Here is a 44,474-nt window from a genome sequence, read left to right on the forward strand (position 1 = left end):
CCGTCGATCCGGTAAAGCACCCAAGCCGCGACCGCAGGGTTGGTCAGCAGCGCCCGCGCCTTGAGGATCAGATCATCAAAGTCGAGCCAGCCGCGTTTCTGTTTCTCGTGGGCATAGATTTCAAGGAAACGATGTGCGAATTGATGCAGCACATGGGTCTTCTGCGCCGCCCGCAGCGCCAGCCGCGCGTCACGGGCATCTTCGACCCGCCGCATCAAGTCATCGACCTGCGGCATCAGATCAAACAGCAGCTTTTGCGTCGGTTTCGTGGGCAGGGTGCCGACCTTGGCGGTAAAGGGTTCTTTGGCGCCCGCACCGGTCAGCATCACGTCTTCCAGAACGGGCAGGGCAGAGATATCCATTGTCTGGATCGTCGCCAGCTTTTCCGCCGCTTTGCCGTCCAGCCCGCCCTTGGCCCGCATCGGCGGGATCATCTGTTCAAGGATCATCGCCTCTGATCCCAGAAACACCGAAGCCGTGATCTTCTCCTCGGTCAGGTCGGCGGGTTGATCGAACAGCGCCAGCACGTCTTCCCATGACAGCACAGTGGCAAAGCCTTCGCGCTGCCCGACGATACTGCGGGTGAGCTTGCTGAAGTCTTCGCCCGTGTACATCCGCGCCAGCGTGGTGATCAGCGCGGCATCCTGCCCCTCGGCCATGGTATCCACGATCTCGGCCCGCAGCAGATCGGCGGCGCGGTCTTCGATCTCGGTGAACTGCGGGCTGACACCTGCTTCCAGCGGAAAGCGCCGTAATAGAGACGCACAGAACGAATGGATCGTCTGGATTTTCAGCCCGCCGGGGGTTTCGATGGCGCGGGCAAACAGGGTGCGGGCCATGCGCAGCTTTTCGGGGGTAAAGCCATCCTCGACCCCCAGCTCCGACAGTGAATGACGCAGATCGGCGTCGGTCAGCATGGCCCAGGCACCGAGCCGTTTGAACAGCCGGTTCTGCATCTCTGACGCGGCGGCCTTGGTGTAGGTCAGACACAGGATATGCTGCGGTTCGACCCCGTTCAGCAACAGCCGCGCCACGCGGTCGGTCAGCACGCGGGTCTTACCCGACCCCGCATTCGCCCCCAACCACGTAGAGGCATCGGGCCGCGCCGCGTCGATCTGGGCGCGGGTGGCGTCGTCAAAGGGGGCGGTCATGTCAGATCCTCCGGCGTGGGTTCGGTCGTGGCATCCCATTCGCCAAACCGGGCCAACTGGTCATAATCGCCCGCGAAATCGGTGGTTTTCACCATACGGCGCGCGGTAAACCCCTGTTCATCCGACAGATAGCTGGTGATCAGCGCGTGCAGCTTGGCCAGCACCTCGTGCGGGGGTTCATCCTCAAGCGGCGCTGGGCGTTCCACCGGTTTGCTGCCAAGCCCGATATAGGCGGCTTGGGCAACGGGGGCGGGGCCGATTTCCTTGAAACCACCTTCCTCGACCATCGCGGCTTCGAGCAGCAACTGCTTATCAAAGGCTTTCTGCTCGGCCACACTGGGCGGCGTGCCGGTCTTGTAGTCATAGATCAGAATATCGCCATCTTCCGTCCGGTCGATCCGGTCGGCAAATCCCATAAGGGTAAAGCCCAGATCGGGGAACGCGTGACTGCCCTTGGCGGCTTTTTCAAAAGCGGCGGGGGTGGAATAGCTTTGTCGATGCAGCTCGTTTTCGATGAACCAATCGGCAATCCGTTCGATCTTGGTCAGCCACATGAGGCGCGCGGCGGGCCAGGGGGCTTCGGCCTTTAACACGGTGCGGGCCGTCTCTAACAAATGGCTTTTCGTCAAAAGCGCAGGCTCCGCTGTCACCGATTTGATGAACCGTTCCATGATCTCGTGCACGATGATGCCGCGCACGGGCGCGTCTGGCGATTGCACCAGCGGGTTCAGCGCACGCAGTTTCAGGCTGTGTTTGGCATAGATCGCATAGGGGTCGCGGATCAGGCGCTTGATCTCTGTCACCGACAGCGCGTGGGGGCGTGCGGCACGGGGTGGGCGCGGCGACGGGCGCGGCGCGGGGGGCACACGGGTCACGGTTTCCAGCGCACGGGCCTGATCCAGCCAGTGGTCGCCGCGTTTGATCATCGCCTTCCACGCCGCATCTCCGCCCTGCGCGGGCAAACCGTTCAGCAGGTTGCCCAAACGATTCAGCCAACGCGAAGGCACGGTTTCCGCCTCGTCCGACCGGATCGCGCGGGTCAGGCAGACCTCGGGCGCGGCAATGGATTGTTGATAGTCATGGGCAGACAGGCCGATCCGCCGTTCGGGCAGCAGCAAACCGGCTTTCAGGCGCATCTGACGGTTCAGCCAGGGGTCGGGCGGCGGAGCTTCGGGCCAAGTGCTGTCGTTCAGCCCGCCAAGGATCACCAGATCGGCGCCCTGCACGCGGGCCTCGAGCGTGCCCCAGATCATGACGTTGGGATGCGGCGCGTCGCGGTCGCGGATTTCGCCCTGTTGCAGCAGGGCACCCACCAGATCGGTGTAATCCGCCGCCGACATCTCGCCCCCATAGGGCGCGTTTTCGGCAAGATCGTTCATCACCTTCGCCGCCTCTTCGCCCGCGTGATGCTGCCACAACCCGTTGGGCTGGCTTGGCGTGGCACCGTCGGCGATGGCATCGGCCAGCGCCATATGCAGGGCGACCCATTCCTCTAGCGGCCGGTCGCCGGTCAGTTCGCACTCGGTCAGATGGGTGCCGACCCAATCGGCCCAGACATCCATCTGCGCGGGGTCTTTCGACCGCGATACCGTCTTGCGCGCCAGTTTCAACACGCCTTCCGCATCCGGATAGGGCAGCCCGTCGCGGCGCAGTTGCAGTTCCAGCCTTTGGGTGTTGAGCTGGTGAAAATTGCGATCGCCGCCGCTGTGGGTTAGCGGGTGTTTCAGCAGGGTCAGCAAGGCTTCGGAATCCAGCTTGCGCAGGAACAGATCGCCCACGTGACGCAAGAACCGACCCGGAGGCGACAGATGCAGCGGCAGGCCCGCGCTGTCGTCGGGCAGGATGTTCCACCGGTCCAGCGCCGAGGTCACCTGACGCGACAGCATCCGGTCCGGGGTGATCAGCGCGGCGGTTTTGCCATCCTCGACCGCTTGGCGCAGGCGCAGCGCAATAGCGAGCGCCTCGGCACGCGGGGTGGGGGCCTGTATCAGGGTTAACCCTTCGGTGGCCTGATGCAGATTGGGCAGTTTCGGCCCTTCGGTCAGCCAGACGTGTGTCACAGGGGCAGGCCGCAGGGACAGCGAAACCAACGCATTGCGCGCGGCAGACGGCGGCGGCGTGTCGGTCCAGGCATCGATCTTGCTGCGCGACATCTCGAGCTGGCGCAGCAGGTCGCGGAACCGGTATTGTGGATGATCCTGCGATATCTTTTCCTGATCCTCACCCAGATCGGTCCAGACCGCTTGCGGCATGTCGAAACAGAAACCGGGGAGCACAAGCGCGCCTTGCGGTAGCTTTGCCACCGCCTCCATCAGCAGGGCAGAGGTGCCCCGCGATCCGGTAGAGCCTGCGACAATCACCGGATGCTGAGGCGGGTTCTGCTCCCACTCTGCGATCAGGCGCTGTGCGACCTGACGTTGCCGCGCACGCGGATCGGGGCGGGTGACGCTTTCCCCCAGATACTGATGCGCGATGGCGAGGAACTGTTTCGCGCGTTCCCAATGGCCCGATTGGTCACTCACATCCAGCTCGGTCACGGCCTCGACCGGTACGCCTTCGCCCTGCATTTCGTCGATCAACTGCGCCAGACTGTCCGATAGGTCATAAAGCGACGCGCGCGGGGCCAGTTCAGGCGCTTGATCCAGCAGCTTTGACACCAGCGTAATCAACTCTAACCGGCGGCGTAGAGCCGGACCGGGGCGCGGCAGGTCAACGCCGCTGCCAAGGGTATCAAGGTTGTCGATCAGATGGATGCGCGGCAGTAGGCTGGGCGGGCCCGCGTCAAAGATATCGCGCAAACGCCGCTGCATCCGGCGGGTGTTCACCACCAGATCGATCCGCCCGATGGCATGGGCGGGTTGCCCTTCCAGCCGCGAAAGCAAACCCCGCACCAGTTCCTTGGGGAAGTCGACGCCCGGGGCCAGCCCGAAAACGCGCGGTGCGTCCTGCGGTTCAAACATCGGCGGCGTCCAGCATGTCTTCGGCAAGGGTGATCCCGCCGGGGTGGCCAACATCGCACCAGCGCCCGGGATAGGACAGCCCGTACATCCGCCCGCGGTCCAGCATCACATCCCACAAGAGGTTGAGAGAGAATGCACGCTCTGAAATCGTCTCTAACAAGTCGGTTTTGATGATCTGCACCCCGCCAAAGACAACCCCCGGCCCGCGTTTCAATGCGCCGTCGGTGCCCATCGTAAAGTCTCCGTCGCCGCCATGCCCAACGGCCTGCGCCACCGGCACGCCCATCAGCAGCGCATCCATCCTGTCGGGGTCCCATGCGTCCGCCAGCAAGGACAGCGGGTTGGGGCCTGCCCAGATCGCATCGGTGTTCATGGTAAACACCGGCCCGTCGCCCAAAAGCGGCAGCGCATTGCGCAGCCCGCCGCCGGTTTCCAGAATATCGGGCTGTTCCACAATCGTCTGCACGTCGCGCCCTGCCAGATGATCCAGCAGCGGGTCGGGCTTATAGTGCAGGTTCACGACGATCCGCCGCGGCGCGACACCGCGCGCCAGATCAAGCGCGTGGTCGATCAACGGCTTGCCTGCGACAGGGATCATCGGCTTGGGCTGGTCTTTGGTCAGATGTTGCATCCGCGTGCCGAAGCCGGCGGCAAACATCATCACGGCATCTGGGGCGTGGCGCATCTGGCTTTCAAATCCTTCAGAAACTCGGGGGTCGGCGCGGGGAGGGCGGGACGCAGCACATTGGCCAAGGGGGCAAGCGCCGGATCATCAAGGTTACGCTGCACATAGCCCCAAACGCGGGGGATGAAATCGACGTAATGCGCCTTGCCGTCGCGCAGGCACAGCCGTGCAAAGATCCCCAAGATCCGCAGGTTGCGTTGCAGGCCAAGCAAGGCATAGGCGCTGCGGAAGGCGGCATCATCCTGCCCGCTCTGCCGGATGTAATGGGCGATCATCGCCGCCTCGATCTGCGGGGTCACATCGCGCCGCGCATCTTGCAGGATCGACACCAGATCATAGGCGGGGTGGCCCTGTAGCGCGTCTTGGAAATCCAGCAGCCCCACGCGGGCAGAGCCCGTCCTCTCGGGTCGCCACAACAGATTTTCAGCGTGGTAATCGCGCAGGATGATCACACGGGGGCTATTGTCCAGCGCCCGGGCCAGCGGGGTGAAGAGGGTGTTAAACTCCGCCGCGGTGCCGCTGTCGGGGGCGTACCAGTCAAACACCATCTGCGCCGCCTCTGTCAGCCAATCGGCATCGCAGAGCGGCAGATCGGGGGGCGGGGCCTTGTGCAGGTCCAGCAGACAGTCGGTCGCGGCGGTATAAAGCTGCCGCGTCATCGCGGGCGATAGGACCATCAGCCGCGCAAACAGGTCATCGCCCAGATCCTCGATCAGCAGAAAGCCGTTGCCTGCGTCTTGCGCGTAAATCTCGGGCGCGCTGGCCCCTTGGGCGCGCAGCCAATCGGCGATGCGGACAAAGGGGCGCACGTCTTCACCCTTGTCGGCGGGGGCGTCCATCAGCACGGCGGAGCGGCCATCATCAAGGGTCAGACGGTCATAGCGGCGGTTCGATGCGTCCCCGGCCAGCAGATCGCGCCGCGCCTGTGCCCACCCCGCATCGGCAAGAAAGCGGTCCATAGCGGTCATACGGTCGTTCATTTGCGCCATGCCCCCAGCTTTTCGGGCCATTTATCGTCGTTCCACGTGGCCGAGAGCCGCCGTGTGTCGTCGCCAGTGACCGTCAACGTCAGATCAAGCGCATCTTCGGGGCGCAGATCGCCCAGCCTGTCGGGCCATTCCACAAGGCAGATGGCATCGCTGAACGCATCGGTCAGCCCCAGCTCTTCGATCTCATAGACAGAGGTGAGGCGATACAGATCCGCATGCCAGATCGCGGCGGCGGGGGCGTCATAGGTCTGCACCAGCGTAAAGGTGGGCGAGGGCACGTCTTCGGGCACCGCCAGCAGCGACTGGATCAGCGCCCGCGCGAAATGCGTCTTGCCTGCGCCAACGTCGCCGGTCAGTAAAACAACGTCGCCCGCAGTGAGCGCGCGCCCAAGGGTCACGGCCAGTCGGGCGGTTTGGTCTGCGTCATGCAGCGTAAGATCAAGTGCGTGTGATGCCATGCGCCAAGGTTACTTGGGCGCGGTGGTGCGCCGCAAGGCGAAAGCGGGGCGTCAGGCGTCTTGTGGCGGTTTCTCGGTTTCGGGGTTTTCAATCTCTGCCACCGGCTTTTTCGGCTGGTGAAACCGGATCAGCGTGGCCCCGTCCACGATGGGGGAAAACAGGCAGGTCAGTTCTGTCCCATTGGCAAGATACAGCGGCATGCTCCACTTCATGCGGTCTTCGCGGTTGGTGACGAAATCCTCTATCTCTTGCCACAGCAGATTGGGGGCGGACCGGCGGTGCCAGCCCTGAATGGCGTCGTGGATAGAGATATCGGCAAAGGTCATGTCGGGATCGACACCCCAAAGGTCATTATACGCGGTGTTAGAGAAGGTCAGGATACCCGACGACGAAAAGACGACGATGGCATCATCCAGCGTATCAAGCATCGCCTGCCCCTGTTCCAGCTCTGCCCTGAAGGTGCGGGTCAGGCTGACCTGGGCGCTGATATCCTCTATCAGAAAGGCCGTGGCCCCGTCGGGGTGCGGCCGGCCCTTGACCCGAAAGGTCTGCCCTGACTCAAGCGACCATATCTCTTCATAGCGGCCATCATAGGCGGCGCTGATCAGCTCGGACACGGTGGTGCGCCAGGTGGCATAATCCTTGGGCTCGGGGATTTTGCGCGCCTCGCGCAGCTTGTCGAAGAAGGTCTGGATCGTAGGGCGCGCGCTCAGGAATTGCGCCCCTAATCCGGTCAGGTCGATTAACGCCGGGTTAAACAGCACCAGCTGGCTTTTGCGGTCAAATATCGCGAGCCCGATGGACAGCTGCGCAAAGGTCTTGGTCAACGTTTGCACGAAATTGCGCTGCGCCTCTTCGGCGCGGACCAATGTGGTGATGCAGGTCGCCTGATAGCAGTTGATGCTACGCGATTGGCTGTGGGTGACCGCGTACCAGTCTTTCACCCCTGTGGTCCGGTCGCGCAAGGACAGACGGTGGGTCGCGTTGCTGAAATCGCTGGGAAACAGCCGCTGGGTTTCAATCGCCTGACCGGGGTGACAGGCGTTAAACAACTCGTGATAGGCATCGTTGTACCAAAGCAGCCGGTTTGCATGGTCCGTATGCCAAAGCGGCACCGACACGGTAGAGCGTAGCCGCGTCAGCGTGACCTCTGCCTCTGACCGCAGATCGACACCCATATCATTGGGGTCCAGCACCACCACGCGGCACAGGTGCTTTTCCCAGGTGATGCGGATCAGCGTGTGAATCTTGGGGTCGGTGGCCGGGACGATCAACTGGCCTTGGGGCGTCGAAGGGGGTTTGTCGGGGAACATCGCAAAGCGACCTGACACGTTGTGATGCAAGTCGGACCATTCGTGAAACCCCGCCTCTAGCGGGCAAAACTGCGCTGTCGTGCCAGAGGCGTGCTGCAACACGCCATGGTCAAAAAGATAGGACAGCTCGGGCTCCCCCCGCGGATCGGCCTTGTCGGCGGTCTCTGCGTTATCGAGCCAGAGATAGGCGATATAGCCACTCGAAAGAATGGCAAAAATCACGAGCGCAATGTCGAAGGTGGAAGCCACGGCGGGACTCAATTCTTTAGGGTTCCACTCAGTTAAGCGCCCAAATAGTTAACAGTTTATTAACCGCCGCGTGAACCGACGTGTGAATGGCCGCGGAAAATCGCCGAGATCATCTTTGGTGCCCCCCCACGCCGCTGCCGCAGGGATCACGTGAAGCGCGTGTTCTCTCCGGTGGGCAGGGGCGTTTCGCCGTGATGCGCATCCAGCTTTTCGCGGGGCCATGTGACCTTGACCACCGCACCGACGGGGGTGTCCGTCTTGGGGGCGCTGTCCGGCCCATTGGCAAAGCGAAGCTCCGCACCCGAGCGTTCAAGCAAGGTCTTGGCGATGAACAGCCCCAGCCCCATGCCTTCGTATTCGGGGCGCCGCGCGTTGCTGCGGTCCGAAGGGCGCCGCCGCATGAAAGGGTCACCAATGCGGCCAAGGATATGCGGCGGAAAGCCCGTACCATCGTCAAATATCCGGACCGAGATCACCGTGTCAGACCAGTTCGCCTCTACCCAGACTGTTGTGGCGGCGAAATCCACCGCGTTCTGCATCAGGTTGCGCAGCCCGTGGATAACCTCTGGCCGGCGCAGGATCGCGGGCTGGTCGGCGGCGTCCCCGGCATCTGGCCCGAGCGTAAATGTAAACGTTTTGCCGCGCATCCGGTGCGGTTCGGCGGCTTCTTCAAGCACCATCATCAAGGGGGCTTGGCGCAGATGCAGATCGTCTTTGCCCGCCCGCCCCATGTCGCGCAGAATATCGCGGCACCGGTCGGCCTGATCGCGGATCAACGCGGCATCCTCGGCCAGATCGGGCTGGTCTTGCAGTTCATTCCACAGCTCGCTGCTGGCCAGTTTGATCGTGGCAAGGGGCGTGCCCAGTTCATGTGCGGCAGCGGCCACCACGCCGCCAAGGTCGGTCAGCTTCTGTTCGCGCGCCAGCGCCATCTGGGTGGCGGCCAAGGCGTCTGCCATCGAATGGATCTCGGTGGTGACGCGGCGGGAATAGGCGGTAGAGAACACAATCGCGATCACCAGCGCGATCCAGATGCCGAAGATAAAGATGCCCGGCAGCTCAAGCCGGCCCCCGTTCTGGGTGATCAACGGCAGGTGAAACAGCGCCAGCCCCGTCGCCAGCCCAATGGCTGTGCCACAAAGCACGATGGTCGACCGCAGGCTCAGCGCCGTGGCAGAGATGGTCACCGGCCCCAGCAACAGCAGCGAAAACGGATTATGCAGCCCGCCCGTCAGGAACAGCAGAAAGGCCAGCTGCACCAGATCGAACAGCACCATCAGCAGGTTTTCATATTCAGACAGACGCTTGTTTTCGGGAAACACCAGAATGGCGATCAGATTACCGATCACCGACACGCCAATCGCGAAATAGCACAGCCCCAGTTCCAGCTGCAGGCCAAAGATGCGTTGCGCGACGGTGATCGCCGTCAGTTGCCCCGCAATCGCCACCCACCGCAGCACGATCATTGTGCGCAGGCGGATCCAGTTGGCGCGCGCGCCCTTGCCCAGGCCTCTACCCACGGGAATGTTAGCGGCCTGCGTCATCGGCGCACCTTTTCAAAATGTCGTTTGCGTTGATAAAGGGAAAGCGTAGGTCTGTGTCCGACCGGGATCAAGAGCGCCTAACCGCGCAGGAGAATGAATATGAGAAGAGTGTTGGCAATTGGCGCGGTGTTGGTCGTGCTGGCGTTTCTGGCGGTATCCCTGATGCTGGTATACTGGACCGATGGCGACAGCGACAAATACGCGCAGTGCAAGAACTCTGCCGTAGCCGGTGGTGCCGAATTGGGCGGGCCGTTCGAACTGGTGAATGCCCAAGGCCAGACCGTGACGGACGCGGATGTGATCACCGAACCCAGCCTCGTTTACTTTGGCTATACCTTCTGCCCAGACGTCTGCCCGCTGGACGTGGACCGGAACGCCCGCGCCGTGGATGAGCTGGAGGCGCGCGGCATGTCCGTGACGCCGGTGTTCATTTCCGTCGATCCTGCCCGCGATACCCCTGAAGTTGTTGGAGATTTCGCCGCCAACATGCACCCCAAGATGATCGGTCTGACCGGATCGCCCGCACAGGTCAAAGCGGCAAGCGATGCCTACCGCACCTATTACAAGGCGCATGAGGATGAAGGCGATGACTACCTCGTGGACCATTCGACCTTTAGCTATCTGGTGATGCCGGGCGAAGGTTTCGTCGATTTCTTCCGCCGCGATGTCCCGCCAGAGCAGCTGGCCGACAAGGTCGCCTGCTTTGTGGAACATCAGTAAAAGTTTGACCAAGCTAGGCCACCGCCACATATCTGGATAAAGTCCCGGTACAACATTCAACCAGCGGAGCATGATATGGTTCAGGAAAATGCGCTTGATCTCGGCGAGGATCGGTCCCTCCTTCTGGTGGATGATGACGAACCGTTTCTGCGCCGCCTTGCCAAGGCGATGGAGAAGCGCGGCTTTGACGTAGAAACCGCCGGTTCCGTCGCCGCCGGTGTGGCCATCGCGACCGCGCGGCCCGCGGCCTATGCGGTGGTCGATCTGCGGTTGCAGGACGGCAACGGGCTGGATGTGGTCGAGGTGCTGCGCGACAAACGCCCCGATGCGCGGGTCGTGGTGCTGACCGGCTACGGTGCCATCGCCACCGCCGTCGCCGCGGTCAAGATCGGTGCGACGGATTACCTGTCAAAACCCGCTGATGCCAATGACATCGTGAACGCGCTGCTGGCCTCGGGCGATGACATGCCGCCGCCTCCGGAAAACCCCATGAGCGCGGATCGTGTGCGGTGGGAACATATCCAGCGTGTCTACGAGCTTTGCGATAGAAACGTGTCCGAAACGGCGCGGCGGCTGAACATGCACCGCCGGACCTTGCAGCGCATCCTGGCAAAACGGTCCCCGCAGTAACGCGCTAGACGTCGTAGCGTTTGCTGATCTTGTCCACGACCTGACCCGAGGCAAGCGAGACCCCTTCGTCATAATGCCAGTCGCGGAACCCGCGGCTTTGGTAATAGGTCAGCCCGCCGTGGTTGTCGGCGCGGATCGTGGCATTGATCCAGACATAGCCCAGCCGTGCCGCTGCCTGCGCGGTGGCATCAAACAGCGCCGACCCGATGCCCAGACCGGTACGACCAACCTGCACAAAGCTCGCGATGTCGCAGGCCTCGGGCGGCAGATCGGGGTGCGGGCTGATCCACTGGAACCCCACGACGTTTTCCTGATCGTCCAGCGCCACATGCCACGCGCTTTGATCGGCGTTGCTGGCCATCCATTCGGTCAGATCCTTGCCGGTGACAGGGCGGGTCATCGCGGTAGTGCCCCCGATGGTGATGATCTCGTTCAGCAGCTGCGCCATATTGCCGGCATCCAGCGCGATTGGCGGGCGGACCTTGACCATCACAGCGCGCCCAGCAAATCCAGATGCCGCGCGGTGAAGTCATTGCGCGTGTCCACCGGCGGGCGCAGCACGATCGACAGCCCCTCCATCAGATCGGGGTTGGGCCGGCCAAAGAACTTGGACGCCTCGGCCTCCGAGAAACCGGCGATCTGCGTCGCCTCCATCCAGGCGCTGACCTTATCGGCGCGCTTGATCTGCTGCTTGACCGATTTCGGCAGCGCCGCAGGCAGGCCAAAGCGGATATGGATCGCGGACATCAGCCGGTCATCCAGCGCACCATATTCCGGCCCGACCGCCGCCTTCACCGGAGAGATCATATCGCCGATCACATATTCCGGCGCATCGTGCAGCAGCGCGGCCAACCGCCACTTTGGCGGGGCCTTGGGGTTCATCCGGCCATAAATCGTTTCGACCAGCAGCGAATGTTCGGCCACGGAATAGGCAAAATCCCCCCGCGTTTGCCCGTTCCACCGCGCGACAAAGGCCAGCCCATGGGCGATATCCTCGATCTCTATATCGACCGGCGTCGGGTCCAGCAGGTCAAGCCTGCGGCCGGATAACATACGTTGCCATGCACGGGATTGCTGCGCCATTCTATTGCTCTGCCTTTGACACGTGGAACATTTGCGGGTTTCGCGGTGTTCTTCCCACGAAGGAGACGATCATGAAACCTGTTATTTCTGCTCTCACACTCGCACTTGGCCTCGGGACCGTGGCCGCACCCGCATTGGCAAGCGATGTCTGCATGCCCGCGCAAGAGCTTAAGGCGTCGCTGGTGGATTGGTACGGCGAAACGCCGGTTGAAGGCCAGGACGACGGCGCGGTCCAAATCTGGGCCTCGGATGACACAGGCACATGGTCTGCTGTAAAAACCCTGTCGAACGGGATGGCCTGCGTCACCGCGCAGGGGTCAAACTGGATGGCGGGGATGACCACGGACGAGATGATCGTCGCCTCGGCAGAGTAACCGTTTCGTGTGACGCTTGACCGCCACCGTTGAGATCACCGCATCAAAGTGCTACGGCCCTTTTCAAATATACGATACATAGCCGATCTTTTGAAAAGGGATGCCCCGATGGCCAACGATTACATCGTTAAAGACATTAGCCTTGCCGCCTATGGCCGCAAGGAACTTGATATCGCAGAAACCGAAATGCCCGGCCTGATGGCCTTGCGCGCGGAATACGGCGACAGCAAACCGCTGTCCGGTTCGCGCATCGTGGGCTCTCTGCACATGACGATCCAGACCGCTGTTCTGATCGAAACGCTTGTCGCATTGGGGGCCGATGTCCGTTGGGCGTCCTGCAACATCTTCTCGACCCAGGATCACGCGGCGGCGGCGATTGCCGAAAGCGGCACGCCTGTTTTCGCGATCAAGGGGCAATCGCTGGAAGAGCATTGGGATTACCTGGATAAATCCTTCCAGTTCCCCGACGGCCCGAACCTGATCCTTGATGATGGCGGCGATGCGACCCTGTACATCCTGCTGGGCGCCCGTGCCGAAGCTGGCGAAGACGTGATCCCCGTGCCAACGTCGGAAGAAGAAGTCGCGATCAAGGCGCAGATTCAAAAGCGGATGGAGCAATCCCCCGGCTGGTTCACCAAGATGCGCGACCAGATCAAGGGCGTGTCCGAGGAAACCACCACTGGCGTCCACCGTCTGTATGATCTGGTGAAGCAAGGCCAGCTGCCCTTCCCCGCGATCAACGTCAACGACAGCGTCACCAAGTCCAAGTTCGACAATAAATACGGCTGCCGTGAATCGCTGGTCGACGGTATCCGCCGCGCGACAGATGTGATGATGGCCGGTAAGGTCGCTGTTGTCTGTGGCTATGGCGACGTTGGCAAAGGCTCTGCCGCATCGCTGGCCGGTGCCGGTGCCCGCGTGAAAGTGACCGAAGCCGACCCGATCTGCGCGCTGCAAGCGGCGATGGACGGGTTCGAGGTTGTCCTGCTGGAAGACGTGCTGGACAGTGCCGACATCTTCATCACCACCACCGGCAACAAGGACGTGATCCGCATCGAGCATATGCGCGAGATGAAGGACATGGCGATCGTCGGCAACATCGGCCACTTTGACAATGAAATCCAGGTTGCCGCGCTGAAGAACCACAAGTGGACCAACATCAAGGAACAGGTCGACATGATCGAGATGCCTTCGGGCAACCGTCTGATCCTGCTGTCCGAAGGCCGTCTGCTGAACCTCGGCAACGCCACCGGTCACCCGTCCTTCGTCATGTCCGCGTCTTTCACCAACCAGGTGCTGGCGCAGATCGAACTGTGGGAAAACACCGGCAAATACGAGAACAAGGTCTATATCCTGCCCAAGCATCTGGACGAGAAAGTCGCCCGTTTGCACCTTGATCGTATCGGCGTGAAACTGACCCAGCTGAGCAGCGAACAAGCCGCCTATATAGGCGTCACACCCGAAGGCCCGTTCAAGCCGGAACACTACCGCTACTAAGCCGGTGCATACCGTCTGACAAAACGCCGCCTTGCAGGGATGCAGGGCGGCGTTTTTCGTGGGTCAGGTGCCAAACGCGAAGCGTTCGACCTCGTGAAACCGCCCCTGCGCATCCTCGCCACAAAGCGTCAGACTATCGATGGTGAAGGGGGCAGGGGTATCCGACCCTAAATAGCGATGCAGAGCCGTTTTGACGGGGTCGATCTGATCGGGCGCAAGCGGTCCGGTGAGGGTGATGTGAAAGCGGAAATACTCCATAATATGGGGGTATCCGTAGGTTTTGAGGTAAATCCGCTGCTGATCGGTCAGGTAGGGGGCGTTCTTGCGCGTGAACTCCGCCTCTGACAGCGGCGCGCGGAAGGCGTCCAGCACCACATTGGCAGAGGCCGCAAGACTGCCAAGCGCGGTCGTGTCGCCCTGCGGCACCAGTGCCAGAAACCGCCCGATCTGCGACAGGGCCAGCCCATCCAACTGCACCGGCGCTTGCCCTTTGCAAAAGGCGGCGAGGCCTTCGGTCAGCTGTGCCGCGCTGGTCCCATCCGCCAGAAAGAACGGCGCCTTGACGGTCCCGTGTAGCCCGTATTTGCGTGGTCTCTGGGTCAGCTTGGCAATATCAAGCCCTGCGATATCGGGATGTGCCACAGCTTCGCCCGCCTGCACATCCCAGCCCAACCAAGCCGCGCCCCGCCGGGCGAAATCCCCCGGCGGCGGCGTATAGTAAATGGCGTAGCGTTTGAACATCTCGGGCCCCCTTATCGGTCAGCCTAGACCCCTAACAGCGCCATGTAACAGCTTAAAGATAGCGGTTAACCAGATTTTCCAGCGCTTCCTGACGGCCCGAGGCGGGCTGCGGGTTCAGCGCATCGGCTTTGACCTGTGCGTTGATCGTCTCCAGATCGCTGCTCAGCAGGCCTTGGCCGCGTTCAGAGCCCCAACCCGCATAGCGCGCGTCCCGCGCCGCTTCGAGCTTGCCATCCTCCAGCATCGCGGCGGCGGCTTTCAGGCCCTTGGCACAGACATCCATCGCACCGACATGGGCAAGGATCAGATCCTCGGCGTCCAGCGACTGGCGGCGCAGTTTGGCGTCAAAGTTGGTGCCGCCGGTGGTGAAACCGCCCGCTTTCAACACTTCGTAATAGGCCAGCGCGACTTCGGGGACGGAATTGGGGAATTGGTCGGTGTCCCAGCCTGACTGGTAGTCGTTGCGGTTCATGTCGATCGACCCGAAAATCCCAAGCGCCGAGGCCATCGCCAACTCGTGTTCAAACGAATGCCCGGCAAGAATGGCGTGACCCTGTTCGATGTTCACCTTCACCTCGTTCTCAAGCCCGTAGTCCTTGAGGAAACCATAGACGGTGGCAACGTCGTAGTCATACTGGTGTTTGGTCGGTTCCTGCGGTTTAGGCTCGATCAGGATGGCACCCTTGAAGCCGATCTTGCGGGCGTATTCGACGGACATCTGCAAGAAACGCCCCGCCTGTTCGCGTTCGCGTTTCAGGTCGGTGTTCAGCAGCGTTTCATAGCCTTCGCGCCCGCCCCACAGCACATAGTTCTCGCCGCCCAGCTTGTGGGTGACGTCGATACATTCCTTCACCGTCGCGGCGGCATAGGCAAAAATATCGGGGTCGGGGTTGGTGGCAGCACCCGACATATAGCGGCGGTTGGAAAACAGGTTGGCCGTGCCCCACAGCAGCTTGGTGCCCGTCTGCTCCATCTTCTCGCCAAAGTAATCGGTGATCTCGTGCAGCCGCGCGGTGCTTTCGGCAAAGGTATCGCCCTCGGGACGGACATCGGCGTCGTGGAAGCAGAAATACGGCTGACCGAGGATCTTGAACATATCAAACGCGGTGTCGGCCTTGGCGCGGGCGGCGTCCATCGTGGTGTCGAACCAGGGGCGCAGGAAGGTCTGGCCGCCAAAAGGGTCGCCGCCTTCCCATGCGAAACTGTGCCAATAGGCAACGGCAAAGCGCAGATGCTCTGCCATCGTCTTGCCCATCAGCATCTCGTCGGGATTATAGCTGCGATAGGCGAAATCATGGTCCGCTTGCGGGTCGTAAGAGATCGTCGGGATGCCGTCGAAAAAGCTGGTCATGGGGATGGTCCTTCTTGTCTTAGCGCAAATGTTTTACGGCGCTATACGTGTCTGAATATCGGGCGTGGGCCTCCGAAAAGGCATCTACTAGGGCTGGAACAGGCTCTATCACGCGGGAAATGGGGGGCGGCACGGCGATCTCGGCCCCGGCACCTGTGGCGGCCATACGACCCAAGCGCGCAGCCCCAAGGGCACCGCCAAAGTCACCCGCGGCGGGCAGCTGGATCGGCATGTTCAGTGACGTGGTGATGGCCGACAGCCAGTAATCGGATTTTGACCCGCCACCGACGGCAATCAGGCTGTCGATCCGCGTGCCGGTTTGCCGCATCGCGTCGAAACTGTCGCGTAGGGCGTGGGTCACCCCCTCCAGCACCGCACGGGTCATGGCGGCGCGGTCGGTGTTATGGGCGAGGTGCAGGAAACCACCCCGGATATTGGCGTCGTTATGGGGCGTCCGCTCTCCGCCCAGATAGGGCATAAAGATCGTGCGACCGGGGGCCTGCAACGCGCCCAGATCAGAGGTAAGCGTCCGCGCGTCCTCGTTCAACACACCAGCCAGCCAATTCAGCGAATCCGTGGCCGACAAGATCACCCCCATCTGGTGCCACAGGTCCGGCAGCGCGTGGCAAAAGCTGTGCAGCGCGCTTTCAGGTGCCGCGGCATAGTCGGGCGTCGCGGCAAACAGCACGCCCGAGGTGCCAAGCGAGACGAAAGCCTGACCCGGTTTCACCACACCCATCCCGATGGCCGAGGCAGCATTATCCCCGCCGCCCCCCGCAACGGGGATCCCCGCAGGCAGGCCCAGTTGCCCCGCGATAGAGCCGCTTAGGTGCCCTGACACCTGCGATCCTTCGACCAACGAAGGCATCTGTGCCCGCGTCAGGCCGGACCGTTCCAGCAAAGCGTCGGACCAGTCGCGCGCGCCGGTATCCAGCCAGCTTGTGCCTGCGGCATCCGACATCTCTGACACCGCGTCGCCGGTCAGCCAAAAGCGCAGCGCGTCCTTGGGCAGCAACACCTTGGCGATCCGCGGGAAAATATCGGGTTCATTTTCGCGCACCCATTCCACTTTGGGCGCGGTGAAACCGGGGAAGACGATGTTGCCCGTGACCGCACGCCAGAGGGGATCAGCATCCATCGCGGCGGCCTGTGCTGCGGCGCGGGTGTCGTTCCACAGCATACAGGGGCGCAGCGGCGTGCCCGCGGCATCCAGCAGGGTCGCGCCATGCATATGCCCGCTAAGCCCGATACCCTGCACGGCGGCCAGATCAACCCCCAGCCCCGCAATCGCGTCGGCGCAGGCGGTGAACCAATCGCGCGGGTCCTGTTCGACCCAGCCATCGTGGGGGCGCGACACCTGCAAGGGTGCCACGCTTTCCGCGATGATGTTTTCGGCGTCGTCCACCAGCAGGGCTTTCAGCCCAGAGGTGCCCAGATCAAGCCCCAGAAACATGGTTTTCCCCTTTGTCAGCGCCTATGCGGCGTCGCGCGCCTTGCCCATGATGATCATGCTCAGGATGTCATCCTCGGTCACGTCGCCGACCTTTTCGGTGCCGATCAGCGCGCCGTTCTTCATCACCGACACACGGTCGCACAGCTCAAGCATCTCGCGGGTGTCGTGGCTGATCAGGAAGATGCCAAGCCCTTGGGCCTTTAGCTCTTTGATCAGATCGGCAACCATCTTGCTTTCATGCACCCCAAGGGCGGCAGTCGGTTCGTCCATGATCAGGATCTTGGCGTTGAAATAGACCGCGCGGGCAATCGCAACCGATTGCCGCTGACCGCCCGAAAGCGCCGAGACAGGCTCGCTTATCTTCTTAAAGTTGGGGTTGAGACGCGCCATGATCTTGCGGGTTTCTGCCTCCATCCGCGCGTCATCCACAAGGCCGAATTTATTGGTCAGTTCGCGCCCCAGAAACAGGTTGCTGGGCGCATCAAGGTTATCGGCCAGCGCCAGCGTCTGGTAGATGGTCTCGATGTTGTGGCGGCGGGCGTCACGGGGCGAATGGATGCTGGCTTTCTTGCCCTCGATCCAGATTTCGCCCTCGTCCATCTGATAGGCACCAGCGAGGATCTTGATCAGCGTGGATTTCCCCGCGCCATTGTGCCCCAACAGGCCGACGACCTCGCCCGGATACAGGTCCAGCGACACGTTATCGACGGCACGCACCCCCCCGAAGGACAACGAGATATTCTTGAGCTCTACAAGCGGTGTCATGATTTCCCTCCCATACGGCGGCGATAGACGATGTCGATCCAGACGGCGAAAACAAGAACCGCACCGACGACGATGTTTTGTAGCGGTGCGTCAACGCCCACCATAGCCATGCCCGATTGCAGCGATTGCATGATCAAGGCACCCAGAATGGCCCCGTGGATCGTCCCTATACCGCCCGCCAGAGCCGTGCCGCCAATGACAGCCGCCGCAATAACACGCAGTTCGTCCAACGTGCCGATGTCGTTCGAGTGGTTGGTCAAACGGGCAGAGGCAACAACCGCGGATAGCGCCACCAGGGCCCCCATCAGGGCAAAGACCTTGACCGTCAGCAGACGGGTATTGATACCCGACAGCTCTGCCGCGTCGGGGTTGCCGCCCGTGGCAAAGATATAGCGCCCCAGCCGCGTGCGTTTGGCCATCACGGTCATGCCAATCGCCAGCGCGATCAGCAGCAACACCGAATAGGGGATACCGTAAGACGCGGTATAGCCTTCGGGCATCACATCGCCACGGGCCTTGAACTCGCGCATCAGACGCGCGGTCGGAACCTCATAGGCGTTCAGGATGGCGACAAAGCCCAGAATGCCCACGGCGATAATCAGACCGACCAGCACCTCGGCCCAAACCGGTTTCACGTGAAACCCGTGGTTGACCTTGTTGCGCCGTGACGACCACAGCGCCCAAAGCGCCAGAACCACGGCGATCAGCCCGACGACCCAAGACCATGTCTCGCCCAAGGTTCCGTTGATTCCGCCGAACTTGCGGAAGGTCTCATCCAGCGGCCCGATGGTTTGACCGTCGGTCATATACCACGCCACGTTGCGCCAGATCAGCAGCCCGCCCAAGGTCACGATGAAGGCGGGGATCGTGAGGAACCCGATCAGCCAGCCCTGAAACGCGCCGATGATGGTGCCAAACAGCAGGCCGACGACGATGGCGATCCAGGGGATCATCGGATGCCCCAACCCCATGCCCAGCATACGCGGCAGGATATCGGTCTGGGTCATCGCCATCGCGGCAGAGCAGGTGGCCAGCATCGCGCCGACCGACAGGTCGATGTGTCGGGTCACGATCACAAAGACCATACCGGTCGCCATAATGGCAACGCTGACCGTCTGGATCGTGAGGTTGAAAATATTGCGCGGCGTCAGAAAGCGCCCGTCGGTCAGCACGTTGAACACGAGGCAGACCAGAATGAACGCACCGATCATCCCTAACAGACGGGTATCGATTTCGAGCTGGCTAAGAAAAGAGCGCTTGGGCGCTGTCGGCGACGGATGTACATCTGCCCCGGTTTCGGTGGTCGTATCTGTCATGTGATTGGCTTCCGGATTGGGTCGCAATGTCAATCAGCGGGGCCGCAAAGCGCGGCAGCCGGGCTGAAGCAAACGGGTGGCACACCCCGCATCAGGGGGCGGGGTGTGCGTTTTGGTCTTAGTTACAGGCCGCGACGTCTGTCACGCCTTGGCACAGGGCTTCTTTCGAAATCCAGCCGGCGTCCAGAACCGCGTTCAGGTTGTCGATGGTGACAGGCACGGGGGCCAGAAACTTGGCCGACAGGGCCGTGCCCGCAGGGGATGTCCATTCCTGCGCGCCGTCCACGTCTGCCATCTCGGTGCCGCCGGCAAGGGCAACAGCGATTTCGGCTGCGTTCTTGCCCAGATCACGGGCGTCTTTCCAGACGCTGACGGTCTGCGTGCCCTTGGCAACACGGTTCAGCGCCGCGTGGTCGCCGTCCTGGCCGGACACGGGCGTGCCTTCCATGCCTTGCGCGGTCAGCGCGGCAACGGCACCGCCTGCTGTCCCGTCATTGGAGGCAACAACCGCATCAACGTTGTTGTCTTGCGCGGTCAGGATCTGCTCCATGTTGCGCTGTGCGTTGGCGGGCAGCCAGCCGTCGGTATAGGCTTCGGCAACGATGGTGATATCGCCCGCATCAATCGCGGATTGCAGCACTTCTTGCTGGCCGCCGCGCAGGAAGTCGGCGTTCGGATCGGTGGGCGAGCCCTTGATCATCACATAGTTGCCCTTTGGCATCGCTTCCAGCACGGCACGCGCTTGCATACGGCCCACCTCGACGTTGTCGAAGGTCAGGTAAAAGGCGCGGGGGTCTTCGATCAGGCGGTCATAGCCCACAACCGGAATACCTTCGTCCGCGGCTGCGGTGATTGCGGGGCCGATGGCCTGGCTGTCTTGGGCAAGGATGATCAGCGCATCAACGCCTTGGGCGATCAGGCTTTCCACATCCGACAACTGCTTGGCCGACGACGATTGCGCATCGGCGCTGACATATTTCGCACCGGCAGCGTCCAGCGCGGCCTTGATCGCGGCCTCGTCTGTTTTCCACCGCTCTTCTTGGAAGTTCGACCAGCTCACGCCGACGGTGATATCCTCGGCTGCTGCGGTCTGAGTGAAGCCAGCAGTGGCGACGGCCGCTGCCATAAAGAGTTTACGCATTTCTTTCCTCCCAGATGAAATGATCCGATGTCCTTGGTGGCATCGGTGACGTCGTAGTATGAGGTTGCGCACTTTAATTCAGTTGTCAAAATAAATTTTACATTATGACACAAAGAATTTGACACAGATCGGCAAAACACGGCTTATTTCCTGTGGGAGACAGAGGGATTAACCTGTTGCAGGGGAATTTCAAAATACATCGGGAGGATAAAGTTTGGCGAGCGAACTAATTCGCGACCTTGGGTCGGAGGGGTCAAAACTTGTGTCTTCAGGCTGTGGCCCGCTGCTGGCCTTGCCGCAGGATGATACACGCCCGCTGCGCCAACAGGTGTTTGAACAGGTCCGCGCGAACGGGCAGATGCCGCGCATGGATGTGGCGCGCAAGCTCAACATCAGCCCCGGGTCGGTGACCACCATCACCTCTGATCTGATCGCGCGCGGTCTGCTGCAAGAGGTAGAGGACAGCCAGCGCGGCCCCAGCCGTGGCCGCCCGCCCATTGCCCTGCGGGTCGCCCCGCAAAGCCGTTTCGTCGTGGGCATGAAGCTGTCGGACGAACGCCATACCGCGGTATTGCTGGACCTTGCCGGCACGATCATCGCCGAGGCCCATGTCGCCAGTGCGTCGCTGCGGCAGTCTACCGAAGATATGTTGTCCGAAGTCAGTTCCCTCATGGACAGGTTGTTGCAGAAATCGGGACGCGTAATGTCCGACATCAGCGCCGTGGGAATCGGCTTGCCCGGGCTGGTGGATGCGAGCCTAGGGATCGTGAAATGGTCGCCGGTGATGCTGGATACGGATATGCCGCTGCGCGATCTGCTGTCGAAAACGCTGGGGCTGCCTGTGTCTTTGGACAATGACACCAACCTGCTGACGCTGGCCGAACTGTGGTTCGGGGCCGGTCGGGGGATTTCCAACTTTGCCGTGGTGACCATTGAACGCGGCGTCGGCATGGGGCTGGTGCTGAACAACCGGCTGTTTCGCGGCGCCCTTGGCCCGGGGATGGAGCTGGGCCACACCAAGGTGCAGTTGGACGGTGCCTTGTGCCGTTGCGGGCAGCGCGGCTGTCTTGAGGCCTATGTCGCCGATTATGCCATTATCCGCGAGGCAGGCACCGCGTTTGAACGCGACCCGCGCGCCGAAAGCTCTGCCGTGTCGATGATCGAAACCCTGTATGACGAAGCGAACGCGGGCAACGAGGCCGCGCTCGCGATCTTTAACCGCGCCGGACGGTTCCTGAGCGTCGGGCTTGCCAATATCGTGCAGTTGTTTGACCCCGAACGGATCATTCTCAGCGGCGAACGGATGCGCTATGACTATCTGAACGTTGATGATGTGTTAAGCGAGATGAACTCTATGATCCTCCCCGCAGGCCGCGCGCCGACCCCTGTCGATATCCACGCTTGGGGCGGGTCCGTCTGGGCGAAAGGGGCTGCTGCACTGGCCCTGTCCGATGTGACCGACGCCCTGCTGGGGGAGAATGCTGCGTGATCCATCGTGTGCTAGCGGCAGCCTGTGTCTTTGCCTCTGCTGCCCATGCCGATCCGTTGTTTCAGGACATCAGCGCGGGCCTGCCCGACCACCATTATACCGGCGGGTGGGAACATTTTGTCGGCGGCGGTGTGTCGGCGTTTGACTGTTCGGGCGACGGGCTGCCCGATCTGGTGGCCGCAGGTGGCACTGCACCGCTATTGTTGCTCAAAAACGTCTCTGACGCGGGGGAAATCGCCTTTGAACGGGCTGTGATCGACCCCGAGATTACGGGCGCCACGGGGGCCTATCCTGTCGATATGAACGGTGACGGGCTGCTTGATCTATATGTCATGCGCGTCGGGCCGGACCGCGTGCTTCAGGGCGGCGCGGATTGCCAGTTCACCGATGTGACAGAGGCATGGGGCATCCCGCAAACCGATCAATGGACCACCGCCTTCACCGCCTGGTGGGAGGATGGCGCATCCTTTCCCACGCTTGCGATCGGCCATTATGTTGACCGCGCCAATCCCGACGGGCCGTTTGGTGCCTGTGATACCAACACGCTGCTCACACCCAACGGCGGCACCTCGCCCCAATATACCGCGCACGCGCTGTCGCCGGGGTATTGCGCCCTCTCGATGCTTGCCGCAGAGGATGCGCGCGGGCTCAAATCGCTGCGAATCTCCAATGATAGACACTATTATGTCTCCGGCGGGGCCGAGCAGATGTGGGATATCGCTGAACAGCGGTTCCTGACCGAAGCGGATGGCTGGGCCAAAGTCTCGCTTTGGGGGATGGGGATCGCCAGCCGTGACCTGACGGGCGACCAACGGGACGAGCTGATGCTCACCTCTATGGGGGACCAGCTGATGCAGGTGGCGCAAGCCGACGGCAGCTATCGCGGCGCGCCCTATGACATCGGCACCTATGCGCAGCGCCCCTATGTGCCCGGCGATGGCCGCCCGTCTACCGGATGGCACGCCAGTTTCGCCGATGTGAACAACGATGGCCGCGCCGATCTGTTTATCGCCAAGGGCAATGTCGACCAGATGCCCGGCATGGCGATGCGCGATCCGAATAACCTGTTGATCCAAGGGGAGGATGGCCGTTTTACCGAGGTTGGTGACACCGCAGGTGTGGCCGATATCGCGCGGTCACGGGGGGCGGCACTGGCGGATTTTGACGGCGACGGGCTGCTGGATCTTGCCGTGGTGAACCGGCGCGCGCCGATGCGTATGTATCGCAATGTGACGCCCGAGGCAGGCCGCTTTGTGCGCATCGCGGTGCGGGGCGCGGGCGGCAATCGCTTTGCCGTGGGGGCGCGGGTGATCGTGACGGTGGGCGACGCCGTGCAAAGCCAGCAAATTACCATTGGCGGCGGTCATGCGGGGGCGGTGCTGGCACCGCTGCATTTCGGCATCGGCGACGCGGCAGAAGCAACGGTGCAGGTCCGCTGGCCAGACGGCACCCAAAGCGACCCCATGCGCGTGACGGCAGGCGATCAGATCACGGTCACGCAGCCCGATTGATCAGGGCGCACCGCCCACGGCCAGACCGCTTGGCACCGTGTCAGGGATACCCAAGCGTCCCGACAGCGCCTGCGGGTCATCCAGACTGCGCAAGAAAGACACTAACGCGGCGATATCACCGGGATTCAGCCCTTTGGGCGCGCGGATCATCGCGGCTTGGGTGATGGCATCGCGGGAGGCGGGGTCGTCCATCTCGCGCCAGTCATCCCCGTCCAGCGGCGGCAGGCGGACCCCGTTTCTGTCAGCCGCGCCGGGGGCAAAGCGTTTCGCCGCGCGGGCCGGATCCATATGATCGCGCAAGAACTTCTCTATCTGGCTGTGCCCGCCCGCATGCCCCCAAGGGCCGGTCTGCATCACATTGCGCAGGGACGGCGTGCGAAAGGCATAGGCATCGGCCCCATTTCCGGTCACCCCCATGCGCCCCGTATCGCGGGTGTGGGTTTCAAACACGGCTGCCTTGCCGGGGCCAAGCTGCGGTGCCCCCATCGCGTGAAAACTATGGTCGGTCTGGAACGCCCCCGCGTGGCAGGTGCTACAGCCCGCCTCGCCATAAAACAGCGCCATGCCCTTTTGCGCATCGGCGTCCAACGGGGCTGACGGATCGCGCAGATAGGCATCAAAGGCAGAGCTGTCTGACCGCCATTCATAGGCCACAAAGACGGCAATCGCGTTTGAAATATCGGTAAATCCGATGTCGTCGGGCGTGGTGATATGATCATAGACAGATTGGAACCGCCGCGCATAGTCGGGCAAGCCCGCCACCCGTCGCGCCAGAATATCCCACGCCCCGCCCTGCGCCGTGATCAGACCCTGACGCACGGCTTTGGCCACGTCATTCTCCATATTCTGGCCGGCCATCTCGTCGGGGCTGAGCACCGGAAACATGGTTTGCGCCGAGAGCAAAGACGCAAAACCGTCAAGCATATCGTCGTCCAGCGGCGTGCGGAAACCCGAGGGCATCCCGGCGTCAACCTCGATCCGGCCATCGTGGAACAGCACGGTGAATTCCCTTGCGCCCAGATTGAACAAGGCAGGCGAATTGCGCGGGATGCGGTGGGGCGGCATGTTGTCGGGATCCCCGCGCCGTTCCAGCCCCAGCCCGACCCCACCTTCGCCCAGACCCAGTGACACGCCATCGCTGGTGGCAAAATCAGGGTGGTGACAGGTGGCGCAGGCGATATTGCGGTTGCCCGACAGGATCGGGTCGTAAAACAGCAATTGCCCGAGGATCGCCTCGTCCAGATCGACGGGCGCAAAGCTGGCCGGATCAACGGGATCGGGCAGCGGCCCCGCGACGCCAGGAAACGGCGCAAGACAAAGGGCGAAAGCGGTGGCAAGGGTGGTCTTCATCATCGTAGTTTTGCGGAAAAACCGCTTCGGTACAAGCGTTTGACGCGGGACGACCCGCAATCAAGATATGCCGAAAACCGCACAGACCAACGCAGGCGGGAAAAATTTCTTTTGCGCGCGTCAAAACCGCTTTAGGGTCTGAAACCAGGCCGGAAACATCGGTCAAATCAACGGTTGGAGACCACGAATGGGCAAAAGAGATGAATGGATCGCGAAATATGCCGACGATCTGCAAACGAAATGCGGCATGACGCCAGATATGGACCTGCTGACGAAAGTGACCATCGGTTGCGGTCCGTCGATCTATAACGCTGACGCGCAGACCATCGCCGCGTCGCAGGAAAGCGAGCTTGAGCTGGTCAAGAACAACTTCCTCATCAAAAAGCTTGGTCTCTCGGATAGCCCCGAGCTGATGGACGGTATCCACAAGGCCGTAGAGACTTACGGCAAATCCGAGCGGAACAAATACCGCGCGGTGGTCTATTATATGCTGACCAAACACTTCGGCAAAGAATCCGTTTACGCGTAAATCTGACCCTGCCGAACTGAAAACGCCCGCTTGGTTCAGCGGGCGTTTTTATGTCTAAAGCGCGTGTCTAAAGCGTGTTTAAGGCTCTAGGGTTTGGTGTTTCCCAAGGCGCAGATCGCGCTCCATTGCTCTGCTGTGACAGGCTGGACAGACAGACGCGGGCTTTTGACCAGCGGCATATCATCGAACCGGCCATCGGCCTTGATATCGTCCAGCGTCACCGGTTTTTCAAACGGGCGCACGGCTTTGATATCGACACATTCCCAGCGTGCGTCCTCGGTCGAGCTATCGGGATGCGCGGCGGCGCAGACCTCGACAATGCCGACAATCGCGCGCTCGCCTTGCGAATGGTAGAAGAACCCCAGATCGCCAACCGCCATCTCGCGCATGAAGTTGCGCGCCTGATAGTTGCGCACGCCGTCCCATTCCTCGCCCGCGTCCCCCTTGGCGACCTGATCCGGCCAGCCCCAGGTCGAGGGTTCGGATTTGAACAGCCAGTAGGCCATTACCCGATCACCCGGTTCCACGGGATCAGCTGCACATCGGCGAACAACCCGGCCTTGGCATAGGGGTCATTGTCGGCCCAATCCTGTGCCGCGGCTTTGTCAGCGACATCCAGAATGACCAAAGACCCGATCATATCGCCGGCATCATCCAGCAGCGGACCGGCCTGGGCAACGACGCCAGTGGATTTCAGGTATTCCACATGGGCGGGGCGGTTTTCCTGACGCACGGAAAGCGCGCCAGCTTTGTCTTTGGCAATAAGGGCAACCAGCATGTTATTCTTCCTTTAAAGGGCGGGTCAAAAGCGCTTTCATCGCGCTGGCTACATCTAAGCGGTTCTCGACCAGACCTGCAACGGCGGCGGTGATCGGCAGATCCAGCCCGTTGTCATGGGCCAGCGCATCGACCGCCCGCGCGGTGGCGGCACCTTCGACGGTGGTGGCGCTGTCAAAGGGCTCCCCCCGGCCGAGGGCCAGCCCCAGCCGGTAGTTCCGCGATTGGGTCGAGGTGCAGGTCAGCGTCAGATCGCCAAAACCGGACAGGCCCGCCAAGGTCACCGGATCCGCATGGTGATGCGCGGCAAGCCGCTGCATTTCGGCGAAGCCACGGGTCATCACGGCGGCGCGGGCGCTTTCGCCCAGGCCCGCGCCGATTGCGGCACCGCAGGCGATGGCCACCACGTTCTTTAGCGCGCCCCCCAATTCCGCACCCACGGTATCAGAGGTGCGGTAAAGACGCAGGTTTGCCGTTGTTAGGCTCTGTTGTAGGGTCGCGCAGGTGGTTTTATCGGCGCAAGCAAGGGTCAGCGCCGTGGGAAGCCCCCGCGCTATGTCCGCGGCAAAGCTTGGCCCCGTGAGGATCGCTGCGGTCGCATGGGGCAGCACCTCGCGGATCACGGCGACAGGGCCAAGACCGGTGTTCAGCTCGATCCCCTTGCAACAGGCGACGATGGTCTTGCCGTCCAATGCGGCAGCGTTATCGCGCAGAAATCCGCGCAGTTTTTGCATCGGGACGGCGGCGAGCAAGGTCTGCGCCTTGGCGGCCTCTGCCAGATCGCCGGTCACGAACAGGCCCTCGGGCAGCGGGCAACCGGGCAGGCGGGCGGTGTTTTCACGGCTCTGCCCCATGCCCTGTGCATCCCGCGCCCATAGCGTCACCGCGCCCTTACCCGCCAAAGAGATCGCCAACGCAGTGCCAAACGCACCGGCCCCCAGAACGGCAATGCTCATGCTTTCGCTCCTTTTTTGCCGCTGCCCAACATGGCGGGCTGGCTTGTGTCCAGCGGCCAACGCGGGCGGGCCGACAGGGTCAGATCATCGGGCGCGCGCAGCTGGCTTTGCTCGATCGCGGCAAAGGCGATCATCGCGGCATTATCGGTGCACAGCGACAGCGGCGGCGCGATAAAGGCGCAGTCTACTTCGGCGGCAACAGTCTCTAACCCGCGGCCTATTGCCTTGTTCGCGGCCACGCCACCCGCAACACAAAGGGTGCGCACATCAGGCGCATGGTCCAGATATTTCCGCAAGGCGCGGCGGGTCTTTTCGGCCAGTACATCGGTTACGGCTGCCTGGAAACCGGCAGCCAGATCGGCCTGATCCTGAACGCTCAACCCGCCTTTTTCGTCGATCACCTTGTCCCGCGTGCGCAGCACCGCCGTTTTCAACCCCGAAAAAGACATGTCGCAATCGGGCCGGTCCAGCAGCGGGCGCGGCAGGGCAAAGCGCTTTGGATCGCCCGCCTTGGCCGCTTGTTCAATCGCGGGCCCCCCCGGCTGCGGCAGTGAGATCAGGCGCGCCACCTTGTCAAAAGCCTCGCCCGGGGCGTCGTCGATGGTGCCGCCCAAGCGTTCAAACCGGTCCGGCCCATGCACCAGCAGGAACTGGCAATGCCCGCCGGACACCAGCAACATCAGATAGGGATAGGGGACATCATCGGTCAGCCGTGGCGTCAGCGCATGGCCCGCCAGATGGTTCACGCCATAAAGCGGCTTGCCCGTCGCGGCCGACAGCCCCTTGGCGCACATCACGCCCGACAGCACGCCACCGATCAGTCCCGGTCCCGCGGTCACGGCGAAACCGTCAACATCCGCCAAGGTCAGCGCGGCCTCGGCCAGCGCCTTTTCGACGCAAAGGTCAAGCTTTTCCGCGTGGGCGCGGGCTGCGATTTCGGGGACGACACCGCCGAAAGAGGCATGAAGCTCGGTCTGCCCCACAACGACAGAAGACAGCACGAGGGCGCGTTGCCCCGGCAGCTGACGCACCAGTGCGGCGGCGGTATCATCGCAGCTGCTTTCCAATCCAAGAAGTAACATGGCTGTTTCCGTTGCAAGGGTGACAGGGGCCAAGTAACACCTTGGGGCAGGTGGAACAATCCTTGGGGCCCAAGCGTCAGATGACAAAACCAGCGTTGATCCTGACCCGCCCTGCGCCCGCCTGCGTGGCGTTTGCGGCCAGCCTGCCGGCTGCACTGCTGTCGCGGGTGCGGGTGGTGACCAGCCCGTTGCTGCAAATTCGACCGACCGCCGTACCTGTTGATCTGGGCGGCATCGGCGGGGTGATCTTTACCTCGGCCAATGGCGTGGCGCATGGCCCGAAGGGCGGCACCCTGCCGGCTTATTGTGTGGGCGAGGCGACGGCGCAGGCGGCTGCGGCCAAGGGCTGGCAGGTCGCGTGTTACGCGCCCGATGCCGCGCGTTTGCTCCCGATGATCAAGGCACATCGCCCCGCGGCGCCCCTGCTGCATCTGCGCGGCACGCATCAGCGCGGGGATATTGCCGAACGGTTAACGCAGGCCGGTCTGCCGACACGCCCTGTGGTGCTTTATGACCAGCAGGCGCTACCTCTGACGCGTGACGCCCAAGCCGCGCTGGCAGATGGCCCGTCGATCGTGCCGCTGTTTTCCCCGCGCACCGCCGCGCAATTCGCCGATCAGGCATGTGAAACGCGGCGGGCCACCATCATCGCCCTCAGCCCCGCCGTGGCCGAGGCGCTGGACCGCACAGTGGTTCAGCAGATACTCATCGCCCCTGAACCAACCGCCACGTCACTGCGTTTTACGCTTGAAACTGCGGTGGATTGGAACAGGTTAGCTTGAAGGTCGACCTAGATGCCGTCTAAGGTTGTGAAATACGTCTGATATCAGGTCAGAATCGGAAAGGTTTTTAAGCGTGGCGAAAGCGAAAACACCCAGTTCAGGTGACGACACCCCGAAGACATCTTCGACATCAAAGGCGTCTGCTGCCGCCGCCAAGCCGAAGACCACAGCGAAGAAAACCGGATCGTCCACGGCGACAAAACCGGCTGGGACAACGGCGAAGCCATCAACGGCCAAGCCCAAGCCTGCGGCCAAGACATCTGCTGCAAGCGCGGCGAGCGCTGATAAAACCGCGACGGGTAAAGCCAGCGATGACAAAGCGAGTGCCAAACCGGAAAGCGTGAAAACCACCGACACAGCATCGGGTGCTGTGAAAGCAAGCGACGCCAAAGAGGCAACGACACCCGCTGTGAAAACGGGGGGCAGTGATACAGCGGCCAAGGCTGCTTCGCCCGCGACCGCCTCGACGTCTGCCAAACCCGAGACGAAGCCAAGTGACACAAAATCCGATGCAAAGCCTGACACGAAAGATGTAAAGCCGGACACGGCCTCTGATAAACCGGCAACGCCCGCGTCAAAGCCAGCGACGTCAACCGCATCGACCACATCAGCGAAACCGGCCACGCCAACCAAGACGCCGCCCCCCGTCACCCCTGTGGCAGAGCCTGAAAAGCGCGGTAGTGTCTTTTGGCCGATGCTGTTCGGCGGCATCATCGCGGGCGGGATCGGCTTTGCCGTGGCGGAATATGATTTGCTGGAACAGGCGGGCCTGCGCCCTGCGGACACCTCGCAATCTAGCCTGACCGACACGATCGCCGCGCAAGAAGCACGGATCAAGGCGCTGGAAGAGACAGACCCGGCCCCCGCGCCCACCGATGACGCCGCCCTGCAAGAGGTTCAGGCGCTGGTGGCCGAACTGGCCACCCGTGTGGATGATCTGGGCAGCCGCCCCGCGACAGAGGCGCCGGCCCCTGTCGATACGTCAGCCTTTGAAAAGGAACTGGCGGCGCTGCAATCCTCGGTCGAGACGCAGCGCGATGAAATTCAACGTCTGCTCGACAATGCGCTCAGCGTAGAGGAAGCGACGGCACAGGCCGCACAGGCCGCGACGTTGCAATCCGCCTTGGGCCGGATCGTCTCTGCCGTCACAACCGGCCAGCCCTTCGAAGCAGAGATTGCGGATCTGCAAGCCAATGGTATTCAGGATGTCCCGCCGGCCCTTGCCGATACGGCGGCGACGGGCGTTGTCACCGCCGCCAATCTTCAGGACCGTTTCCCCGATGCGGCACGGGCATCGCTTGCAGCGGCACGCGCGGCCTCGCCTGATGTGGACGGGGGCGGCATTGGCGGCTTCTTCAAGCAGCAGTTGGGGGCGCGGTCGGTTGCACCGCGTGACGGGGATGACCCCGACGCGATCCTGTCGCGCGCCGAAGCGGCAATGCGCGACGGGCGTCTGGCCGATGCGCTGGCAGAGGTGAAAGCCCTGCCGCCCGAAGCCCAAGAGCCCCTGTCAGAATGGCTCTCTGATGCGCAAGCGCGCCACGACGCCCAAGACGCCGTACAGACATTGACACAACGCCTGACGGCGAACTGAGGAACCTGATTTATGCTTTGGTCACTGATTAAGATCGTTGTGTTCGTTGCGGTGATTGCCGCCATCACCTGGGGCGCATCGTTCTTGCTGGAAAGCTCGGGCGGGTTGCAGGTCACCGTGATGGGCACCGAATACAGCTTTGGCCCGCTGCAATCCGTCATCGCCGTGGTCCTGCTGGTTGTCGCGGTCTGGATCATGCTCAAGATCTTTGCGCTGCTGGTTGCGGTCTGGCATTTCCTGAACGGCGACGAAACCGCGCTGTCGCGCTATTTCGACCGCAACCGCGAACGCAAGGGCTACGAGGCGCTCTCCGAAGGGCTTATGGCGCTGGCCAGCGGCGAAGGGCGTCTGGCGATGGCCAAGGCCGCAAAGGCGGATAAATACCTTGAACGTCCCGACCTGACCAATCTGCTGATCGCGCAGGCTGCGGAAATGGCGGGCGACCGTCGCAAGGCAGAAGAGACCTATCGCAAGCTGGTGACCAACGAACGCACCCGTTTTGTCGGTGTGCGCGGGATCATGAAACAGAAGCTGGCCGAAGGCGACACGGAAACCGCGCTGAAGCTGGCCGAGAAAGCCTTTGCCATCAAACCGAAACATGCCGAAACCGGTGATGTGCTGCTGAAACTGCAGGCCGAGAAAGAAGATTGGGCCGGTGCGCGCCAAACGCTGAACACCAAGCTCAAGAACGGTCAGATGCCGCGTGATGTGCATAAACGTCGCGATGCCGTGCTCGCCCTGTCCGAGGCGAAAGACGTCATTGCCGAAGGCAACAGCATCGAAGCCCGCGAGGCCGCGATCGAGGCGAACCGCCTGTCCCCCGATCTGATCCCCGCAGCCGTGATGGCGGCGCATGGTTATATCGATCAGGGCAAACCGAAATATGCGGCCCGCGTGCTGAAAAAAGCGTGGGACGTACAACCGCACCCCGATCTGGCCGGTGCCTTCGCCGCGATCCAGCCGGACGAGACCCCGAAAGAGCGGCTCAAGCGGTTTACCACGCTGACCCGCGTGCAGCCGGACCACCCCGAGACCAAGATGCTGCTGGCAGAGCTGAACATCGCCGCCGAAGATTTCCCGCAAGCGCGCCGGTCCTTGGGGGATCTGGTCGAAACCGACCCGACCGCACGTTCGGTCACCTTGATGGCGGCCATCGAACGGGGCGAGGGGGCTTCGGATACCATCGTCAAAGGCTGGCTGGCACGGGCGCTGACCGTATCGCGCGGCCCTCAGTGGATTTGTGACAACTGCCAACATATCCACGCGAGCTGGAAGCCGATCTGCGAAAACTGCCACAGCTTCGATACGCTGGCGTGGAAAACCCCGCCCCTGTCCGAAGTTGCCATGCCCGGCGGTGTGCAGATGCTGCCGCTGATCGTCGGCGCACTAGAGGATAACTCGGGCGCGGATGCCAAGCCGCCTGTGGCCACCCGCGCCGATATCGAGGATGCAGAGCTGATCGACGACACCCCCGCAGGCGCCGCCGATCCGGTTGAAAAACCAGCGACCCAGCCCGAGAAATAGCGCGGGGCCCAAAGGTAAACGAAAACAAAGGCCGGCACGTATTGTGTCGGCCTTTTGCGTTGCAGCTTATGTCTAACCGGCCTTTTGGTGTCTTATCGGATGACGGGGCTGCCGCAGGGGCGTATGTCTGTGACACGACTATTGCAAAGGATATGCCCCATGCCCGCTGATGATTTTGTATTCCCCCCCGCGCCGCAGGCCAGTCTGGCTGTGCAGGGCACCGACGCCCGTTTTCCCATGCGCCGCATCTTCTGCGTGGGTCGCAACTACGAGGCGCACGCCCGCGAGATGGGCAAAGATCCGACGCGTGAGGCTCCGTTCTTTTTCACCAAACCCGCCGATGCGGCGCTGGATACGCCATGCACCATCCCCTATCCGCCCCAGACAGAGGATCTGCACCACGAGATCGAGCTGGTGATCGCCATCGGCAAAGGCGGGCGCAACATCGCGGAAGCTGACGTGATGGATCACGTCTGGGGGGCTTCGGTCGGGATCGACCTGACCCGCCGTGACTTGCAGGCAGAGGCGAAGAAAGCCGGTCGGCCATGGGATTGGGGCAAGGCCTTTGACAACTCCGCCCCGATTGCCGCGCTGAAACCCATCGCCGATGTCCCGTCTGTGGAACAGGGGCGCATCTGGCTTGCCGTGAACGGTGAGGTGCGGCAGGACGCCGATCTCGCCGATCTGATCTGGTCGGTACGTGAGCACGTGGCGATCTTGTCGCAATCTATGGCGCTGGCCCCGGGGGATATCATCATGACGGGCACACCAGCCGGTGTCGCGGCCCTTGTGGAAGGGGATGTCGTGACCGGCGGCGTTGACGGGATCGCGACGCTTGAGGTGACGATAGGCCCCCGCGCCTGAGCCCCAGCATCGCCCCGCGACAAAAGCGCCCGTTGAAATCACGGGGGCGCCCCCTAGGTTACAAGATGATTCATACATATGGGAAATCGCAATGAAACATATCTATAGCGCTCTACTGGCCACCGTGATCGCGGTTCCGGCCCTGGCAGACAGCCATAGCATGGGTGACGCAGACGCCGGCGAAAAGCAGTTCGGCAAATGCAAAGCCTGCCACATGATCGTGGACGACGCTGGCGAAACCTTCCAGCGGGGCGGCAAAGTCGGTCCGAACCTTTACGGTATCATCGGCAAGCAGGCCGGCACCGTCGAAGACTATCGCTATGGCGATGATCTGGTCGCCGCCGGTGAAGCCGGTCTGGTCTGGGACGAAGCCAATATGGCCGAATACCTGCAGAACCCCACCGATTTCCTGCGCACCACACTGGATGACAAGAAAGCCCGTTCGAAAATGTCGTTCAGAATGCGCAAAGGCGGCGAAGATGTTGCGGCCTATCTCGCGACGTTCTCTCCCGAAGCCGAGGCCGCAGCAGACGCGCCCATGGCCGACGATGCAGAGGCCGAGAAAACCGAATAAGCGGCTCTAACCCGCCTGATTGGCCCGCGTTTCCAGAGGGGGACGCGGGCCTTTTTATGACCTTAGCTGTTCAGATCAGACCAGCAAGGCAGCAGATCGCCCGCCGCCGGTGTCGCGTGATAGGCTGCCCGCGCAATCGCCCGCGCCAGACACAGTGACGCGGCATGACCGATCAGCGGCAGAATGCTCTCGGCAACCTCATGCGCGCCGGTGCTCAGGCCAAAGACCAGATCACCGTCATAGGGGGTATGCGCAGGCACCGTGGCCCGCCCGATCCCGTCATGGGCCGCAACGGACATCCGCTGGCATTGCGCCTTTGTCAGGGTCGCATCCGTCGCGACAATCGCGATCGTCGTATTTTCGCGCGGGGACATCGACGCCATCTTGCGGCTTTCCATCGTCATCCCCAGCCCCGTCGCCGGGTCCGGGCCCATGCCGCCGAACTCTGCTTCCACCTCGAAGGGGGCGGCGTAGAAGTGACGGTCACCCGGCGTGGTGACGGCCCCCACCGGATTGGCCGCGACCAATGCGCCGACCATTGTCCCATCCGGCAGGTGCAGTGACGCAGACCCGAGCCCGCCTTTCACCATCGCGCTCAGCGCGCCGGTGCCCGCGCCGATGGTGCCGAGCGTGAAATCTTCAGCCGCGGCGTCATAGGCCGCACGGCCCAAGGCGCGGTAGGGGTTCTCTGCCCAGGTCTTGTCACCGCCGTTCAGCAGGTCAAACAGGATCGCCCCCGGCACCAGCGGGATCGTCGCATCGCCCAGCCGAAACCCGCGCCCCGCCGCGCGCAGCCCGTCCACCACGCCCGAACAGGCATCCAGCCCATAGGCCGACCCGCCCGACAGCACCAACGCATCCACCGCGGCGACCGATTTATCGGGGGCGAGCAGATCCGTCTCGCGCGTGCCGGGGGCACCGCCCATCACATGGACAGAGGCGGTAAAGGGGTCATCCGCCAGCAGCACCGTCGTGCCGGATTTCAGCGCATCGTCCTGCGCGTTTCCCACCCGAAGGCCGGGCACATCGGTGATCAGGTTTCTGGGTCCGGGTTTCATAGGGCAGGGCCTTTGGTTGGTGCGGGACGCTCCGCGGGGAGTTTATTTGGCAAAATGAAGCAGGGGCATCACAGATCCGGCAAACGGGGCGCGGCGGCGAGGAGTTTTTGCGTGTAAGGGTGTTGCGGGCGATCAAAGACGTCGGCGGTGGCACCTTGTTCAACGATCTGCCCCGATTTCATCACCAGCACCCGGTCCGTGACCGTGCGCACCACGGACAGATCATGGGAGATAAAGAGATAGGTCAGGTCATAGGCGCTGCAAAGCTCTGCCAGCAGATCAAGGATCTGCGCCCGAACCGAGACATCGAGCGCGCTCACCGCCTCGTCAAAGAGGATGAGGTCGGGGCGGATGATCAGGGCGCGGGCGATGGCAATGCGCTGGCGCTGCCCGCCCGAGAATTCGTGGATGTATTTGGTCGCATCTTCCGGCGACAGCCCCACGGCGGTCAGCGCATCGGCGATGGCATCGCTGCGGGCGCGGCCCTTGGGCGGGTCGGGCAGCAGGTGGAACGGTTCGGTGATCAGCCGGTCCACGCGGTGGCGCGGGTTGAAGCTGCCGAAGGGGTCCTGGAACACCACCTGCATTTTGCGCCGCACGGCAAGATCGGGTTTGCTGCCGCTATAGACTGGGGTGCCGTCCAGCGTGATGCTGCCGGATTGCACCGGTTCCAGACCCAAAAGCGCCCGTGTCAGGGTCGATTTCCCGCAGCCGCTTTCACCCACGAGGCCCAGGCGTTCCCCCCGTTGCAGGGTGAAGGACACGTTATCGACGGCGCGGAACCGACCCGGTTTGCCGAACAGCGTCTTGCGTGGCAGCACGTAATCGCGGCTCACGTTTTCCACCTTCAGCAGCGGTTGCGGAGGCGGGGCGGCGGGCAGGGCGACCGCATGGGTCGAGGCGGCAAACAGCATCCGCGTATAGGGGTGGCGCATGGTTTGCAGCAGGGCCTGTGTGTGCCCCTGTTCGACGATTTCTCCCTTGCGCATGACGATGATGCGGTCGGCCATATCGGCGACCACCGCCAGATCATGGGTGATCATCAGCAGCCCCATCCCGTCCTCCCGCGCCAGCGATTTCAGCAGATCAAGGATCTGCGCCTGCGTCGTGACATCCAGCGCGGTGGTCGGTTCATCGGCGATCAGCAAGCGCGGCCGCAGCGCGATCGCCATCGCGATCACCACCCGTTGGCGTTGCCCGCCCGACAGCTCGTGCGGGTAGCGGGACAGGGGAAAGCGGTCATTTGGCAGGCCGACCCGTTCCAGCGTTTCGGCGGCTTGGCGGGCCGCGGCGTGACGTGACACGGTTTTGTCGTGAATCCGGATGGTTTCCGCCACTTGATGGCCGATGGTTTGCACCGGGTTCAGCGCCGTCATCGGTTCCTGAAACACCATGCCGATGTCATTGCCGCGGATCGCGCAAAGCTCGGCTTCGGGCAGGGCCAGCAGATCTTGATCGCCCAGCATGATATGACCGCGCGCCTGCGTCCCCTTGGGCAGCAGTTGCATCGCCGCCAGTGCGGTCATGGATTTGCCCGACCCGCTTTCGCCGGTGACGGCCACGATCTCTCCGGCGTCGACACAGAGGGTCACGCCCTGCAGGATATTGAACCAGTGGATCGCCACCGACAGGTTGGTGATGCTAAGCAAGCTCATATCCGGCGCACCCGCAACCGCGGGTCCAGCGCATCGCGCAGCCCGTCGCCCATCAGGTTCAGCCCCAGCACCGTCAGGATGATCGCGAACCCCGGCACCAGCGCCATATGCGGTGCGATGCTGACCATGGTTTGCGCATCTGCCAGCATCCGGCCCCAGGATGGCGTCGGCGGCTGCGCGCCCAGCCCGACATAGGACAGCCCTGCCTCGGCCAGAATGCCGAGGCTGAACTGGATCGTCCCCTGCACGATCAACAGATTGGTCACATTGGGCAGGATATGTTCGACCGAGATCCGCGCCGCCGATTTACCAGCGACCCGCGCGGCGAAGATGAACTCTCGCTCCCACAGGCTGAGCGCGGCACCGCGGGTGATGCGCGCAAAGACGGGAATGTTGAAGATGCCGATGGCGATGATCGCGTTCACCGCGCTGGCCCCGAAGATCGCCGTGATCAGGATTGCGATCACCAGCGAGGGGAAAGCAAAGACCAGATCGTTGCCGCGCATGATGATCTCGTCCACCAGCGACCCGCGTTTGGCTGCCGCCCACAGACCAAGCGGCACGCCAAGGCCCATGCCGATACCCACCGCCACCAGCGCCACGGCGATAGAGGTGCGCGCGCCGACCATGATCATGCTCAGGATATCGCGGCCAAAGTGATCGGTGCCCAGCAGATGCGCACCGCCGACCCCTTGCAGCTTGTTCGGGATATCCATCGCCGTATGGGAAAACGGCGTCCAGACAAAGGACACAAGCGCGGACAGCACAAAGACCGAGGTCAGCAGCGCGCCAAGGATCAGGTTCCGGTTCATGCGCGCGCCCTCAGACGCGGGTCAACCGCCGCATAGGCCAGATCCACAAGGAAGTTCACCACAATGACCGAGAAGACCAGCAGCATGACCACGGATTCCACCACGATCAGATCCCGCGCCGAAATGGATTGAAACACCAGCCGTCCAAGCCCCGGCAGATAGAACACCTGTTCAATGATGATCGACCCCGCCAGCAGGAACGAAAATTGCAGTCCGATGATCGTCAGCACAGGGATCAGCGCATTGCGTAACCCGTGCCGCCACAGCGCTTGTCTTTCGGTCAGCCCTTTGGCGCGGGCGCTGCGCATATAGTCTTCGCCCAAGACATCCAGCAGCGCAGACCGCATGACCCGCGCCAGAATGGCCGCCTGGGGCAGGGCCAGCGCAATGGCGGGCAGGGTCAGGGCGTGCAGCCCCGTCAGCACACCCTGATCCCAGCCGACAAAACCGCCGGCGGCGAACCAGCGCAGGTTGATGGCGAATATCAGCACAAGGATCATCGCGAACCAGAAATTGGGCACCGCGACCCCCAGTTGTGTGGCCCCCATCACCCCCATATCCCCGGCTTTGCCACGCCGCGCCGCCGCATAGATCCCCGCGGGAAAGGCGATCAGCGTGGACAGCCCAAGCGCGTACAGCGCCAGCGGCAGGGACACCCAAAGTCGCGCGGCGATCATCTCGGACACGGGGGTGCGGTAGGTATAGGAGGTGCCGAAATCCCCTTGCAGCAGCCCGCCGACCCAAGCCAGATAGCGCGCCGGTTTCGATGCATCGAGCCCAAGCTCACTGCGCAAAGCAGCAAGCGTTTCAGGCTGCGCATTCATCCCCAGCATAAAAGAGGCCGGGTCACCGGGGGCAACTTCGATAACGGTAAAGATCACCAGCGACGCAACAGCCAGGCTGATACAGAGCGAAAGCAAACGTTTGAGCGTGTACCGGATCATGCGGCCGAAGGTAGGCGCGCAAATCAACAGCGTCCAGCGCAGAAAAACCTTTTTAAGGCGAGCGGGTTACCCGTCGCTCTCTTTTTGGTGAACCGATTAGTTTTGGGGCAGGGGAACCAATTCGCGCTGCACGGGGTTGGGTATGCAGAAACGAGAATTTAGGAGCTTAACGATGACCAACACATTTAAGACACTCGCTATTGCCGCCCTTATGGGTACCGTATCCGCACCAGCATTTGCTGCCGCACATGCTGACACCTCGATGACCTGCGCCGAGTTCAACGAACTGTCGAAAGACGATCAGATGATGGTGGCTTCCGCTGCGATCGCAGAGATCGATGATGGTGACAACGGCGGTTCCATGGGCAACTCCGGTCGTGACACAGGTGATACAACCACCACCACTACTGTAACAGCAGCCGAAGCGACCGACGATGAGCCTGAAGAAGGTTCGCTGGAAGGTGACCTGAAAGCTGTGGACGACACCGGTGGTAACACTGCTGAATCCAACATGACAGCAGAGCCAATGGACGAAGCCGCGATGGAACAGTTCATGGTTGTATGTAACCAGAACCTTGACGCCACCGTAGGTGAGGCCGCTGCTGGTCTGCCAGGCGACAAATAAGAGTTAACCCTTTAGGGTTTTTGCGGGCGGGTGCAGAAATGCGCCCGCCTTTTTTGTGCGATACAGCCTACGATACAGTGACGATACCGCGTTTTAGGGTCATGCGCGGGCCTCTGCCGTTGTCACTGTATTACGGGTCCGAATGGCCTTGGTCGCCTGTTGCTGGGCCAGATCAGCGCTTGCTTGCAGGATCAGGCGCGAGGGGGTCTTGCCCTTGCCGCGCGCAGGCACGCCGTGCTGGTTCAACACCTGTTTCTTTTTCAGGAACACACGTGCTGTGGGGCCATAGATCTTGGCGACTTCTTCGCGGCTGACGCGCCCCGTGCCCAAGGCGGGCAGTACCTTGGAGAATGCCGCGCGATGCGGTTTGCTCATCTGCGACAGCGCCATCGGGCCGGGGTAGAAGCTTTCCGACGGGACGTTCTCGGCAAAGATCACCTGATGGTCGTCGAACATCAGGTGAACGTAGGTGACCGATTTCTTGCCCTTGGCGATGCGCACGCCTTTGGCCGCGTCGGCAAGATGTTTGGCGCGGGCAAAGCTATCGCCGCTCTGGCCGACCAAAACACCATGTTGCTGCGAGACCAAGAGATCCCGTTCGGCACCGAAAGTGCCACGTTTGATCAGCACGGGGTGCAGATGTGATCCCTTTTGCATCTGTCGGGCATCGTAAGACCGCGTGTTGATCCAGCGGATTTTCTGCGGGCCGTTGTCCATTGTGGTGACAAGATCGCCGACACGCAGGTCTTCGACCAAGACATCCCCGCGCGGGGTGCGGATGGCGGTGCCTTTGCCAAAGCAGACAACGCCGGTGTTGTCATAGGTAAAGTGCTGCGCCTGCACGCCGATGAACTTGAGCGACCCATCCTCGAACTTGGAATTATAGGTGTAATCCGTGGTCTCGAAGTTGGACTGATCCAGAATGCCATTGTCTTCATAGTCAGCGCGCAGATCGAAGATCTTGTCGTAATAGCCGCTTAGATCAATGAAATCATTATTGGTGGTGTCGTTATCATCCAGCGGGCCGGTATTGCCCGCGTTAAAATCGGTGATCGTGTCGTGACCGCCGGAGTAGACGAATACGTCATCGCCGTCGCCGCCTGTCAGCTGGTCATCGCCCTGACCGCCGTCCAGCGTATCATTGCCGTCGCCCCCGATCAGGGTATCGCGGCCCGCGTCGCCATGCAGATTGTCATTGCCACCGCCGCCGTCGATTGAATCATTGCCGTCGCCGCCGGACAAGCTGTTGTCCTGTGTCCCGCGCGCGGTGATGGTGTTGTCTTTGCTGTCGCCCTTGACCGACGCGGCAGAGTTCTCGAGCGCGACGTTTTCAAAGTTCAGCAGATCGCCACGGTCGTTTCCTGCGTGGTCCAGCCGGCTGGCGGCAAGATCGACGGTGTGATCCGCCCCCAGCCCGCTGCCCGCGACATAGGTATCGATGCCATCGCCCGCGTCGATGACGGAGTTCGCGTCGTCCGCTGTGGTGCCCGCCTCGCGAATGATCCGGTCGTCGCCCGTCCCGGCGTCGATGTCATAGGCGCCATCACCAACCTTGATCGTGTCATTGCCTGCTCCGGTATCAACCGCGACACCGCCAATGCTGGCATCCACGTAATCCGATGAATTGGTCAGAACCAGCTTTTCAATCTCGGTGAAGGAAACGCTGTTGGGGCCTTCGGTCGCGGTGCCCGCCTCTTCGCCGGTATAGGTGACAGAGACACCGTTGCTCAGCGCGTCGAAGGTGACGACATCATAATCCTTGCCGCCTTCGCCACCGGCGATTTTATCGGTGCCGAAATCATCTTCCATGACAAACAGATCGGCGTCATCCCCGCCCGACATGGCATCATTGCCAGTGCCGCCCGCGATTGTATCGTGGCCAGTGCCACCCTCGATCCGGTCGTCACCGCTGCCGCCGGACAGGCTGTCATTGTCCGCGCCACCGGAAAGGCTGTCATTCCCGCCGTCGCCATAGATCGTGTCGCTGCCAGCCCCACCGTCCAGCGTATCATTGCCCGCATCGGTCGCGCTGATGGTCGACATCTTGAGGTCGCCAACACGGATCGCGTGGCCGGTATCATCGGGGTCGTGGTTGTTATACTCGATCTCGATCCGCGAAACGGGGCCTGCGATATCGACCTGCAGGAAACCCGTCTTGGCATTGGTCGTGCCCCGCCCCGCATCCGTGCTGATGGCACGGCCGGTTTCGTCGTTCACGTCCAGCGTATCGCTATTGCCCGCCGTCAGATTAACAGGGATAAGATTGCCGTCGGCGTCATAGGCCCGCACGATGACTTCATCCACGAAGCCATAGGCCTGATCGATGTCGAAAATACCGAAGGTGACATTGCTCACCTCGTCCGACACGCCGCTGTCCAGCGACGAGAAGTCGATGCTCATCTTCGCGGTATTCGGGTCCGACCCCGCCGCACCGCCAAGGATATGGATCGACGAACTGTCGCTTAGTTCGTTGTAGTCATACAGCGGGTCGTTCCGCTCCATCGTGGCAGAGCGGAAGTTCTCCCCCTGATCCACGGACATCGTGACCTGGATATTGCCGGACGAGGTGACCCCGGTGATGCCACCCGTGACGCTAACGCCGTCCTCGATATTCTGGTTGGCCCAGGAAAACGTGGTCTCTTCGGTGGTGTCGGCGTCGCCGTGGAGGCGGTCGTCGCCGTCATTGCCTGCGATATAGTCATTTCCCGCGCCGCCCAAAATCGTGTCATCGCCCGACCCGGCCGAGATTTTGTCGTTGCCCGCGCCCAGCTTGATCGCGTTGCCGCTGTTGTCCACCTCGTCCGCTTGCGCGTCCGTCGATCCCACACGCATGGAATCATCACCCGACGTCCCATCAACGGTGCCATCCGGCGCAACATAGTCGGCATCGACACGGCTGGCGTACATCATCGCCTCGTTTGAAGAGACAGTGTTGAACGTGATGGAGTCGATGGGCCCCGCCTCAAGCGCGGATTGGTAATCGGAGGAGCTGGCAGCCGGCGCAAGAAACAGGTCGCCGTTGGTGGATTGGAAGACAATCGCCGTCACGGTCGCCTGGGAACCGTCGGCGTAGGTCAGCGTCGCGGCATAGGAGGCAATGGCGTCAAAGTTCTGGCTGTTGCCATCGTCGATGCGGAAGGTGTCAGACCCGTTTTCCCCACTGTTATCAGTAGAGTATGTGCCGCGTGCCGTATTTCCATAGCCCCGCGCGCCCGGCGAGAAGGATTTGATGTTGTTGTAAAGCGGGCTGTTGGCACCCCCAAAGGTTTCCCCCTCCAGCGAGCGTGCGTTTTCGCTGATCTGGTTTCCCTCGGTCGTATCGATACGACCGACATTCCCAAGGTAGAAAACGTTAAATCTGGTTGCCATTGTTACAGCCCTCAACATCTTTGAACCGGTGGCAGGCCTGTGGCCCGCGTCCTGTGTATTGTTGTGGGTACGGGGACAATGTGGCGTCACTTTGACCGGAAACAAAAACAATGTGGCCATGTTTCTATGCTTTTGATCGAAACAATACACAGTCTGGTAAGGATCGACGCCAAGCGCACAGCGCGGAAACGCGGGGGCAGGGCCTATGCGCCGCGATGTGATCAAATGGTCTAAAATGCCGGGTATTTAGAGGTGTGACCGAAGTGCACGGTAAAAGCGGCGTGAACTTGCAGCGGCCATAGAGGGGGCTTGCGGAAGGTTGACCGCAGAGGTTTTGCCCTAGTCGACTGAAAATAATAGAGTTTATCTGTCTCTCCCCCCTCGGGGCTGACCTCTTGCTCGGTTTAAACCCATCGGGCCACAGGGCGCCCCTGACCCCGTGCCGCGCCGCCATGCAGACTCCGCGCCTCAATTCCGCCGCACGAATGCCGCCGCAGCGCCTCAAGCCTCTGTCGAAGGTGAATGCACCCCCAGCATCCCCGCAGGGTTCATCAACCAAAGGAGCTTTCCGTGCCACATCATGCCCCCCCTGAGCCCAAGACCGGCCTTTGGCACATTACCGGTGCCGCGATGGCCGCGATGTTCTGCTTGTTTGCGCTGCTTGGGGGATGGGCCGCGACAACACAGATTTCGGGGGCGGTGATCGCGACGGGGAAGATCGATGTGGCGGGCAAGCCCAAGGTGATCCAGACGGTGGATGGCGGCGTGTTGGCAGAATTGCCGGTCCAGAACGGGGATATCGTCAAGGCGGGGCAGGTCTTGGCGCGATTTGATGCCACGATCTTGCAGATTGACCTGCGCATGGCGCGCGCCCGTCTGGCCGAGGCAGCGGGTCTGCGCGCCCGTCTGGAGGCAGAGCGTGACGAAAGCCCCGCCCCCCGTTTCGATGCCATTGATCTGCCACCGAAAATCGGCGCGCTGGATATGACGCAAGCGCAGGCAGGGCAGGCCGCGATATTCGAGGCGCGGGCCCAGATGCGCGCGGGAATGCGCGCCCGCATGGCCAGCGATCTTGCCGATGTCGAAACCCAGGCCACGGGCCTTAACGGCCAAATCTCTGCGCTGGAACAACAACTTGCCATCCTCACGACAGAGCTGCGCAGCCTCACGCGCTTGGTTGAAAAGGGGCTGGCCCCGCAGGTCCGTTTGTCGCAGCTACAGTCCACGCGGGCCGGTTTGCGCGGTGACCTTGCCGCGCGGCGGGCGGATTTGGCGCGGTTGATCCACCAACGTTGGACGCTCAAGCTGGAAAGCCTGCAAGCCGATCGCCGGTTTCAGGAACAGGTCGCGCTGCAACTGCGCGAGGTCACTGCCGAAGTTCAGGAACTGACCCTATCGATCCTCACCCGCCAAGCGCAGCTTGACCGTATCGCCCTTCGGGCCCCCGTCGACGGGATGGTGCATGAACTGCGCGCCACGACCGTTGGCGCGGTTGTCGGGGCGGGTGCGACCTTGATGGATATCGTGCCGCAGCAGTCCAAGTTCGAATTCGAGGTGCAGGTCGATCCGCGCTCGATCAATCTGGTACGCTATGATCAGCCCGCCACCCTCGTGCTCACCGCCTTTGACCCGCATACGACCCCGCAACTGACCGGCAGCGTTTACAGCATCTCTCCGCAGGTGGTGGTGGACCCGCGCAATGGCGACAGCTTTTATCGGGTCATTCTGGATATCCCCCGTACCGAGCTGGACCGTCTGCCAGCCTCCGTCCGTTTGGTCCCCGGCATGCCGATCGAGGCGTTTTTGAAGACCAAAGACAGGACCGTGTTGAGTTATCTGGCAGAGCCTATCAGCAGCCAGCTGCGCCGGGGGTTCCGCGGCTCCTGAGACCTCGACGTTAGCGAAATCTTTACCATCTTCCCGTCTTAAGAGGGGATGAACACACCGTCCGCCCCACCCGGCATCACTGTCGTGATCCCCCATCTCAACCAACACAACGCCCTTGCGCGTTGCCTTGCTGCGCTGGACGCCGGAACGAGGAAGCCGGTCGAGGTGATCGTCGTCGACAATGGCTCCGCCCGGTCAACGCAAGGAGTTGTTAACGATTACCCATGGGTATCCCTGATCCACCAGCCGATCCCCGGCCCCGGCCCCGCACGTAACCTTGGCGCGGCGCAGGCACAGGGCGATGTGCTTGCCTTTCTGGACGCCGATTGCCTGCCCGACGCGCATTGGCTGGCGCATATTGCCGCGCATATGGCGCGCGACCCCCATAGGATCCTTGGCGGTGATGTCCGTATCGAACGTAAAGGGCACAGGCTGGACGCCGCGACCGCATATCAAGCGATTTTTGCTTATCGGATGGACCGCTATATCGCGCAGCAAGGGTTCACGGGGACGGGAAATCTGATCGTGCATCGCAAGGTGTTCGACGCGGTCGGCCCGTTCAAGGGCCTCCACCATGCCGAGGACCGCGACTGGGGCCAGCGCGCCACCTTTGCCGGATATCGCATAGGCTTCGCCGCCGATCTGGTTGTCTATCACCCGCCGCATACGGA

The 44,474-nt window shown here is 62.1% G+C and carries 41 protein-coding genes; 15 read left to right on the forward strand and 26 right to left on the reverse strand.

The window, feature by feature from the left end:
* From B3849_RS06145 to regB, 7 genes are all read right to left on the reverse strand, one after another.
* A partial coding sequence (locus tag B3849_RS06145; RefSeq protein WP_286779915.1) for a UvrD-helicase domain-containing protein occupies nt 1-1,151 on the reverse strand: 1,151 nt, incomplete at its 3' end.
* Nucleotides 1,148-4,111 carry a double-strand break repair protein AddB gene (gene addB / locus B3849_RS06150; protein WP_278424595.1) on the reverse strand — a complete coding sequence of 988 codons (2,964 nt, stop codon included), beginning with the start codon at nt 4,109-4,111 and terminating at the stop codon, nt 1,148-1,150. The genes addB and B3849_RS06145, both read right to left, overlap by 4 nt.
* Nucleotides 4,104-4,796 (reverse strand): nucleotidyltransferase family protein, encoded by a 693-nt coding sequence (locus tag B3849_RS06155; RefSeq protein WP_278424597.1) that lies wholly within the window; start codon nt 4,794-4,796, stop codon nt 4,104-4,106. Before B3849_RS06155 ends, addB begins: the two co-directional genes overlap by 8 nt.
* Nucleotides 4,772-5,785: an aminoglycoside phosphotransferase family protein gene (locus B3849_RS06160; RefSeq protein ID WP_278424598.1), complete on the reverse strand. Its 1,014-nt coding sequence runs from the start codon at nt 5,783-5,785 to the stop codon at nt 4,772-4,774. Before B3849_RS06160 ends, B3849_RS06155 begins: the two co-directional genes overlap by 25 nt.
* Nucleotides 5,773-6,243: a tRNA (adenosine(37)-N6)-threonylcarbamoyltransferase complex ATPase subunit type 1 TsaE gene (gene tsaE, locus B3849_RS06165; RefSeq protein WP_005850727.1), complete on the reverse strand. Its 471-nt coding sequence runs from the start codon at nt 6,241-6,243 to the stop codon at nt 5,773-5,775. The genes B3849_RS06160 and tsaE overlap by 13 nt, the downstream gene beginning before the upstream one ends.
* A gap of 51 nt (nt 6,244-6,294) precedes the next feature.
* Nucleotides 6,295-7,806, reverse strand: coding sequence for a PAS-domain containing protein (locus B3849_RS06170; RefSeq protein WP_278424599.1), 1,512 nt, complete (start codon nt 7,804-7,806; stop codon nt 6,295-6,297).
* Between the two features lie 146 nt (nt 7,807-7,952).
* Nucleotides 7,953-9,350, reverse strand: a complete 1,398-nt coding sequence (regB, locus tag B3849_RS06175) for a sensor histidine kinase RegB (protein ID WP_286779916.1) — start codon at nt 9,348-9,350, stop codon at nt 7,953-7,955.
* 99 nt (nt 9,351-9,449) lie between these two features.
* On the opposite strand from regB, the gene B3849_RS06180 reads away from it, so the two are divergent.
* Both B3849_RS06180 and B3849_RS06185 read left to right on the forward strand, forming a co-directional pair.
* Entirely contained in the window at nt 9,450-10,070 is a 621-nt protein-coding gene (locus tag B3849_RS06180) for an SCO family protein (RefSeq protein WP_278424601.1), read from the forward strand.
* 75 nt (nt 10,071-10,145) lie between these two features.
* The gene (locus B3849_RS06185; RefSeq protein WP_009825693.1) at nt 10,146-10,700 is read left to right on the forward strand and encodes an ActR/PrrA/RegA family redox response regulator transcription factor; all 555 of its coding nucleotides are present in this window, start codon (nt 10,146-10,148) and stop codon (nt 10,698-10,700) included.
* A gap of 4 nt (nt 10,701-10,704) precedes the next feature.
* On the opposite strand, the gene B3849_RS06190 is transcribed toward B3849_RS06185, so the two are convergent.
* Both B3849_RS06190 and B3849_RS06195 read right to left on the reverse strand, forming a co-directional pair.
* Nucleotides 10,705-11,190 carry a GNAT family N-acetyltransferase gene (locus B3849_RS06190; protein ID WP_037942458.1) on the reverse strand — a complete coding sequence of 162 codons (486 nt, stop codon included), beginning with the start codon at nt 11,188-11,190 and terminating at the stop codon, nt 10,705-10,707.
* Complete coding sequence (locus B3849_RS06195; RefSeq protein ID WP_037965663.1) at nt 11,190-11,783, reverse strand: HD domain-containing protein; 594 nt, start codon at nt 11,781-11,783, stop codon at nt 11,190-11,192. The genes B3849_RS06190 and B3849_RS06195 overlap by 1 nt, the downstream gene beginning before the upstream one ends.
* 71 nt (nt 11,784-11,854) lie before the next feature.
* On the opposite strand from B3849_RS06195, the gene B3849_RS06200 reads away from it, so the two are divergent.
* Together B3849_RS06200 and ahcY are read left to right on the forward strand one after the other, a co-directional pair.
* Nucleotides 11,855-12,157, forward strand: a complete 303-nt coding sequence (locus B3849_RS06200) for an S-adenosyl-L-homocysteine hydrolase (RefSeq protein ID WP_278424606.1) — start codon at nt 11,855-11,857, stop codon at nt 12,155-12,157.
* Between the two features lie 108 nt (nt 12,158-12,265).
* Nucleotides 12,266-13,654, forward strand: coding sequence for an adenosylhomocysteinase (gene ahcY / locus B3849_RS06205; protein WP_278424608.1), 1,389 nt, complete (start codon nt 12,266-12,268; stop codon nt 13,652-13,654).
* Between the two features lie 63 nt (nt 13,655-13,717).
* Here ahcY and B3849_RS06210 read toward each other — a convergent pair whose 3' ends face one another.
* The 6 genes from B3849_RS06210 to xylF all read right to left on the reverse strand — a co-directional run bounded on the left by B3849_RS06210 (nt 13,718) and on the right by xylF (nt 20,421).
* Complete coding sequence (locus tag B3849_RS06210) at nt 13,718-14,395, reverse strand: DUF1045 domain-containing protein (RefSeq protein WP_278424610.1); 678 nt, start codon at nt 14,393-14,395, stop codon at nt 13,718-13,720.
* A gap of 52 nt (nt 14,396-14,447) precedes the next feature.
* The gene (gene xylA / locus B3849_RS06215) at nt 14,448-15,746 is read right to left on the reverse strand and encodes a xylose isomerase (protein ID WP_180828489.1); all 1,299 of its coding nucleotides are present in this window, start codon (nt 15,744-15,746) and stop codon (nt 14,448-14,450) included.
* 19 nt (nt 15,747-15,765) lie between these two features.
* Nucleotides 15,766-17,199: a xylulokinase gene (gene xylB, locus B3849_RS06220; protein WP_278424611.1), complete on the reverse strand. Its 1,434-nt coding sequence runs from the start codon at nt 17,197-17,199 to the stop codon at nt 15,766-15,768.
* A 21-nt stretch (nt 17,200-17,220) separates the two neighbouring features.
* Nucleotides 17,221-17,964 (reverse strand): ATP-binding cassette domain-containing protein, encoded by a 744-nt coding sequence (locus B3849_RS06225; protein ID WP_005850705.1) that lies wholly within the window; start codon nt 17,962-17,964, stop codon nt 17,221-17,223.
* On the reverse strand, nt 17,961-19,280 hold the full coding sequence (locus B3849_RS06230) for a sugar ABC transporter permease (RefSeq protein ID WP_005850703.1): 1,320 nt from the start codon (nt 19,278-19,280) through the stop codon (nt 17,961-17,963). Before B3849_RS06230 ends, B3849_RS06225 begins: the two co-directional genes overlap by 4 nt.
* Before the next feature lie 118 nt (nt 19,281-19,398).
* Entirely contained in the window at nt 19,399-20,421 is a 1,023-nt protein-coding gene (xylF, locus tag B3849_RS06235) for a D-xylose ABC transporter substrate-binding protein (protein ID WP_037942471.1), read from the reverse strand.
* A 262-nt stretch (nt 20,422-20,683) separates the two neighbouring features.
* Between xylF and B3849_RS06240 the strand changes: the two genes are divergently transcribed.
* Together B3849_RS06240 and B3849_RS06245 are read left to right on the forward strand one after the other, a co-directional pair.
* Nucleotides 20,684-21,910, forward strand: coding sequence for an ROK family protein (locus B3849_RS06240; RefSeq protein WP_278376314.1), 1,227 nt, complete (start codon nt 20,684-20,686; stop codon nt 21,908-21,910).
* Nucleotides 21,907-23,421, forward strand: a complete 1,515-nt coding sequence (locus tag B3849_RS06245) for a CRTAC1 family protein (RefSeq protein WP_278424613.1) — start codon at nt 21,907-21,909, stop codon at nt 23,419-23,421. The genes B3849_RS06240 and B3849_RS06245 overlap by 4 nt, the downstream gene beginning before the upstream one ends.
* Here B3849_RS06245 and B3849_RS06250 read toward each other — a convergent pair whose 3' ends face one another.
* Nucleotides 23,422-24,771 (reverse strand): cytochrome-c peroxidase, encoded by a 1,350-nt coding sequence (locus B3849_RS06250; RefSeq protein WP_286779917.1) that lies wholly within the window; start codon nt 24,769-24,771, stop codon nt 23,422-23,424.
* Between the two features lie 187 nt (nt 24,772-24,958).
* On the opposite strand from B3849_RS06250, the gene B3849_RS06255 reads away from it, so the two are divergent.
* Entirely contained in the window at nt 24,959-25,300 is a 342-nt protein-coding gene (locus tag B3849_RS06255) for a DUF2853 family protein (RefSeq protein ID WP_005850691.1), read from the forward strand.
* 86 nt (nt 25,301-25,386) lie between these two features.
* On the opposite strand, the gene B3849_RS06260 is transcribed toward B3849_RS06255, so the two are convergent.
* From B3849_RS06260 to tsaD, 4 genes are read right to left on the reverse strand one after another with little or no spacing between them, the layout of a single operon-like run.
* A complete protein-coding gene (locus tag B3849_RS06260; protein WP_037942475.1) occupies nt 25,387-25,806 on the reverse strand; it encodes an EVE domain-containing protein in 420 nt (139 codons plus the stop codon).
* Nucleotides 25,806-26,078 carry a YciI family protein gene (locus B3849_RS06265; RefSeq protein ID WP_005850688.1) on the reverse strand — a complete coding sequence of 91 codons (273 nt, stop codon included), beginning with the start codon at nt 26,076-26,078 and terminating at the stop codon, nt 25,806-25,808. Before B3849_RS06265 ends, B3849_RS06260 begins: the two co-directional genes overlap by 1 nt.
* Nucleotide 26,079: 1 nt before the next feature.
* A complete protein-coding gene (locus B3849_RS06270; RefSeq protein ID WP_278424617.1) occupies nt 26,080-27,033 on the reverse strand; it encodes an NAD(P)H-dependent glycerol-3-phosphate dehydrogenase in 954 nt (317 codons plus the stop codon).
* Nucleotides 27,030-28,115, reverse strand: a complete 1,086-nt coding sequence (tsaD, locus tag B3849_RS06275; protein WP_037942479.1) for a tRNA (adenosine(37)-N6)-threonylcarbamoyltransferase complex transferase subunit TsaD — start codon at nt 28,113-28,115, stop codon at nt 27,030-27,032. Before tsaD ends, B3849_RS06270 begins: the two co-directional genes overlap by 4 nt.
* Nucleotides 28,116-28,195: 80 nt before the next feature.
* Between tsaD and B3849_RS06280 the strand changes: the two genes are divergently transcribed.
* Nucleotides 28,196-28,897, forward strand: a complete 702-nt coding sequence (locus tag B3849_RS06280) for a uroporphyrinogen-III synthase (protein ID WP_278424619.1) — start codon at nt 28,196-28,198, stop codon at nt 28,895-28,897.
* Here B3849_RS06280 and B3849_RS06285 read toward each other — a convergent pair.
* Nucleotides 28,889-29,608 (reverse strand): hypothetical protein, encoded by a 720-nt coding sequence (locus B3849_RS06285; protein ID WP_286779918.1) that lies wholly within the window; start codon nt 29,606-29,608, stop codon nt 28,889-28,891. The genes B3849_RS06280 and B3849_RS06285 overlap by 9 nt on opposite strands.
* On the opposite strand from B3849_RS06285, the gene B3849_RS06290 reads away from it, so the two are divergent.
* The 4 genes from B3849_RS06290 (at nt 29,592) to B3849_RS06305 (ending at nt 33,453) form a co-directional block, all read left to right on the forward strand.
* The gene (locus B3849_RS06290; protein ID WP_278424622.1) at nt 29,592-30,491 is read left to right on the forward strand and encodes a COG4223 family protein; all 900 of its coding nucleotides are present in this window, start codon (nt 29,592-29,594) and stop codon (nt 30,489-30,491) included. The genes B3849_RS06285 and B3849_RS06290 overlap by 17 nt on opposite strands.
* A 12-nt stretch (nt 30,492-30,503) precedes the next feature.
* Nucleotides 30,504-32,015 (forward strand): heme biosynthesis protein HemY, encoded by a 1,512-nt coding sequence (locus B3849_RS06295; RefSeq protein ID WP_278424623.1) that lies wholly within the window; start codon nt 30,504-30,506, stop codon nt 32,013-32,015.
* Between the two features lie 159 nt (nt 32,016-32,174).
* Complete coding sequence (locus tag B3849_RS06300; RefSeq protein ID WP_064217253.1) at nt 32,175-32,879, forward strand: fumarylacetoacetate hydrolase family protein; 705 nt, start codon at nt 32,175-32,177, stop codon at nt 32,877-32,879.
* Between the two features lie 91 nt (nt 32,880-32,970).
* On the forward strand, nt 32,971-33,453 hold the full coding sequence (locus tag B3849_RS06305; RefSeq protein ID WP_243250918.1) for a c-type cytochrome: 483 nt from the start codon (nt 32,971-32,973) through the stop codon (nt 33,451-33,453).
* Nucleotides 33,454-33,515: 62 nt separating this feature from the next.
* Here B3849_RS06305 and B3849_RS06310 read toward each other — a convergent pair whose 3' ends face one another.
* The 4 genes from B3849_RS06310 to B3849_RS06325 all read right to left on the reverse strand — a co-directional run bounded on the left by B3849_RS06310 (nt 33,516) and on the right by B3849_RS06325 (nt 37,922).
* Nucleotides 33,516-34,511, reverse strand: coding sequence for a P1 family peptidase (locus B3849_RS06310; protein ID WP_278424624.1), 996 nt, complete (start codon nt 34,509-34,511; stop codon nt 33,516-33,518).
* A gap of 68 nt (nt 34,512-34,579) precedes the next feature.
* On the reverse strand, nt 34,580-36,166 hold the full coding sequence (locus tag B3849_RS06315; protein ID WP_286779919.1) for an ABC transporter ATP-binding protein: 1,587 nt from the start codon (nt 36,164-36,166) through the stop codon (nt 34,580-34,582).
* Nucleotides 36,163-36,978 (reverse strand): ABC transporter permease, encoded by an 816-nt coding sequence (locus tag B3849_RS06320; protein WP_278424627.1) that lies wholly within the window; start codon nt 36,976-36,978, stop codon nt 36,163-36,165. The genes B3849_RS06315 and B3849_RS06320 overlap by 4 nt, the downstream gene beginning before the upstream one ends.
* Nucleotides 36,975-37,922, reverse strand: coding sequence for an ABC transporter permease (locus B3849_RS06325; RefSeq protein ID WP_037965886.1), 948 nt, complete (start codon nt 37,920-37,922; stop codon nt 36,975-36,977). Before B3849_RS06325 ends, B3849_RS06320 begins: the two co-directional genes overlap by 4 nt.
* 172 nt (nt 37,923-38,094) lie before the next feature.
* On the opposite strand from B3849_RS06325, the gene B3849_RS06330 reads away from it, so the two are divergent.
* Nucleotides 38,095-38,547: a hypothetical protein gene (locus tag B3849_RS06330; protein WP_005850664.1), complete on the forward strand. Its 453-nt coding sequence runs from the start codon at nt 38,095-38,097 to the stop codon at nt 38,545-38,547.
* A gap of 99 nt (nt 38,548-38,646) precedes the next feature.
* On the opposite strand, the gene B3849_RS06335 is transcribed toward B3849_RS06330, so the two are convergent.
* Complete coding sequence (locus B3849_RS06335) at nt 38,647-41,916, reverse strand: Hint domain-containing protein (protein WP_278424629.1); 3,270 nt, start codon at nt 41,914-41,916, stop codon at nt 38,647-38,649.
* A 570-nt stretch (nt 41,917-42,486) separates the two neighbouring features.
* Here B3849_RS06335 and B3849_RS06340 point away from each other — a divergent pair.
* Nucleotides 42,487-43,803: an HlyD family type I secretion periplasmic adaptor subunit gene (locus tag B3849_RS06340; protein WP_278376290.1), complete on the forward strand. Its 1,317-nt coding sequence runs from the start codon at nt 42,487-42,489 to the stop codon at nt 43,801-43,803.
* Between the two features lie 48 nt (nt 43,804-43,851).
* Nucleotides 43,852-44,474: glycosyltransferase family 2 protein (locus B3849_RS06345; protein WP_286779920.1), on the forward strand; the 623-nt coding region annotated here is incomplete at its 3' end.

Source organism: Sulfitobacter sp. UBA4523 (genome assembly GCF_002388305.1).
In the GTDB taxonomy this organism is placed as follows: Bacteria; Pseudomonadota; Alphaproteobacteria; order Rhodobacterales; family Rhodobacteraceae; genus Sulfitobacter; species Sulfitobacter pontiacus.

Bases quoted from the DNA above. Each gene is read 5' to 3' on its own strand.
- addB (WP_278424595.1), bottom strand. From the start codon at position 4,111: ATGTTTGAACCGCAGGACGCACCGCGCGTTTTCGGGCTGGCCCCGGGC.
- B3849_RS06155 (WP_278424597.1), bottom strand. From the start codon at position 4,796: ATGCGCCACGCCCCAGATGCCGTGATGATGTTTGCCGCCGGCTTCGGC.
- B3849_RS06160 (WP_278424598.1), bottom strand. From the start codon at position 5,785: ATGGCGCAAATGAACGACCGTATGACCGCTATGGACCGCTTTCTTGCC.
- tsaE (WP_005850727.1), bottom strand. From the start codon at position 6,243: ATGGCATCACACGCACTTGATCTTACGCTGCATGACGCAGACCAAACC.
- regB (WP_286779916.1), bottom strand. From the start codon at position 9,350: ATGACGCAGGCCGCTAACATTCCCGTGGGTAGAGGCCTGGGCAAGGGC.
- B3849_RS06180 (WP_278424601.1), top strand. From the start codon at position 9,450: ATGAGAAGAGTGTTGGCAATTGGCGCGGTGTTGGTCGTGCTGGCGTTT.
- B3849_RS06185 (WP_009825693.1), top strand. From the start codon at position 10,146: ATGGTTCAGGAAAATGCGCTTGATCTCGGCGAGGATCGGTCCCTCCTT.
- B3849_RS06190 (WP_037942458.1), bottom strand. From the start codon at position 11,190: ATGGTCAAGGTCCGCCCGCCAATCGCGCTGGATGCCGGCAATATGGCG.
- B3849_RS06195 (WP_037965663.1), bottom strand. From the start codon at position 11,783: ATGGCGCAGCAATCCCGTGCATGGCAACGTATGTTATCCGGCCGCAGG.
- B3849_RS06200 (WP_278424606.1), top strand. From the start codon at position 11,855: ATGAAACCTGTTATTTCTGCTCTCACACTCGCACTTGGCCTCGGGACC.
- ahcY (WP_278424608.1), top strand. From the start codon at position 12,266: ATGGCCAACGATTACATCGTTAAAGACATTAGCCTTGCCGCCTATGGC.
- B3849_RS06210 (WP_278424610.1), bottom strand. From the start codon at position 14,395: ATGTTCAAACGCTACGCCATTTACTATACGCCGCCGCCGGGGGATTTC.
- xylA (WP_180828489.1), bottom strand. From the start codon at position 15,746: ATGACCAGCTTTTTCGACGGCATCCCGACGATCTCTTACGACCCGCAA.
- xylB (WP_278424611.1), bottom strand. From the start codon at position 17,199: ATGTTTCTGGGGCTTGATCTGGGCACCTCTGGGCTGAAAGCCCTGCTG.
- B3849_RS06225 (WP_005850705.1), bottom strand. From the start codon at position 17,964: ATGACACCGCTTGTAGAGCTCAAGAATATCTCGTTGTCCTTCGGGGGG.
- B3849_RS06230 (WP_005850703.1), bottom strand. From the start codon at position 19,280: ATGACAGATACGACCACCGAAACCGGGGCAGATGTACATCCGTCGCCG.
- xylF (WP_037942471.1), bottom strand. From the start codon at position 20,421: ATGCGTAAACTCTTTATGGCAGCGGCCGTCGCCACTGCTGGCTTCACT.
- B3849_RS06250 (WP_286779917.1), bottom strand. From the start codon at position 24,771: ATGAAGACCACCCTTGCCACCGCTTTCGCCCTTTGTCTTGCGCCGTTT.
- B3849_RS06255 (WP_005850691.1), top strand. From the start codon at position 24,959: ATGGGCAAAAGAGATGAATGGATCGCGAAATATGCCGACGATCTGCAA.
- B3849_RS06260 (WP_037942475.1), bottom strand. From the start codon at position 25,806: ATGGCCTACTGGCTGTTCAAATCCGAACCCTCGACCTGGGGCTGGCCG.
- B3849_RS06265 (WP_005850688.1), bottom strand. From the start codon at position 26,078: ATGCTGGTTGCCCTTATTGCCAAAGACAAAGCTGGCGCGCTTTCCGTG.
- B3849_RS06270 (WP_278424617.1), bottom strand. From the start codon at position 27,033: ATGAGCATTGCCGTTCTGGGGGCCGGTGCGTTTGGCACTGCGTTGGCG.
- tsaD (WP_037942479.1), bottom strand. From the start codon at position 28,115: ATGTTACTTCTTGGATTGGAAAGCAGCTGCGATGATACCGCCGCCGCA.
- B3849_RS06280 (WP_278424619.1), top strand. From the start codon at position 28,196: ATGACAAAACCAGCGTTGATCCTGACCCGCCCTGCGCCCGCCTGCGTG.
- B3849_RS06290 (WP_278424622.1), top strand. From the start codon at position 29,592: ATGCTGTTCGGCGGCATCATCGCGGGCGGGATCGGCTTTGCCGTGGCG.
- B3849_RS06285 (WP_286779918.1), bottom strand. From the start codon at position 29,608: ATGCCGCCGAACAGCATCGGCCAAAAGACACTACCGCGCTTTTCAGGC.
- B3849_RS06295 (WP_278424623.1), top strand. From the start codon at position 30,504: ATGCTTTGGTCACTGATTAAGATCGTTGTGTTCGTTGCGGTGATTGCC.
- B3849_RS06300 (WP_064217253.1), top strand. From the start codon at position 32,175: ATGCCCGCTGATGATTTTGTATTCCCCCCCGCGCCGCAGGCCAGTCTG.
- B3849_RS06305 (WP_243250918.1), top strand. From the start codon at position 32,971: ATGAAACATATCTATAGCGCTCTACTGGCCACCGTGATCGCGGTTCCG.
- B3849_RS06310 (WP_278424624.1), bottom strand. From the start codon at position 34,511: ATGAAACCCGGACCCAGAAACCTGATCACCGATGTGCCCGGCCTTCGG.
- B3849_RS06315 (WP_286779919.1), bottom strand. From the start codon at position 36,166: ATGAGCTTGCTTAGCATCACCAACCTGTCGGTGGCGATCCACTGGTTC.
- B3849_RS06320 (WP_278424627.1), bottom strand. From the start codon at position 36,978: ATGAACCGGAACCTGATCCTTGGCGCGCTGCTGACCTCGGTCTTTGTG.
- B3849_RS06325 (WP_037965886.1), bottom strand. From the start codon at position 37,922: ATGATCCGGTACACGCTCAAACGTTTGCTTTCGCTCTGTATCAGCCTG.
- B3849_RS06330 (WP_005850664.1), top strand. From the start codon at position 38,095: ATGACCAACACATTTAAGACACTCGCTATTGCCGCCCTTATGGGTACC.
- B3849_RS06335 (WP_278424629.1), bottom strand. From the start codon at position 41,916: ATGGCAACCAGATTTAACGTTTTCTACCTTGGGAATGTCGGTCGTATC.